Source organism: Kitasatospora sp. NPDC059160, assembly GCF_042755465.1.
Classification (GTDB): Bacteria; Actinomycetota; Actinomycetes; order Streptomycetales; family Streptomycetaceae; genus Kitasatospora.
The window spans coordinates 1-55,851 of the sequence record NZ_JBHZCN010000037.1; the positions used below are offsets into that span (position 1 = coordinate 1).

Sequence of the window (55,851 nt, forward strand, 5' to 3'; positions counted from 1 at the left end):
CACTGCGGTAGTCCGAAGACGGGCCCTACTCGAAGCGCGCGGCCAGCAGCATCAGGTCGTCGGTGGCCGGGGAGGCGTCCGGGGCGGGGCAGACGGCCAGCAGGTGGGCGCAGAGCCGCTCCGGGTCGATCCGCACGTCGCGCGGGGCGTCGGCGGCGGCCCGGCGCAGGTTGGCCTGGCCGGCGTGCAGGGTCGGGCCGCAGCGGCGGGCCAGGCCCTCGGTGTAGAGCAGCAGGGTGTCGCCGCGCCCGGCGGTGAGCTCGACCCCGGGGGCCTCCCAGCAGGCCAGCATGCCGAGCGGGGCGGAGAGCGAGGTCTCCACGAACTCGGCGCCGTGCCGGCCGACCAGGACGGGCGGGCAGTGCCCGGCCCCGGCCAGGGTGATCCGGCGGTCCTCGGGTTCGACCCAGGCGTAGACGGCGGTGGCGGTGCGGGTCGGCTCGGTGGTCTTGAGCAGCAGTTCCAGGTCGCCGAGGACGGAGACCGGGTCCTCGCCCTCCAGCACCGCGTACGCCCGCAGCGCGGCCCGGATCCGGCCCATCGCGGCGGCCGCGCCGGGGGCGGAGCCGGGGCCCGCGCCGGGGCCGTCGCCGGAGACCGAGCCGACGGTGAGGCCGACGGTGCCGTCCGGCAGCGGGATGGCGTCGTACCAGTCGCTGCCGCTGGAGCGGTCCAGGCCGGCCGGGACGAGCCGGGCGGCCAGTCGCAGTCCGGGGATCTGCGGGAGGTGGTCCGGCAGCAGGCCGCGGCGCAGCGCCTCGGTGGTGCGCAGGGTGCGTTCCGCCTCCAGCTGCTTGGCGAGCAGCGGGGCGGCGATCTCGCAGTAGTGGCGGGCGAGTTCGCGCTGGCAGTCGGTGGGCTGGGCGGGCCGGTCGTAGAACCAGACGGCGGCGGCGAGCGGGCCGTCCTCGACGGTGGCGAGCGGGAGGCCGTAGGCGCCGCCGAGGCCGAGGTGGACGGCGAGTTCGCGCAGCCGGGCGCCGACGGCCGGGTCGTCGGCGAGGTCGGCGGAGTGCAGCTGTTCGGGGCGGTCGTGCTCGCTCAGCAGCCGGGCGAGCAGGCTCTGTTCGGTCGGGACGGTCTCCAGGGCGCCGAGGCTGGCCCGGTCCAGGCCGAGGCCGACGGGCTGGCCGGTGCCGCCGCCCGGCAGCAGGGTGACCAGGACGCCGCGGTCGGCGCCGAGCAGGGCGGCGCCGGAGGCGAGCACGGCGTCCAGGGTGGCGGTGGTGCCGCGGGCGCGGGCGAGCCGCTCGGTGTGCTCGTACAGGCTGGTGATATCGGACAGGCGTCCGGCCAAACGGTCCTGCACCGTGCTGGACGGTGCCGCGGGGCCGTCGGCGCCGCCGTCCGGAGCGTCGGTGGGGCCGGGCAGGTCCGGCGGCGGGTCGAGGACGGTGAGCCCGCCCGCACAGCCGGTCTCACCCGGCTCTGCGGGCGGCGTCGACGGCTGGGCGGCCGACGCGTGGGACTTGGTCATGCCGCCACTCCTGACGCGGTGCTACGTGCCATGCGAAACCCCCAGGTACGGCCAATGTGGAGCGAGCACGGCCAAAGGACGCGTTTCGCCTCGATTCGCTACTACTCGTCATTGATCGACAGCAATGCCACCACTTCTACACAGGCCATTCGGGGCATGTCCAGATCCAGGACGATGCGGTGGCCGGTTCCACGTCCGCGCGACCCGGTCGGAGGGCGCGCACCGGGCGCGGCGCGCCGGTCGGAGCCGGAGGCATGGAGCGAGCCGGGAGCGGGCAGAACCGAGGGGACGGACCGGGCGGCCGTCCGGATCGTATGTCCGCGCCGCCCGCGATCCGGGCTGGCCGGAAGTCTCTCACTCGTACGGTGGAACCAAGCGCGCCCGGGCGACGTCCATCCGGTCGCATACGGGATTCTCGTTCCAGGGGCTGTTCCAGTGCGCGGCCCTTCTCATGTCGTGCTCCACACCGTGCTCCACGTCGTAGCCGCGCCGTCCGCCGTGCCGCCCGCCCCGTTCCGCGCCTTTCCGGGGCCGTGCCGCCGCGGGCCCCTGCGGCGGGTCCCGACGGATGTCGGTGGGGCGGAGCGAACCGAGCGGTCAGGGAAAGGAACGAGCGCCATGCGTGAGAACCCGAAGAGCCCGAGGAGCCGGTCGCAGGAGTCCCGGGAGCCGCAGGAGTCGTCCGCCCGGCTGGCCGCGGCCCTCACGGCCGCCGTCGAACACCGCTGGCCGGTGGTGCCCGGCACCGTGCTGTGCGGCGGCCGCTGTTCCTGCGGGGAGCCGGACTGCCCGGCGCCCGGCGCCCATCCGCACGACCCGTCCCTGCTGGCCGCCACCACGGACCCCCGGATGGTGCGCTGGTGGTGGGAGCGGCAGACCCCGGACGCGCCGGTGCTGGCCGCCACCGGCTCCGCGGTCTCGGCGGTCAGCCTGCCCGCGGCGGCCGGTGCCAGGGCGCTGGTCCACCTGGGCGCGCTGCGGCTGCCGCTCGGCCCGGTGCTCGCGATGCCGGGCCGCTACGCCCTGCTGGTGGCCCCGTACTCGCTCGACGCCCTGGGCGAGATGCTCGCCCAACTCCCTTCGGTGCCAGGATCGTTGCGCTACCACGGGCCGGGCGGCTTCCTGCCGCTGCCGCCCGGCGGCGGGGCCGGGAGGGTGCGCTGGGTGCTGGCGCCGCGGCCGGCCGCGGCCGGTGGGGTCCGGTTGCCGCAGGTCGGGCCGCTGCTGGGGGAGTTGGTGGAGGCGACGGTCCGGCTGGACAGCGGGCGCTCGACGTACTGACGGATCGCCGGGTCGGGCCGGACTCCGGGCCCGGTGGTGCGGGGCGTTCCGGAAAAGAAAAGATCCGGCCGCTGGCGACGGGGGATGCACCAGCGGCCGGACTCTTTAGACAGTAACAAGGATCCGCGCCCGCGCCAATTTCCAAGACGCCCTCCAGGCCCGGAAATTGCGGCTTCCCGGCGACAATGTGACGCGTATCACCCGGATCCTGCGCGCTTTAGTTCAGGGTGACCTGACGGTTCACCAGGTTCGCGCGGGCGCGCCGCTCCTCGGCGGTCAGCTCGGTCGGGTCGGCGAGGACGGCGGCGAGCCGCTCGCCGAACTCGGCGGCCGGCTTCTCGCAGTCGGCGGCGGTCATGGCGAGCGGGAGGTCCCACACCGGGACGGTCAGGCCGTGCGCGCGGAACGAGCCCACCAGGCGGGTGTCCGCGCCGAGCGAGGCCTCGCCGGCGGCGTTCAGCCGGGCCAGCGCGTCCAGCAGCCGCTCCTCGGGCACGGTCATCACCCAGCGCAGGTGGTTCTTGTCCGGGGTGCCGCACCAGTAGGCGGCGTCGACGCTCGCGAGCTTCTCGGTCGGGATGGCGGAGGCGTTGGCGCGCTCCAGCGAGGCGGCGACCTCGCCGGTGGCGGTCTCGGCGTCCTCCAGCCAGAACTCGAAGCCGGTGTGCACGGTGGGCGTGAACGCGGCGGAGGCGTCCAGCAGGTCCTGGAGGCGGCGGCCGCCCGGGACGGTCCGGCGGGCCGGGACGGGGCTGCCGGGCTCGGTGGCCAGGGCCAGCTCCAGGGCGTCCGCGAGGTCGCGGCTGAGGTCGCCCGAGGAGGACTGGGTCTGCAGGCCGAGCAGGATCGAGCCGTCGGGGCGGCGCAGGGCCGGCCAGGCCAGCGGCAGCACCGTCGCCAGGGTCACCGACGGGACGTCGCCCCCGGCGGTCGCGGTCACTCCGGCGGCCAGCGTCAGCGGCACCGTGGCGGCGGGCACCAGCTCGCGCAGCGCCACCCAGTCGGCCTCGCCCGGCAGGCCCTCGAACGGGCGGTGAACCAGCTCCTGCACGGCGTGCGAGGCCTCCCGGCCGTGGCACGCCTTGTAGCGGCGGCCCGAGCCGCAGGGGCAGTCCTCGCGGGCCCCGACCACGGGGATCTCACCCGTGACGGCGGTGGTGGACTGGCGCTGCGGCGCCTTCTTGGCGGCCTTCTTGCCCATGCTGCGGCTCTCCCGGGGACGGTGGTCCTGTTTCACGGGAAGCCTACTGAGGTTCCCCCGGCGCGCGGGAACGCGCCGGGGCGGGCGCCGGTCGGACGGGTGCCGTACGCCCTGGTGCCGTACGCCCTGGTACCGGTCGGACGGGTGCCGCTCGGACGGCTACGCGCTGCGGGCGGTGCCGCCCCCGGTGCGCCGGGCGTGCCGGGCGCGGGCGGGCAGCGCCGCCCAGACCGTGACCTCGCCGGGCGCGTCCCGGACGCCCCAGTCGCTGGCCAGCTGGTCGACGATGGCCAGGCCGCGGCCGCCGCGCGAGGTCAGCGAGGGGCTGGCGGGCAGCGGCCGGGTGGCCGCGCCGCCGTCGGTGACCTCCAGGGTGAGCACGCCGTCGGCGTGCATCTGCCAGCGGACCAGCACACCGCCGGCCGGCTCGGCCGTGTCGTCCTCGGGCTCCCGGCCGCCCGGTGCCGGGTGCGTCCCGGAGGGGACGCCGACCAGCACCTGGTCCACCACCTCCGCCCGGGCGCCGCGGCCCAGGGCGGGCAGCGGGCCGAGCGGACGGGCGTACCGACAGGCGTTGCTCAACAGTTCGGAAAGGATCAGAACAGCATCATCGATGACCGGTTCCGGTATCTGCCGGTCACCCAGATCTCGACGCAGTCGGCGCCGTGCGACCCCGACACTCGCTGGGCCGTGCGGCACTGCCATGGTCGATGAAGTCGGCACTTCACGCGCCACCATCAACGCCACCCCCGGACCTCCTTCAGCGTATGCCGAGGGATGGATGCCCCTTGGTAATGCGTCGGAAACGACTGTCGGAGGATCCTGCGGGCCCTTTTCCGGCGGCGCGACTCAGGGTCGACAAGAGGTCATTCCGTGCTCACCCTCCGTCGCCCGATCGCAAGAATTCCGGCAATACCGTGCGCGGAAGGTTTGACTGCCGACCAGGGTGATCAGGTTTCCCCGGGTACCCGGGGCGCCCGGCCCCGGCTCAGCGGCCGAGCTGGGCCAGCACCTCGGCGGGCCTGTTGGTGATGATCGCGGAGACCCCGAGCTCCAGGCAGAGCTCGACGTCGGCCGGCTCGTCCACCGTCCACACGTGCACCTCGTGGCCCAGCTCGCGCAGCCGGGGCACCAGCTGCGGCTTGGCCTTGATCAGCTCGATGCCGGGGCCGGCGATCCGGGCCCCGCCCGGCAGCGGCTGCCCGGGGCGCAGGCGGCCCAGCAGCGGCAGCATCCGTTCGATCAGGAACACCCGCCGGTAGTCGGGCGCGGCGGCGGCCACCCGGTTCAGCGCGATCGAGGAGAAGCTCATGATCCGGGCGGACGGGCGCTCGCCGTCCGGCGCGGTGCCGATCTTGTACCGCTCCAGGGTGCGCAGCAGCTCGGCCTCGACCCGGCCGCGGAACCGCACCGGGTGCTTGGTCTCGATCGCCAGGTCCACCGGGCGGCCGCAGTCCACCACCAGTTCGAGCAGCCGCTCCAGCCGCAGCACGCCGCGCAGCTCGGGGTCGGTGCTGGGCCGGCCGGTCTTCCAGGCGCCGAAGTCGTACGCCTCCAACTCGGCCAGCGTCATCGCGGAGACGGTGCCGCGGCCGTTCGAGACCCGGCCGATCCGGCGGTCGTGCACGCAGACCAGGTGGCCGTCGGCCGTCACCCGCACGTCGCACTCGACGGCGTCCGCGCCCTCGTCGAGCGCGCGCCGGTACGCCGCGAGGGTGTGCTCGGGCAGGGCGTGGGAGGAGCCGCGGTGGGCGATCACCTGGACGGAGGGCGTGGTGCGCGCCGCCGCCGAGGGCAGTTCTGGGCTGGTCACGGCCCCAACGATAGGGGGCGCGGGTGAACCCGGGGCGAAGCCGGTCCCAACCTGCGGGGCCGGCTCCGCCCCCGGTGCGTCAGGCCCGGGCGGTGCGGCGGGTCAGCGGGGTGAGGCCCCAGGTGACCAGCGCCGGCACCAGGAAGGCGAACAGCGAGGCCGAGGTCCACTCCTGCGGGGTGAAGTGCAGGGTCCGCTGGGCCGAGGTCCAGAAGTCCACCCATCCGTCGCCCACCGCGGTCGGCGCGATCAGCTGGTAGACGGCGAAGCCCAGCACCCACGGCAGCAGCATCAGCCAGCGGGACGGTGCCCGCTCGGAGAGGTCCCAGCCGTGCCGGCCGGCGCCGAAGAAGTAGTCCACCGCCAGCACCGCCAGCAGCGGTACGAAGACCGAGCCGATCAGGCCGAGGAAGTTGCTGTAGGTGTCGGTGAACCGGTCGATGCGCAGCGCCAGCACGGTGGTCAGCACGCCGATCCCGCCGCTCAGCACCCGGCGGTCCACCCGCGGCAGCAGGTTCTGCAGCGACATCGCGGTCGAGTAGACGTTGGCGAAGGACTGGTCGGTCTCGCGCAGCACCAGCACCAGGAGGAACAGCCAGCCGGCCCAGACACCGAGGAAGGAGTCGAAGATCCGGCTCGGGTCGCCGTCGGACTGGAGCAGCGCCATCAGGCCCAGCACGTAGCACCAGACCTGGGCGACGGTGTAGCCGGAGAAGCTGCCCCAGAAGGCCGACTTCGGGCTGCGCGAGTGCCGGGTGTAGTCGGCGGCCATCGGGACGAAGGAGATCGACACCGCGATCATCGCGTCGGTGGCGCCCAGGAAGCCGTGCCAGTTGCCCGCGCCCGGGTCCGGCACGCCCTGGCGGCCCAGCTGGACGGTGAAGTACACCATCGCGACCGCGACCGCCCCGGCCACGAAGCGGCGCAGCACCGCGATCGAGCCCAGCGGCCAGATCGTCAGCGCGGTGGTCAGCGCGCCCGCGAGCAGCACGAACAGCCAGCGGTAGTCGCTGGTGTGGGCGACGGTCTGGGCGCCCGCCGCGATGGTCAGCAGCTCGAACACGCCCCAGCCGACGCACTGGACGATGTTCAGCACGGTCGGCAGGTAGGACAGCCGGGTGCCGAACAGGCCGCGCAGGTTGGCCATCGCCGGGGCGCCGGTGCGGGCCCCGATCAGCGCGGCGACGCCGAGCATCGCGGTGCCGACCGCCGTACCGGTCACGATCGCCGTCACCGCGGCGGCCAGCGACAGCTCGCTGCCCTTCTCGCCGAGCACGGTCGCGGCGGTGGAGAAGCCGATCAGGCTGACGCCGAGGTTCATCCACAGCGCGAAGTGGTCCCGGAAGCGCAGGGTGCGCGGCGGCTCGGTGTCCAGGACCAGCGGTGCCTCGACGCGGTGGTCCAGCAGCGCGGCGCCGGCGCCGGCCGGGTCCGGCGGGAAATCCTTGGACGCGGGCGCGCCCGGAGAAGAGGATGGCGAAGCAGGCGGCATGGCCGATACTCCCTACGCCGGCATTACCCGGACAGGTTCCGGCGGTCAGCGCCCCCTCGACGGTCCGCCGGTCACTGGCCTGGCGTACGGTCGACATGCGCACTCTCAGCCTGGTCGGTCCAAGCTCCCGCGTGTCAGTTTGGAGCGACAGGCTAACCGGCACGGGTACGAACGCCAAAGGCCACGGGGTGCGCGGTCCGCATCGCGGGACGCCCGGCGGGGGTGGGGAGCCCCGGTTGTCGGTGGCGGCTAAGGATTCTTATGAGTTATTCAGAGGGGTCCTTACGGCAATCGAATCGCCGGTGCGAAAAACTATGGTCCTTGGTTCTGTCAGCTATGGAGGTCGTCCGTGAGCACCGAGCGCGAGGTTGGGCCCACCGGGCCGCAGGGGGAGCAGCCCGCGGGGGCCCCGGAGGCGGCGGGTGCCGTTCCCGACGGCACCGCTCAGGGCGGCCACAAGCCGACCATGGCCTTCAGCCGGGTTCCCGAGCCGAAGGACGAACCGGTGGACAACCCGGTGGCCGGGCCGGTGGACGGGTCGGCCGACGCCGCCCCGGCCGACAGCGGGCACCAGCCGACCATGGCGTTCGGCCGGGTCCCGGAGCTGGCCGCCGCGAGCGCGGCGGCCGAGGCCGCCCCGGCGGAGGGCGGGCACCAGCCGACCGTCGCCTTCACCAAGGTGCCCGCGCCGGAGGCCCCGGCCGCGCCGGCCGCGCCCGCCGTCGAGGAGCCCGCCGTCGACCCGGCCACCGGCTACATCGACGCCCCGCCGCCGGTCCTGCCGCCCGCGCCGCCCGCCCCGGCCCCGGTCGCCGCCGCTCCGGCCGCGCCCGCCCTGCCGCCGGGCACCCCGGGCACCAACCCGTACGCGACCCCGACCCACGGCGTGCCCGCCGCCGGCGCCCACGAGGGCTACGGCGTCCCGGCCGCCAACGCCCAGGAGCCGTACGGCGCCCCGGCCGCCGGTGCGCCCGTCGCGCCCGGCGCACCCGGGCACCACCCCTTCGGCGCCGGCCAGCCGCTCGGCGGCTGGGGCGGCGGCCACGACGCCGGCGCGGGCCACCCCGGCGGCCCCGGCGGTCCGTTCGGCTACCCCGCCGAGTACCCCGGCGGCCCGGGCGGCCACGGCCCGCGCAAGAAGCGCGGCGGCCTGGTGGCCCTGCTCGCGGCCGTCGCGCTGGTCGCCGGCATCGCGGGCGGCGCGGTCGGTGTGGTCGCCAGCGACCACGCCGGCAGCAGCAGCTCGGCGGACGACCACCGCAGCACCACCGTCCAGGCCAGCAACACCCAGAAGAACGAGCCCGTCCCCGGGTCGATCGCCGCCATCGCCCAGAAGGCGCTGCCCAGCGTCGTCACCATCAAGGCGCAGAACAGCACCGAGTCGGGCACCGGCACCGGCTTCGTCTTCGACACCGAGGGCCACATCCTCACCAACAACCACGTGGTCGCGCCGGCCCTCAACGGCGGCAAACTGACCGTCAAGTTCGCCGACGGCACCTCCTACACCGCCTCGGTGCTGGGCCACGCCGAGGGCTACGACGTCGCCGTGGTCAAGATCGACAACCCGCCGAAGAGCAAGCTGTCGCCGCTGCCGCTGGCCGACTCCGACAAGGTCAACGTCGGTGACGCCACCGTCGCGATCGGTGCGCCGTACGGCCTGGAGTCCACCGTCACCAGCGGCATCGTCAGCGCCAAGGACCGCCCGGTCGCCTCCGGCGACGAGACCGGCTCGCAGGCCTCGTACATGAACGCCCTGCAGACCGACGCCTCGATCAACCCCGGCAACTCCGGCGGCCCGCTGCTGGACTCCAGCGGCGCGGTGATCGGCATCAACTCGGCGATCCAGTCCAACGCCTCCGCCAACGGCCGGGCCGGCAGCATCGGCCTGGGCTTCGCCATCCCGATCAACCAGGCCAAGTGGGTCGCGGACACCCTGATCAAGACCGGCAAGCCGGTCTACGCCAAGCTCGACGTGCTGCGCAACGACGACTACAAGGGCGACGGCGCGCAGATCCAGACCAAGGACGTCCAGGGCCAGCCCGCCGTCACCCCCGGCGGCGCGGCCGACAAGGCCGGCCTCAAGCCGGGCGACGTGATCACCAAGCTCGGCGGCGCGCCGATCGAGAACGGTCCCGCCCTGGTCAGCCGGATCTGGACGCACAAGCCGGGCGAGACCGTCGACGTCGAGTACACCCGCAACGGCCAGACCATGACCACCAAGGTCACGCTCGGCCAGCGGGACGGCGATCAGTGACCCCCGGGCCCGCGGAATCGTGTGCGCCGAAGGCCGTCGGACCCGTTAGGCTGACCTCCGCCTGGAGAGCTGCCCGAGCGGCCTAAGGGAACAGTCTTGAAAACTGTCGTGGCGTGACCCGTCACCGTGGGTTCGAATCCCACGCTCTCCGCCGGTAGGAGAAACCACCTGCTCAGGGCGGGTGCCGAGATCGTTTCGGCACCCGCCCTCGGTGTTTTCCGGGGCGGGCCGGCGGCGGGCCGACGGTGCGCCGACGCGGGGTCGCGGCCGGGCCGGCGGCCGGGGGTTGACCCTGACACAGGGGGAGACGGTGGAGTGGGAGCACCATGTTGAACATCGGAGACTTCGCCGTCCACGGCCGGGTGTCGGTGCGGATGCTGCGCCACTACGACGCGATCGGCCTGCTCACACCCGCCAGGGTGGACCCGGCCACCGGGTACCGCTCCTACGAGGCGGTCCAACTCGCCCGGCTGAACCGGGTGATCGCGCTCAAGGAGCTCGGCTTCACGCTGCAGCAGGTGCGGGCCGTGCTGGACGAGCACCCGGACCCGGCCGAGCTGCGCGGGATGCTGCGGTTGCGGCGGGCCCAGCTCGCCGAGGCGATCGCGGCGGACGAGCAGCGGCTGGCCCGGGTGGAGGCGAGGCTCCGGACGATCGAGAGTGAGGGGAACATGTTCGAGCACGATGTCGTGGTGAAGCCCGTTCCGTCCGTGCGGGTGGCCCAACTGAGCGGTGTGGCGGCGAGTTACGCGCCGGAGGACATCACCCCGGTGATCGGCCCGCTCTTCGACGAGCTGTGCCGGCGGGTGGAGCAGGCCGGGATCGAGGTGGTCGGGCCGTCCGTCGCCCGGTACGAGGACGGGCCGGAGGGCGACGGTTCGGTGGTCGTCCGGGTGGCCCTCCAGGTCGCGCCGTCCGTGCGGGCCGGCCGGGACGACATCGAGGTGGTCGACCTGGCGCCGATCGAGGAGGCGGTGACCATCGTCCACCGCGGCTCGATGGACGACGCGATGGGCAGCTTCCAGGCCCTGGCCCGCTACATCGACCAGAACGGCTACCGCTCGACCGGCTACGCCCGGGAGCGCTACCTGGAGACCCCGGCCGACCGGTCCGGCTGGGTCGTCGAGTTCCAGGAACCGGTGGTCCGCAGGTAGCGGCCGCCGCTTGCCCTCGACCAGGTCGAGGGTCCTAGCGTCACCCGGCATGACCACCGCGACCTCCGCCGGGACGGCCCGGCGCACCGCCCTGCCCCGGCCGTACCTGCTCTGGCTGGCCGGGGCCCAGGCCGGGCTGCTGGGTGACGCCGCGCTGTCCTTCGCCCTCGGCTGGGCCGCCTCCGGGTACGGCGGCGGGGCGGCCGGGCTGGTGCTGACGGCGGTCACCGTGCCCCGTACGGTGCTGGTCCTGCTGGGCGGGGCGGTGGCGGACCGGTTCGGCGCCCGCCGGGTGATGCTCGTCGGGGACGCGGTGATGCTGGTGGTGACCGCCGCACTGGCGCTCGCGGTGGCCGGCGGCCGGGGCGCGCCGCTGTGGCTGCTGGTCGGGGCGGCCGTGGCGACCGGGGCGGTCGACGCGTTCCACCTCCCGGCGAGCGGCTCGATGCCGCGCCGGCTGGTGCCCGCGGACCGGCTGCCCCGGGCGCTCGCGCTGCGGCAGGCCGGCGGGCAGTGCGCGGTGCTGCTCGGGGCGCCGCTGGGCGGCCTGCTGGTCGCCGGGGGCGGGCTCGCGGGCGCGGCGGCGGCGGACGCGGTGAGCTTCGCGGTCGTCCTGCTGGTCCTGCTGCGGGTCCGGCCGGACCGGGAGGGGCCCGGTCCGGCTCCCGCCGCCGCCCCGGTGGGCCTGCTGCGGGAGGCGGGGGCGGGCGTCCGGCTGGCCCTGGGGGATCCGCTGCTGCGGGCCGCGCTGCTGCTGACCGGGGCCGCCGCGGGGGCGCTGCTGCCCGTGGTCTCGCTGCTCGGCCCGCTGCTCGCCCGGGCACACGGCTGGGCGGCGGGCACCGCCGGACTGGTGACCGCCGGTCAGGCGGCGGGGGTGCTCGCGGTGGCGGCGGCGGTCGCCTGGCGCGGCGGGCTGCCCCGGCCGGGGGTCGGGGCGGCCGCCGGGCTCTGCACGGCCTCGGCGGGCACCGTGCTGCTGGCACTGTCCGGCGGTCCGGGGGCGGCGGTGGTCGGCAGCACGGTGGTGGGCCTCGGCTCCGGACTGTTCGCCTGCCACCTCGGGCCGCTGGTGCTCGGCGGTGCCCCGAACTCCCATCTCTCCCGGGTGCAGGCCCTGTTGACGCTGGTGCAGAGCCTCGCCCTGGTGCTGTCCACCGGGCTGCTCGGGACGGCCGCGGACGCGACGGGAGCCGTCCCGCCCGCCCTGCTCTGCGCCCTCGCCACCGGGGCGGCCGGGCTGGCGGCCCTCGCCACCCCGGTGCTGCGCCGGGCCTGACCGACCGGCACCGCCGGTCGGCGGGACACCGGCCGGCGGCCGGTGGCCGGTGCCGAGGCCCACTTGCCCGGCTCCGGGCCTCGGGGCAGAGTGCGGAGGTGGCGGCGGCGCGGTGGTGACTGGAGGCGGCGATGAGTGATCTGACGGACCGACTGGCGCTGGGCCTCCCGGCGGAGGCGGTGGTGGTGGATCCGGACGTGACCGCCGCCTACAGCCACGACATGGCGGGCTTCTGCGCCGCCGGGACGCCCGCCGTGGTGGTCTTCCCGGAGACGGTCGAGCAGGTGCAGCACGTGCTGCGCACCGCGACCGAGCTGCGGGTGCCGGTGGTGCCGCAGGGGGCCCGGACCGGGTTGTCGGGGGCGGCGAACGCCGTCGACGGCTGCGTCGTGCTGTCGCTGGTGAAGCTGAACCGGATCCTGGAGATCGACCCGGTGAACCGGGTGGCGGTGGTCGAGCCGGGCGTGGTGAACGCGGAACTGTCGCGCGCGGTCGAGGAGTTGGGTCTCTGCTACCCGCCGGACCCGTCCAGCTGGGAGTCCTGCACGATCGGCGGCAACATCGGCACCGGCGCGGGCGGGCTCTGCTGCGTGAAGTACGGCGTCACCAGCGAGTACGTGCTCGGGCTGGACGTGGTGCTGGCGGACGGTCGGCTGCTGTCCACCGGGCGCCGCACGGCCAAGGGAGTGGCCGGGTACGACCTGACCCGGCTGTTCGTCGGCTCGGAGGGCACCCTCGGGGTGGTGGTCCGGGCGGTGCTGGCGCTGCGGCCCGCGCCGGAGCCGCAGCTGGCGCTGGCGGCGGAGTTCCCCAGCGCGGACGCGGCGGGGGCGGCGGTCTGCGCGGTGATGGAGCGCGGGCTGACCCCGTCGCTGATGGAGCTGATGGACGCGGTCTCCGTCCGGGCCGTCAACGAGCTGGGGCAGATGGGGCTGCCGGAGTCGACCCGGGCGCTGCTGCTGGTGGCCTTCGACGGGCCGGACCGGGAGGCCGGGCTGGCCCGGGTCGCGGAGCTGTGCCGGGAGGCCGGGGCGACCGAGGTGGTTCCGGCCGAGGACCAGGCGGAGTCGGACCTGCTGCTGGCGGCCCGGCGGCTGGCGCTGCCCGCGCTGGACCGGCTGGGCACCACGATGATCGACGACGTGGCGGTGCCGCGCTCCCGGCTGGCCGAGATGCTCAACGGCGTCGCGGCGATCGCCGAGCGGCACGCGCTGACGATCGGGGTGGTCAGCCACGCCGGGGACGGCAACACCCACCCGATCGTGATCTTCGACGCCGCGGACCCGGAGCAGACGGCGCGGGCCCAGCGCTCCTTCGACGAGATCATGGCGCTCGGGCTGGAGCTGGGCGGCACCATCACCGGGGAGCACGGGGTGGGGCTGTTGAAGCGGGACTGGCTGGCCCGTGAGCTGGGGCCGGTCGGGCTGGACCTGCAGCGGCAGGTGAAGGCGGTCTTCGACCCCTTGGGCATCCTCAATCCGGGCAAGATGGTCTGATTTTCGGCGCGGATATCTTCTCCTCATGCGCATCCTTCGGCCCGCATTCTCGGTACGACTTTCCGATGGTCTGTGAATGGCTGGAAAGTCGACTTGGAAGGGTGGGCGAACCTTTCGGGGGCGTGTTCAGGGGTGGCCCGCGCCGGGGGTGGTGCGCCCGGAGGTTCGTACGGCACTGACGCGCCGTCGTCCGACGTCCGCGGAAAGGCCGCCGAACGGGCGAAGTCGCAGGTCAGTAGCGGTGTGTCGGCGCACTGTCCGATCTTCCGCCCGTTATGCGCGGCCCGGGTGGATATCACGCTAACGGGCGAAAACTGCTCCGTCGGCTAGTGCTTTGTCGATTTGTTGCGGAAGTCTTTCTCCCGGCGTCGCAGCCCGCAGGTGTTCGTCTGGCCGGCGAACCCCCGCACCATGCTCGACCAATGCACGATTAACGGCTTCTTGGAGGCTCACATGGCTCGCTTCAACACCCGCCGGGTGTCCGGGTTCCTGCTCGCCGCCCCGCTGGCGGCCGGTCTGCTGCTGGCCGGTGCCGGGGCCGCCGCCGCCGACAACGGCGCGGGCGCCGCGGCCGGTTCCAACGCCGGCGTGGTGTCCAACACGGGCACCGGCAACATCTTCGGCGGCCTCGACGGCAACTACGTCTCCAACCAGCAGACGGCCACCGGCGCCGGCGCCTCGAACCAGAACAACACCGTCGCGGTGAAGGACAACGCGGGCAACGTCCTGGCCGGTCAGGGCAACAAGAACATCAACGTCATCTTCGCCCCGATCTTCCCCTGACGGCCCCGGGTGCCACTGCCGGCGGGGGCGCCGGAGGTGGACGGCCGCGGGTGAGCTGAGCATCCGCGGTGGGGTCCGGAACGGTCACCGGGCGGGCTTCCCGCCCCGGGCGGACCGGGGAGACCGGACGAACGCATGGACCGGCCAGCGGAAAGGGTCGCCGCGAAGCCGGCCTCGTGGGCGGTGCCGCCATCGGCACCGCCCACGAGTGCGTCCGGGCCCGGGGCCCCACCGGCCCGCCACCCGCGCCCGGCCCGCGCGCCCGGCCCCTACGCCCCGCCCGTACGCCCCGCCCGCACGCGCCCCGCCCCCCGCGAGCGGCCCGGATCCCTCCAGCGAGGGCCCGCGCCCGGCGCCGTCGGTCCACGGCGGTACGGTTGCGCTCCGACAGCGCTCCACGTGCCCGGGCCCGGAACGGACGGCCCGGTCGGGGCGGCGACCGCGGCAATCGGAAGGAAGGCGCGCGATGGCGGCGGAGGACGAGGGCCTGACCGGCCCGGACGGGGCCAGGCCCGCACCGGAGCCGCAGCCGCAGCCGTGCCCGGCACCACCGGACGAGCGCCGGCCCGGGCCGAGGTCCGTCCCGGAACTGCTGCTCGGCCGCCCGCCGATGGCCCGCCCGCTGCCCTCCTTCGACCCCGCGGCCGCCCCCGCCGAGCCCGGCCCGCTGTTCGTGGACTGGCTCGCCACCGCCCTGGACGCCGGGGTGCTGGACCCGCAGGCCTTCACCCTCGCCACGGTCGACGCCGACGGCATGCCGGACGCCCGGGTGCTGGTGCTGCGCGACGTGGACGCGGCCGGCACCGGCTGGAACTTCTCCGCGGCCGCCGACAGCCCCAAGGGCCGCCAGCTCGCCCACCACCCGGCCGCCGCGCTGAACGTCTACTGGCCGCAGCTGGGCCGCCAGGTCCGGGTGCGCGGCAGCGTCGAGCGGGCCGCCGACCTGGTCGCCGCCGCGGAGTTCGCCACCCGCTCGCCCGCCGCCCGGGTCGGTGCGCTGGTCGGCCGGCAGAGCGAGCCGCTGGCCGAGCTGACCGAGTACGACGAGGCGGTGGCGGTCGCCCGGCGCCGGCTGGAGGCGACCCCGGACGCCGTCGCGCCCGGCCACGCGGTCTACACCCTGTGGGCGCACGAGGTGGAGTTCTGGCAGGGCGACGCCCAGCGCCGGCACGTCCGGCTGCGCTACACCCGCACCGGCCCGGTCCGCACCCCGGAGTGGTCCCGCACCCTGCTCTGGCCGTAGCGCCGTTGCCGTGAGGGGCCGGCCGCGCCCGGTCGGCGTCCTCCGGTCGGCCCCCTCCCGCCAACCGCCTCTCGCCAGCCCCCTCCCGTCAGACCCGTCCGGTCAGCGCCGTCCGGTCAGCGTGGCCCCCACGCTGGCCGCGACCACGCAGCCGATCCCGGCCAGCTGCGCGGCGCCCAGCAGCTGGCCGAGCACCACCAGCCCGACCAGTGCGCTGACCGCCGGCTCCAGGCTGACCAGCACGCTGAACACCCGCTGGGGCATCCGCCGCAGCGCCGTCATCTCCAGCGCGTACGGGAGCACCGGCAGCAGCAGCGCCACCCCGGCCGCCGAGGCGAGCAGCACCAGCGGCGAGGCGCCGGGGGCGGTCAGCCCGTCCCAGGCCTCGCCGAGCCCGAACGGCGCGAGGAACAGGGCGCCGACCGTCATCGACACCGCCAGCCCCTGGAAGCCCTGGAAGGCGGCGCCGACCTTGTCGGTGAACAGGATGTACAGCGCGTAGCAGCCGGCCGCGCCGAAGGCGTAGAGCAGGCCGACCGGGTCGAGCGAGCTGCCGCCTTCCCCTTCGCCGAGCAGGGTCAGCAGGACGACCCCGGCCGCCGCGAGCAGGGCCCAGAGCAGGTGGCTGGCCCGCCGGGCGAAGACCAGGGCGACCGCGAGCGGGCCGAGGAACTCGATGGTCGCGGCGGTGCCCATCGGCAGCCGGTCGATCGCCCCGGCGAACAGGAAGGTCATCCCGGCGGAGGCCATGCCGAGCAGCGCGGCCGCGGCGAGGTCGCGCGGGCGCTTGTCGCGCAGCCGGGGCCGGGTGACGGCGAGCAGGATCACCGCGGCGAAGCCCAGCCGCAGGAAGGTGGTGCCGCTGACCCCGAGCGGGCCGAACAGCGGCTTGGACAGGGCGATGCCGGTCTGCACCAGGAACATCGCGACCAGACACAGAAGCGGCGCCGGGATCCTGTCCGGGCGCCGCAGGGCCTTGCCGATCCGGCCGGTGGACCGGCCGGGGCGGAGCCCCGGGGGCGCCGTGGAGCCGGGCTCCCCACCTCGTCGCCGGCTGCCCCGCTCGCCGGCGGGCTCGCCCGTGGGGGCGGGCGGCGTGGCAAGGGCCTCGGCGACGGCGGCGGCCGAGGTGGGGGCGACGGTTTCGCCGGTATGGGAGGTGGGCATGCTGACGAGTTTGCCGTAAGGAGTGACCAACCAGCAAGCTCGTTACAACCCGTTCACGGAAACCGGGACGGATGCGGACGGGTGCGCCCGAAAGGGTGGACTCGAACGGGCCGCGCGGCGTGGCGGACGCGTTCGTCCGACGGTCCGTCAGTATCAAGGCCGGGTGCGCTGTCTCCGCCCGGCGGCCTTCCTCGCCGCCTCCCTCGTGCTCCTGCTGGCGACCGGCGGGACGGGCGTGAGCGCCGAGGCCTCCGTCCCGGCCGCCGCCGCCCTCCCGCGCATCCGGGCCGTCCGGCTCCCCGACCGGATCGGCCCGCCCCGGTTCCGCGACAACTGGAGCGGCGCGGCCTTCGACGTCTGCACCGCCCCCTCGACCGACGCCCTGCGGGCCTGGCGCGCCGCCTCCCCGTACGGGGCGGTCGGCATCTACGTCAGCGGCTCCCAGCGCGGCTGCCCCCAGCCCCGGCTCACCGCGGACTGGATCCACCAGGCGCGCTCGATGGGCTGGCGGTTCCTGCCGGTGCACGTCGGCCTCCAGGCGCCGTGCGCCGATCCGAGCCGCAAGCCCCGGCGGATCGACCCGGCCGAGGCCGCCCAGCAGGGCCGGGACGAGGCCGGCGAGGCCGTGCGCGCGATGCGCTCGCTCGGCTTCGGCCGGGGCGCCCCGGTCTACCTGGACATCGAGGCCTACCCGATGCGCGACGCCGGCTGCGGCCGGGCCGTGGTCGAGTTCACCCTCGGCTGGACCCAGGCCCTGCACGCGGCGGGCTACCGCTCCGGCTTCTACTCCAGCCTCGACTCCGGCGTCGCCGACCTGGCCGCCGCGGCCCGGGCCGGCAGCGGCCCGCTCCCGGACGCCGTCTGGTACGCCCACTGGGACGACCACGCCGACACCGCTTCCGCCGGCCCGCTCGGCCCGCAGCTCTGGGCCTCCCACCAGCGCGTCCACCAGTACCACGGCAACGTCCAGGAGACCTACGCCGGCGAGACCCTCACCGTCGACCGCGACCGGGTGGACGGCCCGACCGCCGGCTGACCGGGTACGTCCGGCCGGTCCCGTGATCCGTGCAACGGGTTCCGGATGCTGACAGCGGGCGGACGGAACGGCACAATCGGGCACGTCCACGCGCATTACCGCCCAGTAGGAAATGCCGTGGCACCGCCAGTGCCGCCAGGTCGAGGAGGACCCGTGTTCAGCACGATGCAGGACGTACCGCTCACCGTCGCCCGGATCCTGGAGCACGGGTCCACCGTCCACGCCCGTTCCACCGTCACCACCTGGGACGCGACCGGTCCGGTCGTCCGGACCTACGCCGAGGTGGGCGCGCGCGCCGCGCAGCTGGCGCACGCGCTGCGCGACGAGCTCGGGGTGACGGGCGACGACCGGGTCGCGACGCTGATGTGGAACAACGACTTCCACCTGGAGGCGTACCTCGCCGTCCCGGCGATGGGCGCCGTGCTGCACACCCTGAACCTGCGGCTGCCCGCCCAGCAGCTGTCCTTCATCATCGACCACGCCGCCGACCGCGTGATCGTCGTCAACGGCAGCGTCCTGCCGCTGCTCGCCGCCGTGCTGCCGCAGCTCGCGCCCACGCTCAAGCACATCGTGGTGGCCGGCCCCGGCGACCGCTCGGTGCTGGCCGGCTTCGCCGGCGGCGTGCACGACTACGAGGAGCTGATCGCCGACCGGCCCACCGACTTCCCGTGGCAGCGGGACATCGACGAGCGCCGGGCCGCCGTGCTCTGCTACACCTCCGGCACCACCGGGGACCCGAAGGGCGTGCTCTACAGCCACCGGTCGATCTACCTGCACTGCATGCAGGTCAACACCGGCGACAACTTCGCCTTCACCCCGCGCGACACCGCCCTGCCGGTGGTCCCGATGTTCCACGTGAACGCCTGGGGCATCCCGCACGCCGCCTTCATGTCCGGCGCCAACCTGCTGATGCCGGACCGGTTCCTCCAGCCCAAGCCGATGGCCGAGATGATCGCCGCCGTCCGTCCCACCGTCAGCGCCGCCGTCCCGACCATCTGGAGCGGCCTGCTGGACGAGCTGGACGCGGGCGACTACGACACCTCCAGCCTGCGCATGGTCGTCATCGGCGGCAGCGCCTGCCCGCCGTCGCTGATGAAGGCCTACGACGACCGCCACGGCATCCGGGTGCTGCACGCCTGGGGCATGACCGAGACCTCCCCGCTCGGCTCCTTCGCCCAGCCGCCGGGCGGCCTCACCCCCGAGGAGGAGTGGCCGTACCGGATCACCCAGGGCCTCTTCCCGGCCTCGGTCGAGGCCCGGCTGATCGGCCCGGGCGGCGAGCGGATGCCGCACGACGGCGTCTCGGCCGGCGAACTGGAGGTCCGCGGCCCGTGGATCGCCGCCGCCTACTACGGCGGCGCCGGGCAGGACCCGGTCCGCCCGGAGGACAAGTTCTCCGAGGACGGCTGGCTGCGCACCGGCGACGTGGGCACCATCACCGCCGACGGCTACCTGACCCTCACCGACCGGGCCAAGGACGTCATCAAGTCGGGCGGCGAGTGGATCTCCTCCGTCGAGCTGGAGAACGCCCTGATGGGCCACCCCGAGGTGGCCGAGGCCGCCGTGGTCGCGGTGCCGGACGAGAAGTGGGGCGAGCGCCCGCTGGCCACCGTGGTGCTGCGCCCGGGTGCCGCCGTCGGGCTCAGGGACCTGCGGGCCTTCCTGGCCGAGCGGATCGCCTCCTGGCAGCTGCCGGAGCGCTGGGCGATCGTCGAGTCCGTCCCGAAGACCTCGGTCGGCAAGTTCGACAAGAAGGTGATCCGGGCCAGCTACGCGGCCGACGAGCTGGACGTCACCACGCTCGGCAAGGAGTAGCGGACACACCGGAGGGCCGGCCCCCGTACGAACGGGGGCCGGCCCTCCGGCACGTCCGGGCTCAGCCCGCGGCGGCGACGCCCGCCTCGCCCATCGCGCCGATCCGCCCGAGCAGGTCGACGATCCGGGACTGGACGTCCTCGCTGGTGGAGCGCTCGGCGAGGAACAGCACCGTCTCGCCGGTGCGCAGCCGGGGCAGTTCGCGCGGGTCGAGGTCCACCGAGGTGTAGACCACGAGCGGGGTGCGGTGCAGCCGGTCGTTGGCGCGCAGCCAGTCCAGCAGTCCGATCCGGCGGCGGCGGATCTGGAACAGGTCCATCACCACCAGGTTGGGCTGCACGCTGCTGGCCCGGGCGACGGCGTCGTTCTCGTCCACCGCGTGCTCGACGTGCATGCCGCGCCGCTCCAGGCTGCTGATCATGGCGGCGGCGATGTCCGGGTCGCCCTCGACCAGCAGCACCCGCGGGGCGTGGTGCTCGCCGTCGCGCGGGGCCAGGGCACGCAGCAGCACGGCCGGGTCGGCGCCGTACGCGGCGTCCCGGGTGGCCTGGCCGAGGCCCGCGGTCACCAGCACCGGGACCCGGCTGTTGAGCGCCGCGGTGCGCAGCGACTGCAGCGCGGTACGGGTGATCGGGCCGGTCAGCGGGTCGACGAAGAGCGCCGCCGGGAAGGCGTTCGCCTGGGCGTCCACCTCCTCGCGGGAGCGGACGATCACCGGCAGGTAGCCGCGGGCCTGGAGCGCCTGGCCGGTGGCCGGGTCGGGCTCGGGCCAGACCAGCAGCCGGCGGGTGTTGGCCAGTTCACCGGACGCGGCCTGCGGCTGCTCGGCGTCCGGGCGGTCGCTCCGGGCGGCGGGCAGTTCGGCCAGCGCGCGCGGCGCGGCCGGTACGGGCGGCTGCGGGGCGACCGGCACCGGGGCGGCGGACGGTCGCGGCGGCGCCAGTTCGGCCAGTCCGCTGCCGACCGGGCGGGGTCCGTCCGGCTCCTCGGCGGCGGGCAGCGCGGGCCGGGCCGGCTCCAGCGCGCCGCCGGTCTGCGCAGCGGGTGCTCCGGCCGGGGCGTCGGCGCCGGGCCCGGGCGGTACGGAGAGCCGGCGGCGGCGCCCGGTCGGTGCGACGGCGGGTTCGGCCGGGGCGGGTGCCGGACCGGCGGGCAGGGCGTGTTCCAGGCCGGGGTAGACCGGGGTGTCGCCCACGCCGGGGAGCGCGAAGCCGCCCGAGGAGTCCTCGGCGGAGGGCAGGGCGCGGCGTCTGCGCGGCTTGGCCTCGCCGCCGTCCTCGGCGGCGCCGTTCGGCGGCGGTTCGACGGGAGCGGACGTGGGCGCGGATGTAGGAGCGTCGGCGGGGGCGGCGGCGGCGGGCGCCGGGCCGAGCGCCAGCGGCTCACGGCCGGCCGGCCGGCCCTGCGCCGGGCGCGCGCCCTCCACGGGTACGGCGTAGGCGGGGCCGGAGCGGCCGTCGTCCTTGCCCCAGGGGTCGCTCTGCGCCGCCTCCGGGGCGGCCGGGCCGGGGCGGCCGTAGGCGGGGTCGTTGCCGGTGCCGTTCCACTGCTCGGGGACGGCCCGCTCGACCCGGGCGGGGGCGTTCGGCCACTGGTCGGCGGGAGCGGTCGGGTCGGAGCTCCCGGAGGGTCCGGCTTCGATGGCGGGCCGGCCGCGGCGGCCGCGGCGCTCGGCCGGGGCCTCCTCGGCGGGTGCCTGCTCAGGCTCGGCGGCCTCCCGGGTGACCGGTGCGTCGCCGGGGCGGCCGGGGCCGGTCGGGGTGCCGGTGGGGGTCGGGGTGCCGGAGGCGGGGGCGGGCCGGGCGGATCCGGCGGCGTCGCCGCTGGTGGGCAGCTGCGGGATGCCCGGCAGCTCGGGCAGGACGGCGCTGTCGCCCTCCTTGGGCCGGTCCGAGCGGCCCTCGGCGGAGGCGCGTTCGGCGGCGGCCTTCGCGGCGGCCGGGTCCAGCGGCAGCTCGACCACGTAGGTGGTGCCGGCCTTGCCGGGCAGCTCGTGCGGCTGGAGCACGCCGCCGTGGCGCTCGACCACCGCGCGGGCTATCGGCAGGTGGACGGGGCTGCCGCCGACGCCGGGGCCGCGGATCTCGACCCGGGCGACCTCGCCGCGCTGGGCGGCGGCCAGGACGACGGTCGGCGGTTCGGCGGGAGCCGGCGGGGTGGGCGGGCCGCCCAGCCCGGGCACGGACAGGCCGGGGACGGACAGGCCGGGGGAGGGGGCGGTGGGGGCGTCCAGCGCGAGGCCGGTGCCGCTGACGTCGGCGACCAGGTGGGCCAGCGCCTGGGCGAGGCGCCGCTCGTCGGCGATCACCTCGACCGCGGCGGCGTGCACCGAGAAGCGCACCCGGCCGGGGCCGACCAGCTCGCCGGCCTCCTCGACGGCCCGGCGGACCACCTTGTCCAGGCCGACCGGGACCTGCTTCGCGGTCCGGCGCCCGCCCTTGCCGTCCTTGCCGTCCTTGGTCTCCTTGGTGTCCTTGCCGTCCCGGCCCTCGGCCGGTGCGCCCTCGCCGGCCTCGGAGCGCTGGTGCTCCAGCACGCCGTCGATCAGCTTGCCGAACCGGCGGCACTCGTCGGCGAGCCGGCGCAGGGTCCAGTTGGCCTCGGGCCAGAGCTGCCCGGCGGGGTCGGCGGCGAGGCGGTCCAGCCGCTGGTTCAGCGCGCTCAGCGCGCCGCCGAGCTCGTTCTCCAGGACGGCGGTGAGGTGCTCGTTGCGGGCGACCAGGGCGAGTTCGCGGCTGCGGTCGGTGAAGGTCATCACCGCGCCGACCAGTTCGTCGCCGTCCCGGACCGGGGCGGTGGTGAGGTCGACGGTGACCGGGCGGCCGTCCTTGCGCCACAGCACGGTGCCGCGCACCCGGTGCTTGCGCCCGGAGGTCAGGGTGTCCAGCAGCGCGGACTCCTCCAGCGCCAGCGGGGTGCCGTCGGCCCGGGAGTGCTGGATCAGCGGGTGCAGCTCGCGCCCGCCCAGCTCGCTCGCCCGGTACTCCAGGATGTGCGCGGCGGCCGGGTTGACCAGGACGCAGCGGCCTTCGAGGTCCACGCCGAGCACGCCCTCGGCGGCGGCCCGCAGGATCATCTCGGTCTGCTTGTGCTGGCGGCGCAGTTCGGTCTCGACGCCGAGCCGCCCGGAGAGGTCGCGGACCAGCAGCAGGAGCAGGTCGGAGGACGAGGAGGCGCGGGGGCCGTCGCGGTAGGGCTCGTAGGGGGAGCGTCCGTAGCCGTCGCCGCCGTCGGTGGCGAAGTCGTTGCCGGAGACCTCGACCGGGAAGGTCGTTCCGTCGGTGCGGTGGGCGGTCATCCGGACCGGACGGTCCAGGGCGTCGGCGTCGCGGGTGGCCGGGCGCATCGAGCCCGGGATCCGGCTGGGATCGAACTCGGGCAGCAGGCCGAGCACGCCCATGCCGACCAGCGAGGTGCCGGGCGCCTGCAGCGCCTGGACCGCTGCGCTGTTGGCGTCCACCACGGTGCCGTTGCTGTTCACCAGCAACAACGCTTCGGGCAGGGCGTCGAGTATGGCGTCGAGGCGAGCAGCGCCTCGGATCGGCCTGCTGCTCACGTCGACAGGTCTCCTCGGCTCAAGGCAGCTCCTCCGGAGTCGGCAGTATCTCATTCTTCTTTGCGGCGGGAGTGACCCGCCTAGTAACGTTGGCGGTGGTTGGTGCCGAGCCCCACGGTTGTGGCATCATCACTGACACACGGAACGGGTCCGCTCGCGCGGGTACGGTCCATGTGGGGAGGCTTCGCCTAGTCCGGTCTATGGCGCCGCACTGCTAATGCGGTTTCGGGGTTATTCCTGATCGAGGGTTCAAATCCCTCAGCCTCCGCCAGCCGGGGAGCCCCGTCGACGATCACGTCGGCGGGGCTCTTCGCATGTCCGGGGCCCGTTCGCCGGCCGGCCGGGACGGGGCCCCGGGTGGCCGTCCCGGGGTCGGATCAATCGATTTCGTCCTACGTCGCAGGTCATGTAATGTTGTCCACGCAACGCCCCGGGGGCATGGTTCACCAGGGCGAGCGCTCATAGCTCAACGGATAGAGCACTTGACTACGGATCAAGAGGTTGCAGGTTCGAATCCTGCTGAGCGCACCAGCGAGAAGCCCCCGGCCACCGGCCGGGGGCTTCTCCGTTTCCGGGCACGGTTTCCGCCGCTGAGCGGGCGCTGGTCACTCCAGGTCGGTCCGGTTGATCCAGGGCACGTCCCGGCGGTCCAGGAACCAGTCCGAGCTGGTCAGCGGCCGGGCCCGGTTGAAGGTCACCGGCGCCGGGTCGTGCCGGACCAGCTCCGGGGCGGCCCCCAGGGCGAGCAGCAGTCCGGCGAGCTCGGCGACCAGCTCCGGCGGCCCGGAGAGGTGGACCTCCCAGCCGGTGAAGTCACCCTGCCCGAGCAGCGTCTCCCGCAGCAGCGCGGTGGTCGCGCCCGGACCGGCGGGCCGGTCGGGGGCGGCGGTCAGCACCCGCAGCCGGGCCTGGCGGGTGAGCATCCGCCGCACGGTGTCCAGGTCGTACTGCCCCGCCGTCGACCGGGCGGCCAGCAGCACGGTGGCCACCCGCTCCGGCTGCCCGGCGGCGAGCTCCTCCAGCAGCGCCTTGGTCTGCCCCCAGCCGCTGCCCGCGGCGACCAGCAGCAGCGGCCGGTCCGAGGCGGGGGCGAGCACGGCCTCGCCCAGCGGCGGTCCGAGCCGCAGCAGCTCGCCGGGCATCACGTCCTCCACCAGGACCGGGCTGAGCAGCCCGCCGGGCACCCGCCGCACGTGCAGTTCCAGGCTGCCGTCCGGGCGCGGGGCGTTGGCGAGCGAGTACGGCCGCCAGACCCGGGGCCTGCGGGGGCTGCTGAGGGTGACGTACTGGCCGGCCGTGAAGGGGTACGGGCGCATCGGGGCCAGGGTGAGCACGACCAGGTCGGGCGCGGCCCGGCGGCGGCGGGCCACCTCGGCCTCCCACCAGGCGGGGTGGTGCTCCGGGAGCTCCCCGGCGGCCCCGCACATGATCCGGGCGATCACGGTGTAGGCCTCGGACCAGGCCTTCTCGGTCTCCAGTGTCCAGGAGTGGCCGGAGCACTGCCGCAGCGCGGCGATCAGGCTGGCCCCGACGGCCGGGTAGTGCTCGGGCGCGGCCTGGAACTTCCGGTGGTCGCGCCCGAGCGCCCGCAGGTACGCGGTGAGCCGCTCGGAGTCGTCCAGTTGCCGCACGATCCGGGTGAGCGCGGCGAACAGCCGGTCCCGCTGCTCGTGCAACTGGGCCGGGAAGAGCGGACGCAGGCCGGGGTTGTGGCTGAACAGGTGGGCGTAGAAGTAGGTGGTCAGGTGGTCGGCCCGGCGTTCCACGACGGCGAAGCTGGCGCGGATGACCGCGGGGTCGAAGGCCACCACGCCGCTCCCGGCTAGACCGACCGGGCTTCGGTGAGGGCCGCGCCCATGGTGTCGCCGACCACTCCGTAGACGGCGGTCCAGGCGGCCTCGGCCTCCGGGGTCCACGCGTCGCCGGCGTAGTGGGCGAGGGTGGCGAGCAGGCTCGCGCCGACCGCCGGGAAGTGCTCCACCAGCGCGCCGTACCGGGCGTGCCGCGCGCCGAGGTCGCGGAGCAGGCCGACCACGGTGTCGGTGTCCTCCAGGTGGGTGACCAGCGCGCCGAGGGCGGCGAACAGCCGGTCCTGCTGTTCGCCCAGGTGCTCGGCGAAGAGGCCGCGGACACCGGGATTGTGCTCGAACAGGTGCTGGTAGAAGTATTCGGCGACGACCGGGCCGTGGGGCTCCACCGCGGCGAAACTGCGCTTGACGAGTACGGGGTCCATAGTCACGGTGCCCGACTCTACTGAGCGGGTGGGTAATTCGAACAGAGTTCCTCGATGAATGGTCAGGTACCGGACACTGGTGTCCGTCTGATCAGCCGGAATTACCCTCTCTCCGCCATTCGGGTGGGTCCGGGCGTTCCCGGCGGGATCCATTACCGCCTAATGGATGAAATGCAGTCGTTTCGGGTACATCCCGTCCTGCCGCCCGGATGGCCGCCAATCGGGTGGGACGCGGCCAAAAGCGCAGGTGTCGGAGTATGACCGGTCCAGGATCGTGATTCCGTTTTGTCGGATCTTGTGCCCGGACTGCCCGCCGCCCCGGCAGCCGACCGTGAAGGAGAGCCGGATGAGCCGACAGTTTCCCCGCACAGCTGCCGTCCTGGCCGTTCTCACGGCCGGGGCGCTGAACGGTTGGAACGCCCCGCTCTCGGCGGCCCGGCAGGCCCCTGATTCCTGGTCGGCCGAACACCGGGCGGTGCTGCCCTCCGGACTCTCCGTCCAGTTCGACCTCACGGCCGAAACCGGAACGGCGGTCACCGCCGAGGCGGGCCGATTGGCCGATCGTTCCGGAGGGGGGCGTTCCGTCGGGTACGCGGACGGAATGCACGCCGGAGACCCGGCCCAGACCTTCCTCCTCACCCCCGACCGTCCGCAGACGGACGGTTCCTGGCGGACCGTCGGAACCCTCCGGCTGGGTTTCTCCCGGCCGGTCCGCAATCCCCGGCTGCACCTCAGCGGACTCGCCGCCGTCGCCACCGGGAATTCCGGCACCACCAGCACCGCGGCCCGACTGACCCTCACCGGCGGATCCCCCGCCGCCCCCGGCCTGATCGGGCGCACCGACTGGCCCGGCTGGACGGTCGACGGCAACGCCCTGGCACCCGCGGGCACCGACGGCTCCACCGACGCCGCCGCGGGCTCCGCCGCCGAGGGCACCCTGGAACTCACCGGGCCGGTCCGCACCGCGGTGTTCCGGATCGAGCAGCGCTCCACCCCCCGGGCCGGCAGCACCACCGCGCCGCCCGTCCTGCGGCAGGCCTACACCGTCACCGTGGACGAGGACCTCGGCACCGCGCCGCAGGCCTACGGCAACGCCTCGCACGTGCTCTCCGACCTCTTCCTGGGCGCCGACGCCACCGGCCCCGGCCACCGCGACCGCCGCCGCCCCGCCGTCACGGCCGACCGGCCGCTGGTCGAGCTCGACCACGACGCGGTCCGGCGCGGCAACCCCTTCGCGAGCCTGCCCGCCGGCCCGTCCGGCAGCCCGCCGCCGCCCAAACTCCAGCCCGGCCGCGGCGAGTACCAGGGCGCCGACCCCTCGCTCGGCTTCCCCGACGAGGCCGCCATCGGCCGGTACTACCGGGTCACCGTCCCGGTCGCGGTGGGCGACCAGCCCGCCACCCTGGCCGGCTGGATCGACTTCGACCACAGCGGCCGGTTCGACCCCGCCGACCGGGTGCAGACCGAGATCCCGGCCGGCGCCGACACCGCGACGCTGGAGTGGACCGTGCCGGCGGGCGCCGCCTCCGGCGACACCTGGGCCCGGCTGCGGATCGGCCGCGACACCAGCCAACTCGTGCCCTCCGGCGGCTTCGCCGACTCCGGGGAGGTCTCCGACCAGCGGATCAGGCTGACCGTCGGCGCCGCCCGGCCCGAGGTCGCCGAGCCGGTCGACGGCACCGTGCTGGCCGACGCCCGCCCCAGGATCAGCGGTGAGGGCGCCGTCGCCGGCGCCTCGATGGAGATCCGGGACGGCGACACCGTGCTCTGCCGGGCCAAGGTCGAGCGCAAGGGCGACTGGTCCTGCCGCCCCGGCAGCGCGCTCGCCGCCGGGCCGCACTCCCTGACCCCGGTGGAGACCACCACCGGCGGCGTGGTGCTGCGCGGCGAGCCCGCCAAGGTCACCGTGAAGACCACCCCGCCGACCGCGCCGGTGCTCACCCTCCCCGCCTACACCAATGACCCGGGGCTGCAACTCACCGGCACCGGCGAGGCCGGCAGCACCGTCTCGGTCACCGACCGGTCCGCCCCCGCGTCCGCCCCCGCGTCCACCCCCGCCTCCGCCTCCGCCTCCGCCGAACTGTGCAGCAGCGCGGTCCGCCCGGACGGCGGGTGGTCCTGCCTGCCGGTCGAGAACCTGGCCGACGGCAGCCACCAGCTCGCCCCCGTCGCCGTCGACGCGGCCGGGAACCGGACGGCCGGACAGCCGGTCGCGCTGGTCGTGGACACCGTGCCGCCGGACAAGCCGGTGCTCACCGCGCCCGCTCCCGGGGAGGTCCTGCGGGTCAGCCGGCCCAAGCTCGCCGGACGGGCCGAAGCGGGGGCGAACGTGCAGGTCGCGGCCGCTCCGACGGCGGGCGGCGACCGTACGGTGCTCTGCGGGGCCACGGCGGCGCTGGACGGGAGCTGGAGCTGCACCGCCGGCCGGGACCTGACGGACGGGGAACAGTGGCTGACCGTCACGGTCACCGACCGCGCGGGGAACGGGACTTCGGCGGATCCGGTGCGGGTGCGGGTGGCGGCTGCGGGGGTGGCGAGCCCTTCGGCGGCGAGCTCTCCGGCGGTCAGTCCTCCGGCGGTCAGTCCTCCGGCGGTCAGTCCTCCGGCGGTCAGTGCGCCGGTCGTCAGTTCTCCGGCGGTCAGTCCGTCCGCGGCCGGTCCTTCGGTGGTCGGTCCGTCAGGGGCGGTTCCGTCGGGGGCGGGTGGGGCGACGTCCGTGGCGGCGAGTGCGAGCCCGTCGGCTTCGGCTACGCCGTCGGCGGTGGTGGCGCCGACGGCCGTCGGGTCGCCGAGTCCGACCGAGGTGCCGGTGTTCCCGCCGATCCCGGTGGGGCTGCTGCCGATCGTCGTGCCGCCGGTGGCGCCGTCGGTGCTGGTGGCGCCGGCGGTGCCCCCGGTGCCGGCGCCGTCGGTGACGTCCGTTCCCGCGGTCCCGGCGGGGGTCTCGGCCGCCCCGACGTCCCCCGGCGCCTCCACCGGGTCCGGCACCTCGGCCCGTCCGCCGGTTCCGTTCGTTCCCGCCGGTCCCGCCGTCCCGGCCCCGCCGTCCGGGAGTGCGGTGCCGTCCCCGGGCGTCGGCTCGTCGAGAGCCCTGGCCGCCTCGCCCGGCGGCCGCCCGGCCCCGGTGGCCGCGTCCCCGTCGGAGGTTGCCGCCGTGCCGCTGTCGGCCGCTGACCAGGAAGGATCCAGGGCGAGCGGCACCGCTGCCCGGCCGTTGCCGGCGCCCCCGGCCGAGGGAGCGGCGGCCGCCCGGCCCCGGGAGGCCGGCCGGCACGGCCTGCTCGCCGGGGTGCTGCTGGTGCTCGCCGGAATCGGGCTGATCACCCGTCGGGTGTTCGCCCGTGGATCCGGTGCCCGACGGCGCTGACCTGCGCCGAACCGTCCCGACCACCCGACCATGTGCCTGCGCGTCAGGTCAGCTTTGGACGATTCGTCAGCAATTGTCGACACACCTCGGCTCAAATGTCGCATTTGATGACGTATGAACTTAGCCTGACTCTGGCACTGCCCGTCAGATCCGGGCCGCCCGTTGCGCGACACACCAGACCCAGAGGATCCGTGCATGGACGTCACCCGCGATTCTTCGCAGCGACCCGACCACCTGCCCAAGGCGTTCCCCCCGGCCCTGCCGGAACGTTCCGCCTCCGGCGCCAGCCCGCTGCCCAAGGTCTCGACCGTCAAGGCATCCAAGCCGGTCGGCCCGGCCGGCCCGGTCGACGGCGGTCCGGCCACGGCCCCGCTGGCGGTCGTCCCCGCGCCGTCCCCGGCCGGTCCCGTCGACCGGCGGGACCCGCTGGAGGCCGTCGCCCCGGAGACCGTCGAGCTCCCCGAGCTCGGCCCGGCCGATGCCTCCGCCGTCACCACCTCGCGCCGCCCCCCGCGGGCGGACCGGGCGCTGCGGGAGCACACCGCCGCCGTCCTGCCCGGCTGGGTCGCGCTGCTGGTGGTGCTGCTCGGCCTGGCCGCGGTGGGCTACGTGCTGCTGCGCACCGGCGTCCTCCCGCACTGGGACGGGCTGCCCGAACTGCGCAGCCCCGCCGCGCTGGCGAGCGGCCGGGCCGGGATCGACGCCCAGGACATCGCCGCGGTCAGCGCCGCCGGGCTGCTGGTGGTGCTCGCCCTGGCCGGCCTGCTGGCCAACGCGGGCGGCGAGACCCGGGTGCTGAGCCGCTGGGGCCGCTACCGGGGCACGGTGCGCAGAACCGGCCTGGTCTGGGTCAACCCGCTGCTGCGCCGCCGCCGGGTCGACGTGCGGCTGCGGCACTGGCGCAGCGAGCCGGTCAAGGTCGTCGACCGCACCGGCACCCCGATCGTGGTCCGGCTGCTGATCGTCTGGCGGGTCAAGGACACCGCGCGGGCGCTGCTTGCGATCGAGGACCACGAGGGCTACCTGCGCGAGCAGGTCCAGGCGGTGCTCACCCGCACCGCCTCCACCCTGCCGTGCGACAGCAACGCGGCGCCCGGCCCGGCGCTGCGCGACGGGCAGTGGTTCGCCGACGAGCTGACCCGGGCGCTGGCCGCCGAGGCGGCCCCGGCGGGCCTGGAGGTCTACTCGGTGCAGCCGCTGGCGCTGGACTACGCGCCCGAGGTGGCCGAGTCGATGCGCCGCCGCCGGCTGGCGGACCTGGACGCGGGCCTGCGGACCGTCCTGGTCGACGACGCGGTGGAGGCGGCGGCGCTGGCCGTCCGGCGCCTGGAGCGCGCGACCGCGCACGAACTGGACGAGGCCGCCCGCAGCGCGCTGATGGAACAGCTGCTGGTCGCCTTCGTCGCCCCGGCCGGAGTGGCCGCCTCGGTACCGCCCCCGGCCGCCCGGGCCGGGCGGAAGGAAGGACGACCCGCATGAGGATAGCCACCGGCGCGTACGCCGAACCCGGCACCGGCTCCGACGCCGATCCCGGTCTGATCGGCTTCGAGGAGCGCCTGGGCAGCATCCCCGCGATCACGGGCTGCGGCTGCCCGAACTGCGCGGCCCGGCCGCGCACCGCCCGGGACGCCGCGGTCGGCGGTGGCAGCCGAATACACCGGGCCGTGCGAAGTACCTGCCTGGCCACCACCGTGCTGGCGGGCGCCGGCGTGGTCGGCCTGACGGCCGGTGCGGGCTCCGCGCAGGCGGCGGCCGGCAAGCAGGGCTGGGACGGGTCGAAGTACTGGTTCAAGAACGGCAGCGGTCAGTGGCGTTGGACCAGCCACTACGACGTCTACGCCAGTCGCACCGGCCAGTCCGGCCAGTCCGGTTCATCCGGCTCTTCCGGTTCGTCCGGCTCGAAGACCGTCTCGAACGGCTCGGCCTCCTCCTGGGGCCCGCGCCAGGGCTGGGACGGGTCGAAGTACTGGTTCAAGAACGGCAGCGGCGAGTGGCGTTGGACCAGCCACTACGACGTCTACGCCAGTCGCACCGGCCAGTCCGGCGGCGGATCGGACCAGGGCTCCGGCGGGTCGGGCAGCCGCCCGTCCCCGGACACCACCCCGACCGCCGGGACCACCGAGGCGGCCGTCGACTACGCGCTCGCCCAGCTGGGCAAGCCGTACGTCTGGGGCGGTGACGGCCCGTCCGGCTACGACTGCTCCGGGCTGGTCCAGCAGGCCTTCCGGCGCAGCGGGATAGGCCTGCCCCGGGTGGCCGACGACCAGTACGCGGCGACCACGCCGATCAGCGCGGGCCAACTGCGCCGCGGTGACCTGGTGTTCTGGTCGGACAGCGGCCGGGCCTCGGGGATCCACCACGTGGGGATCTACCTGGGCGGCGGAAAGTTCGTCGAGGCACCCCGGCCGGGCAAGACCGTCCGGATATCGACGCTCAACTCGGGCTACTACCCGACCCACTTCGGGCGGCCGTAGCCGGGGAGCACACCGGGCCCCCGACAGCACGCCGCTGTCGGGGGCCCGGCGCGTGCTCAGGCGGAGGCGTCGGTGAGCAGGGCGGTCTGGGCGGGGGTGAGGGTGAGGGCGGCGGCGGCGAGCAGCGGGGGGAGCTGGTCGACGGTGCGGGCGCTGGCGATGGGGGCGGCGACCGTGGGGCGGGCGGCGAGCCAGGCGAGGGCGACGGTGGCGGGCTCGACGCCGTGGTCGGCGGCGACCTCGTCGAGGGCCGCCAGGACCTTGGGGCCGCGCGGCTCGGCGAGGTAGCGGGTGGCGCCCTCGGCGCGGGCGCTGTCGACGCCCGGGCCGCCCGGGCGGTACTTGCCGGTGAGGAAGCCGGAGGCGAGCGCGTAGTAGGGCACGGTGGCGAGGCCGTGCTCGGCGACCACCTCGGCCAGCGGGCCCTCGAAGGTGCCCCGGGACACCAGGTTGTAGTGGGGCTGGACCGCGACGTACCCGGCCAGGCCCTCGCGCTCGGCGAAGGACAGCGCCTCGGCGAGCCGCTCGGCGGAGATGTTGGAGGCGGCGACCGCCCGGACCTTGCCCGCGCGGACCAGCTCGTCCAGCGCCGTCACGAACTCCTCGACCGGGGTGTCGTCGTCCCGGTGGGTGTAGTAGAGGTCGATGTGGTCGACGCCCAGGCGGCGCAGCGAGCCCTCGACGGAGGACTTGATGGTGGCCGCGGCCAGGCCGGTCGCCTCGGGGTGGCTGCCGACCTTGGTGGCGATCACGATGTCGTCGCGGTTGCCCCGGCTGCGGAGCCAGTCGCCGATCACCGTCTCGGACTCGCCGCCGGTGTTGCCGGGTGCCCAGGCCGAGTAGGCGTCGGCGGTGTCGACGAAGTTGCCGCCCGCGGCGGCGTAGGCGTCGAGCACGGCGAAGGACTGCTGCTGGTCGGCGGTCCAGCCGAAGACGTTGCCGCCGAGGGAGAGCGGGTGGACGGACAGGTCGGAGGTGCCGAGGCGGACCCGGCTCTGGTTTCCGGTCATGCCCGCAGTCAACCAGGCCTGTGCGGCGGGCCATTCCGTCGGTCACACGGATTTCACGATCCGGTCGTACCGCCGTCGCACGCGCGGGTGGCGGGTTCGCCCGGAGAGGGGTCCGGGGTGTGCCTGAGGTGGGCGGATTCGTTAGAGTCCCTGCCATGGCTGACAACGACTACGACCCCGCCGGTAACACCCAGATGTTCCGGGCGTTCGTCGACGAGAGCCCGGCGCGTCCGGCACCGGGCTCCGTCTCCACCTACGGCAGCAGCAAGACCGGCGGCAGTCGCACCGGCGTGATCGCGCTGATCGCCGTCGTCGCCCTGGTCGTCCTGGGCGCCGTCGTCTGGCTGGCGGTCAAGTGACCCTCGCGCGGGTGGCCCCGGTGAGGGTCACCCGCGCGACGGGAAGTTCCGGCCTCAGCAGGGCTTGCGCCAGGCGTTGAGGTCGAGCTTCTTCTGCATCGAACTGAACCCCAGGGCTTTGGTCTTGGCGCAGAACTGGTCCGTGTCGAGCTTGTACTCGACGTGGAAGACCGCCTTGCCCGCCTTGACGAAGGGCGCGACCCGGTCGCACTCGTCGAACTGCGAGCACTCCTCGTTGACCGCGAAGTCGAAGTCCGGCAGCAGCGCGGAGATCTGGTCCAGGTCGTTCTTGAGGCCGATGGCGAGGCCGCGTTCGTGGGCGAGCTGGGCCAGCATCCGGTTGTACTTGATCTGGTCGTCCGGGGTCAGCGGGAAGCCGCTGTTCTGGTTGTAGGCCTCGATGGTGTCCGGCTCGATGGCGTCGAAGCCCTTGCTCTTGCACATGTCGAAGCGGGCCGCCATCAGCGGCCGGAGCTGGTCGAGCTTGCGGATGTCGAACCACTTCTCGCCCTTCCAGCCGGTGTCCGAGCCCTGCAGGGCCTTGGCGAAGGCCGCGGAGTCGGGGCGGAAGTCCTCCCAGGAGCCGGCGTTGATGTAGCAGATCACCTTGCGGCCCTTGGCGTGCAGCGCGGCGACCACCGAGGCGTCGTTCTCGAAGCCGTCGATGTCGTAGACCGGCACGTCCACCGACTGGTCCACGGGGCCGCCGCCGAGCTGCCACTGCCAGGTCAGGCCCGGGGTGGGCTGCCAGCGGGCGCCGGCCGCCGGCGGGGTGGTGGTGCCGGGCGGGGTGGTGCCCGGCGGGGTGCCCGGGGCGGTGGTGCCGCCCGGGGTGCCCGGGGCCGAGGTGGTGCCGGGGTCACCGGGCGTGCCGGGGGTGCTGGGTGCGGCGGTGCCGGGGGTGCTCGGCGCGGTGGCCGTGGGCGAGGCGCTCTGGGTGCCGTCGGCCGAGTCGTTGTCGTCCTCCGAGCCCGAGCTGCTGCACGAACTGACCAGCAGCGCGGTGACGGTGGCGAAGGCTATGGCGGCGGGCAGCAGCCGGGTACGGCGGTTCACGGTAGTCGAACTCCGGATCGGGTCAGGTCAGTTCAGCGGCGGTCAGGCCGTGCGGCAGGGTACGCCAGGGGTTGTCCCCGGCGCCCGGTACGGCGCAGCCGACGCCGGCTCGCCGGGCGGTGATCAGTGCGGAGGCGTCGCGGGCGGACTCGGCGGGGACGTCGTAGACCAGGTGGCAGAAGCGGGAGGCCGCGTGGCGGCCGGTCCACAGCGGCAGGGTCATGGCGCGGTACGCGTCCCAGTCGCCCTCGAAGGTGACCAGCAGGTCGGCCAGGCCGACCTCGGCGTACGCCGGGTCCGGGTGCTCGCCGTGGCCGAACACCACGGTGCCGCAGCCGGCCGCCCGGGCCGCCGTGGCGAGGCGGCGGTAGTGCGCCAGCGCGCCCGGGTGGGTGGCGACCTGGTCGAGGTACACGCCGGTGATGCCGTGGCGCTGACGGTACGTCAGGATGTCGGCGACCACGGCGGCGTGCGGCCGGCGGCCGTAGTCGGTGTCGGCGTAGCCGACCAACGGCAGCCCGGCGGCGCGGAGTTCCTCGGCGGCATCGGCGAAGACGTGGTCCGGGACCTCGCCCGGACCGTCCGCGAGGTTGAGCACCACGGCGGCGATCCGGGCGGGGTCGGCGGCGGCGACCGCCCGCCAGGCCGCCGGGTCCACCGCGGGGTGGACGTACAGCGGCACCAGCAGGCGGCCGTCGGGGGTGGTCCCGGAGGTCATGCGACCACCGGGGTCGGCGTCGGCTCGGCGGTGCTGAGCCAGAGGTCGCGCAGGGTGTCGGCGAGCCCGGTCTCCGGGTGCCAGCCGAGTTCCCGGGCGGCGGCCGACACGTCGGCCTGCTGCCAGGAGACCGCGGCCGAGCGCTCGGAACCCGCCCCGCTCTCGTCGATCCGGCCGGTGAAGCCGGACGCCGCGACCAGGCCCTCGGCGATCGCCCGGACCCGCTGGGCCCGGCCGGAGGCGAGGTTGAGCACCCGGGGCAGCGGGCCCTCGGCGGTGACGGCGAGGCCGACCGCCCGGGCGATGTCCCGGGCGTCCACGAAGTCCCGGTAGGCGGAGAGGTCCCCGACCGTGACCACGGCGTCGGCGCCCTCGGGCGCCGCCCGGCGCAGTTCGGCCGCCAGCCGGCCGGGCAGCGAGCCCGCCGGGGCGCCCGGGCCGACCGGGTTGAACACCCGCAGCACCACCGCGTCCAGCGGCGAGCCGGCCACCGCGAGGGAGCCGGCCAGCTTGGTCGCGCCGTACACGCCCACCGGACGGGCGTCGGCCTGCTCGGAGAGCGACTCGCCCTCCGCGCAGACGCCGTACTCGCCGGCCGAACCGACGTGCACCAGGCGGGCCTTCGGGGCGCCCAGGGCGAGCGCCTCGCAGAGCACCGCCGGTCCGCGGGCGTTCACCTCGGCGAGCTTGACCGCGCTGCCGGCCACCGCGCCGGCGAAGTTGACCACCACGTCGGGGGCCAGCGCGGCCAGTTCCTCGCCGAGCGGGCCGGCCTGGGCGCTGCCCAGGTCCAGCCGGAGGTCGTGGGCGGGCCGCCGGCCCGCGGTCAGCACGGTGGCCCCGGGCAGTGACCGCAGGACGTCGGTGGCGTGACGGCCCAGGAAGCCGTCGCCGCCGAGCAGCAGGATTCTCACGCGGCCCGTCCGTCGCTCTCGGCGCCCGCGGCGGCGGGCTGCTCGGCCGTGTCGTCCGGGGCGGTGCGGGCGGCCGGGACCGGCAGTTCCGCGACGCCCGGCGCGGTGCCGGCCGACTCGAAGGGCATCAGGACCGGGCGGATCGAGGAGAACTCGGCGTTCGCCCGGTCGTAGTCGTCCGGGCGGCCGATGTCCAGCCAGTAGCCGCCGAAGTCGTACGCGGCCGGCGGGGTGTCGGCGGCCAGCAGGTCGAGCACCAGCTCGTCGAAGCCCAGCGGCAGGCCCGGGGTGTACTTGGCGAGCGCGGAGCGGGAGACGCCGTACACGCCCATCGAGACCCGGTAGTCGATGCTGGGCTTCTCCTGGAAGCCGGTGATGGTGCCGGACTCGGCGGTCAGCACACCGAAGTCGATCTTCACCTGACGGGCGTAGGTGGCGATGGTCAGCGGGGCGCCGGACGTCTCGTGGTGCTTGAGCACCCCGGCGAAGTCCAGGTCGGTGAGGATGTCGCCGTTCATCACCAGGAAGTGCTCGGGTAGGCGGTCCTGCATGGTGAGCAGCGGGCCCATGGTGCCGAGCGGGCTGTCCTCGACGGCGTAGCCGACCCGCAGGCCCCACTGGGACCCGTTGCCGACGTAGGCGCGGATGATGTGGCCGAGGTGGCCGATGGCCAGGGTGACGGTCTTGAAGCCCGAGGCGGCGAGCTGGCGCATCACGATCTCCAGGATCGCGTGCTGGTCGCCGATCGGGACGAGCGGCTTGGGAAGCGCGGTGGTGTAGGGGCGGAGTCGAACGCCCTTACCGCCGGCCAGGATCACTGCGTGCATGGTGTTTCCCCCACGGAAAGGATGTGCAGGCCACGAACCTTGGTAACCAGGACGAGCATGATCGTTACGACGGTCAGACGTTGTAGATGTCGGTCTTGTAGCGGGCCAGGTTGGCCGGGTCGCGGAAGAACTCGATGGTCTGCTCCAGGCCCTGCTCCAGCGTGAACTGCGGCGCCCAGCCGGTGGCCGTGCGCAGCCGGGTGGCGTCCGCGACCAGGCGCATGACCTCGGAGTTGGTCGGACGGATGCGCTGCTCGTCCTCCTTCACCACCAGGTCCACGCCCATCAGCTTGCCGACCAGGGTGACCAGGTCGCCGACCGAGATCTCGCCGCCGGTACCGGCGTTGAAGGTCCGGCCGACCACGGTCTCGGCGGCCGCGGTGCCCACCGTGCGGAAGGCGTTGGCGGTGTCCTTGACGAACATGAAGTCGCGGGTCGGGCGCAGGTCGCCGAGGGTGATCTCGGTCTGGCCGGCCGCGACCTGGGCGATCACGGTCGGGATGACGGCGCGCATCGACTGCCGCGGGCCGAAGGTGTTGAACGGGCGCAGGGTGACGACCGGGGTCTCGAAGCTGGCGTGGTAGCTGTCGGCCAGCCGGTCCCCGCCGGCCTTGGAGGCGGCGTACGGGGACTGGGTGTTGATCGGGTGGTCCTCGGTGATCGGCACGGTCTGCGCGGTGCCGTAGGTCTCGCTGGTGGAGGTGTGCACCAGGCGCGGGATCTCCAGGTGGCGCACGGCCTCCAGGACGTTCAGGGTGCCGGTGACGTTGGTGTCCACGTACGAGTGGGGGGCGCTGTAGGAGTACGGGATCGCGATCAGGGCGGCCAGGTGGTAGACCGCCTCGGTGCCCTTGACCAGGCCGTTGACCGAGCCCGGGTCCCGGACGTCGCCGAGGACGATCTCGACCGAGTCCAGCACCTCCGGCGCCAGGGTCTCCAGCCAGCCGAAGGAGGAGAAGGAGTTGTACTGGACCATCGCGCGGACGTGGTGCCCGTCGGCGACCAGGGTCTCGACGAGGTGGGAGCCGATGAAGCCCTCGGCTCCGGTAACCGCGACGCTGCTCATGCGTTTTCGCTTTCTCGTTTTCGGGAGCGGCCGGACGTCTGAGCACGACCGGCCGGTGGTGCCTCGGAAGAGGCGGATTATCAGCGGTGTTGGGTGGTGCGGCCGAGCGCGGGCCCGGCGGTTGCGGTGAGGACGAGGGCGGCCGCCCCGCAGCCGATCAGCTGCAGGACGATCGGGTCCGCACCGGTCAGCAGCCCGACGCTCTCGGCGATCGCGGCGGCCAGACAGATGAGGGCGGTGCTCCAGCTGAACCCGAAGGCGTTCAGCAGCAGCGCCAGCCAGAGCGAGCCGCCCAGGAGCAGCATCGCGCCGAGCTGCGGCACGCCGAGCGACGGGGCGCCCGGCCACAGCACGGTCGCGGCGGCGTCCAGCGCGGCCACGGTGGTGAGGTAGATGAACAGGCAGCCGAGCAGGATCCCGCCGGTGCGGCGGGTGAACTGCCCGGTGGTGTGGCTGGTGCGCAGCGCGGCCACGGCCATCGCCCGGTAGCGGAACAGCAGCCACTCGGCGAGGCCCAGGCTGAGCGTCAGGGCGATCATGGCCGGGCCGGTCGGGGTGGTCCGCACCTCGTGCACGGCGTGCGCGCCCTGGGCCGCGGCGTGCACCGCGGGGCCGGCGGTCCGGACGGCCTGGTGGATGGTCTCGCCGAGCCCGGCGATCAGCGTCAGCGCACCGCAGGCCAGGCCGAACAGCAGGTGCGGGACCTCCTGGCGGATCGGCAGCCTCAGCTCCACGCCGTCCCGTTCGCCGCCGCGGGCCGCGACCAGCAGCTCCCGGACGGCCAGGCCGACCGCGAGCACCACCGAGGCGAGCAGCACGACCGTCCGGACCAGCTCCGGGACGTCGACCGCCAGCACCACGCCCGCGCCGACCGAGGCCGGGGCGAGCGCGAGCAGCAGGAACTTCTCCCGCCCGAGCACCAGCAGCGCGGTGGCGGCCGCCAGGTAGCAGGACTGGCCCGCGGCGAACCACAGGGCACCGAGCGGACCGCCGACCACGTACGCGGACGCGGCGGCCAGCAGCGCGCCGACCGGCGCGCCGACGGCCAGGCAGACCGCGGCGTCCCGGCGGCGCAGCCGGCTCAGCCAGCGGTACGCGCGGTGCGCCAGGGCCTGGTTGAAGCCCCAGCTGACCAGCGTGGCGATGGACAGCGCGAGCATGCCCGAGGGCAGGCCGAAGCGCATCCGGGTGGTGGCGAACAGGTTGGCACCGAGCAGGTAGCCGAGCCCGGGCAGGGCGAACACCAGGCCGCGCACCACGCAGCGCCAGGGATCGGCCCGCCAGGGGTTGGCGAACTCGGAGCTCGGGCCGGGGTAGCGGCGCTCGACCTTCTCGAACAGCTCCTCGGCGACGGTGAACGCGTCGGGGCGGCCGTACAGCAGCGCGGCCTGCTCGTCGGAGAGGCCGTCGGACTCCAGGAAGGCCGCGATCTCGTACGGGTGGACGGCGTCGGCGCAGACGTCGCGCAGGCGCTCGGCCAGTTCGTCCAGCGGGTCGTCGGAGAGGCCGAGCTGCTCGGCGGGGTCGGGCTCGGCCGACGGTGCGGGGCGGCGGAGCTTCAACGGCAGGGTGCGCAGCTGCATCGTCCGCTCCGCGCCGCCCTCGTCGGGGACCAGGCGAATGGGACCGCTCATGCGCCCACCTCGCGGAACGCGCACCTGCTGACGGTTCGCTCGTTCACGCGCCCACCTCGCTGGGCTCGGGGCGGGCGGCGGCCAGCTGCTGGTCCCAGTCCGGGCTGGGGACGGCGTCGGTGACGGCGACCATGCCGCCGGGCATCCAGCGGGCGGTGCCCAGGAGTTCGGTGTAGATGCCCCGGAAGCCGTCGATGTTCTGGCGGAGCGTGAACTGCTCGATGACCCGCAGTCGGGCGCCCTCGCCGAGCCGGGCGCGCCGCGCGGGGTCGCGCAGCAGCTCGATCGCGGCGGCCGCCATCGGCTCGGGCTCGCGCGGCGGGACGACCAGTCCGGTGTCGCCGACCGCCTCGCGCACGCCGCCGACGTCGGTGGAGACGGTGGCGCGGCCGCAGGACATGGCCTCGATCAGGGTGAACGGGAAGCCCTCGCTGATGCTGGAGAGCATCACCACGTTGCCCGCCGCGTACGCGTCGGTGATGTCGGCGACGCGGCCCTCGAAGGCCACCGAGTCGGCGATGCCGAGCTCGGCGGCCAGGGCTATGCAGCCGTCCCGGTACGCCTCGCCGCCCTTGGGGGTGCCCCCGAAGAGCCGCAGCCGCGCCTCGGGGATCTCCTGGTGGACGATGGCGAAGGCCCGGATCAGCGTCTCCAGGTCCTTGATCGGGTCGACCCGGCCGGCCCAGCTGAGGGTCGGCGTCTCGGGTTCCGGTCCGGCGGGCGGGAAGGCGGCCGGGTCCACGCCGTTGTAGACGGTGCGGATGTGGTGGGACGGGGTGCCGCCGCGCTCCTCCCAGCGCCGGTTGTACCGGTTGCCGGGGGTGACCAGCGCGGCCTGCCGGTAGCTCTCCTCGGCGAGCATCCGGTAGAAGCCGAGCAGCAGGGCCTTGACCGGCCAGCGGTACGGGCCGGTGCGGTAGCCGAGGTAGCGCTCGCGCAGGTAGATGCCGTGCTCGGTGAGCAGGAACGGTACGCCGTACTGCTGGGCGGCGATCAGCCCGGGCAGGGTGGCGAGTCCGCCGCTGGCCGCGTGGGCGACGCCGTCGGTGGGCGGGTCGACCGAGAGCGGCCGCAGCGCGTGCTCCAGGAGGTCGGTGGCGTTCAACGCGTCGTGCAGGGTGGGCCGGGAGACCGCGGTGGGCAGGTAGTCGCGGGTCCACACGTGCTGGAGGGTGCGCAGGGCGCGCTCGCTGCGCAGCGCCGGGCTGAGCAGCCCGCGCCGGGCGAGGTCGGCGAAGCCGTACAGCTCGGTGCCGAAGTGGGTGGTGTAGACCGGGTCGAGGATGGAGTGCAGGAAGCGCTCGTACGCGTTGAGGAAGCGGCGCATCTCCTTGCCGCGCGGCGCCCGGGCCTCGGAGGCCGGGCCCCACAGCGGTGCGGTGGTGACCGACCGTACGTTGGCGGGCAGCTCCCAGGCCAGCGGTTCCTGGCCGGTTCCGGTGACGGCGATGACGTCGAAGTCGACGTCCGGCATGCCCTGGACGAGCTGGTCGCACCAGACGCTCACGCCGCCGTGCTGGTGCGGGTACGTCCCCTCGGTGAGCAGGGTGACGCGCATCTCCTGTCCCCCCTCCTGTTCTTGCGTCGGTTGTCCGGCCTGGGTGGCCGGAGCGGGAGCCGTGGCGGGGCCGGGCCGGGCGACCGGCCCGACCCCGCCACGGGGTGCTACGGATTACCGGTTGCCGGGGCGTCCGGTGGTGGTGGTGCCGTGCGAGGCCGTCCCCCCAGAGGCCTTGCCGGAGCCGTTCTGGCCGTTACCGGCCGGGGCACCGTTGCCCTGGGTCTTCGCGCCCTGGACGACGTCCTTGCCGGGCACCGGGGTGCCGCTGCCGGGGACGAGGGACTGGGCGGGCTTGCGGGTGACGTCGCCCGGGCCGGCCGGGACCGGGGTGGCGACGCCCTGCGGCACGACCTTCTTGTCCGTCGGCGCCGGTGCCGGGACGGACTTGGCGGCCACGTTCGGGGCGACGGCGGCCGGGGCGGCCGGCGCACTGCCGGACGGGAGCTGCAGGGTGATGCCGCTCTGCAGGGCGCCCGGGGACGCCCAACCGGAGAGCGTACCGGCGTAGGACGAACCGAAGGCGGCCGTTCCGATGGCCATCTTCTGAGCAGTTCCGGTCGGCATGGTGGCCTGGACCTGAACACCGGCGGGCGCGTTGACCGTGACGGTGTTGCCGATCTTGTAGGCGGTGACCTGGCCGGCGGCGACCGCCTTGTCCCAGGCCGCGCGCTTCTGGAACTCCTGGCCGATCTCGCGCTCGCCGAGGTTCACGATCGGGGCGTTGTCGGCGTACAGCGAGCGGTAGGTGCCGAGGATCTTCTCCAGCACCGGGTACAGGATGCGGTCCTCGGAGAGGTTCGACTGGTGCACGAAGTGCGGGCGCGGGTCGTTGCTCAGCACGTGGCCGAGGTCGATCCGGGCCTCCAGCGGCACGATGTACGACTGGTAGCCGGTGGTGGTGTCCAGCGGCGCGGGCAGGCAGGTGGAGTTGGCGTTGTTCTCGCAGACGCCGCTGCCGCCGTTGGCCTTGCTGGTGTAGATCCAGTTGTACTCGTCGGCCTCCTCCTTCGCCGAACCGGCGTTGTAGAAGACGTTCATCGGGTACCGCGGCACGGTCAGCGTGGACGAGCCGACGGCCCGCTGGGCGGGCTCGCGGGAGGCGTCGCTGCCGGTGAACTTGATGCCGTTGGCGACCAGCGCCGGCGCCAGGTTCGGGTTGTCGCTGGTCTCCTGCGGGGCGGTGAGCAGACCGGAGTGCTCACCGGTGACGAGCACCTGCGGGTCGACCTTGAGGCCGTTGGCGGCGGCCCAGTCGAAGTTCTGCTTGATCTGGGTGGAGATGGTGTTCTGGTCGGTCCAGACCGTGTTGCCGGACGCGTCCTTGGTGCACTTCCACGGGACCACCGAGACGTCCTGCACGCAGCCCAGGTAGGGGTGGGTGTAGGTGTGGTTGACCCAGCGGTAGCTGGTCTGGTCGGTGATCATCTGGGTGGCGGTCGGGTCCACCGTGGTCTGGTGGTCGGACTTCCAGTCCTCGCTGCCGCCACCGTTGAACACCATGTCCAGGGTGAAGTTGTTGGCGGTCTGCCACTGCTTGAGGTACTGCGCGTCGGCGGGGGTCATCCGGATCGGGTTGGCGGTGTCCGGGGTGCCGGGCGGGCAGGTGACGTCGCCGGGGGTGCACTTGAGCGCGGTGTCCCAGCGGTCGTCGGCCAGGAACACGTCGTCGACGTGGGTGGCGAAGTAGTTGCGGTCGTAACCGAGGTGGACGCCCTGGGTGATCCAGTCGACCATGCCGCGGGCCAGCAGCCGGTACTGCTGCTGGTACTGGTTGTAGACGAAGGTGACGACCAGTTCCTTGCGGCCGTCGTGGGTGTACTCACCGACCAGCGAACCGCGGCTGGTCGAGTCGGGTATCGCCGCGTCGACCAGCGGGACGAAGGAGGCGCCGGACGGCAGGTTGGCGAGCGGGGTCGCCAGGTAGCCGTAGCTCTCGCTGACCTTCGGGTCGTTGTCCTCGAACGGGACGCTGCCCTTGAGGTACCCGAACGGGCCCGAAGTTCCGGCCGTGGTGGTGGCGGCCTGGAATCCGTCGAGGGTCCCGACGAATCCCGGATTCTGGGCGTAGTTCAGGCCGACGGCCGGGCTGGCCCAGGTGTAGGCGTCGATCTGCCGGACGTTGAAAGCCGCTTCGTAGGTGGCGATCGCGGTCATCTCGGCGGCGCTGTTCGGGAAGGGGTTTTCGTTGGGCAGCACGATGCCCTGGTACTTGCCCCGGGGGAGCCCGTTCACCGTGTCGCTCAGGAAAGCGGCGTTGATGACGGGGCGGTTGGTGTCATTGAGGCTGACGACCTTGTAGGGCGTGCCCTGGCTCTTGAGCTCGGCGGTGATCGCGGCGACCGACGGGCCTCCGTCGTCGATGACCAGGATCGTGAGGTCGATCCTGGGCGGCGTGGTGTCGCCGTGGGCCAGGGTGGTCTGCAGGCCGCTGGCCAGCAGAACTGCCGCTGCGCAAGCGGCGACTCTTCGGGTCGCTCGACCCATGTCTGATCCTCCCCTTGGGTCAGGCGCCGCGCTGCTTCGGCGCTCGCCTGCCCGTGTAGCTGTTCGCGGGCAGCAGGCTGCCCGGCGCCCATCCTGGTCGAGGGTCGGCAGTCCGGGGGACCAATTGGGCGATAGTGCAGCGAACCTGTTACCAACGTTCATGGTGAAGCCATGGAGGCGCTGATTGTGACCGTAACCGGACCGCTCGCGCAAATAATGAATTGAAAATGAAAAACCGGAAGCCGACTGCTACAGCTGGTTACCGACTGTGCGCCTCGCACGGCCCCGTGCGGCACCTACACTGTCGTCGTTGCGCATGACACTCTTGCACATCCTGCCGCTCCAATGGGCAGGTTCATGCAATATCGGGCGCCGCTGTGCCATGTGACAGTCCGAATATGCAATGGAGGTCGCGGGTGGTCGATCGTCAGATCGCGTCCGAGCGAATCGGGGACGCACGGAATGCGCGCCCGGAGCCCGCCGGAACCATCCTGGTCGGCCGCAGTCTCGGGCTGCGCGGTGCGGTCAACGCCCGCGATCTGGGCGGGCACCAGACGGCCGGCGGAGGGGTGCTGCGGGCCGGCGTGGTCCTGCGCAGCGATGGCCTGAACCGTGTCACCGCCGAGGACCTCGACCCGCTGGGCGCGCTCGGCCTGCGCGCGGTGGTCGACCTGCGCAGCGCCGACGAGGTCCGCGAGGCCGGTCCGGACGTCCTGCCGGGCGGTGTGACGGCGCACCATCTCCCGCTGCTGGCAACGGACTTCGACATCCACGCGACACTGCGCGGCGCCCTGGCGGAGCGCAGCCCGGACAAGCAGCGCGCCCTGCTCGGCGACGGCCGGGCGGCCGCCATGATGACCGGCCTCTACCGCTGGTTCGTCACCGACCGGGAGGCCCGCGAGACCTTCGCCGCCCTGCTGCGGCTGCTGGCGGCCCCGGACGGCGTGCCGCTGCTGTTCCACTGCTCGGCGGGCAAGGACCGCACCGGCTGGGCCGCGGCGCTGCTGCTGACCGCGCTGGGTGTGGACCGCGAGACCGTGCTCGCCGACTACCTGCTCACCAACGAGCGGGTCGCGGCCGTGGTCGAGCTGGTGCTGGCGGACTTCGCCGGCCGCGGCCTGATGCGCGAGCCCGAGCTCCTGCTGCCGGTCTTCCGGGCCGAGCGCGACTACCTGGACGCGGCCTTCGCCGAGGTCGCGTCCGGCTGGGGCGACTTCGCCGCGTTCTGGCGCGAGGGGCTCGGGCTGGACGACCGGGTGCTGGCCGGGCTGCGTGCCAACCTGCTGGACGGCGAAGGGAGTTGATCCCGCCGCCGTCGGCGGTCAGCCCTCGTTTCAGCCTTCGTTGATGAGCCCCGCGCGGAGCTGGGTCAGCGTCCGGGTGAGCAGGCGGGAGACGTGCATCTGGGAGATCCCGATCTCCTCGCCGATCTGCGACTGGGTGAGGTTGCCGAAGAACCGCAGCATGATGATCCGGCGCTCGCGCGGCGGCAGCTTGGCCAGCAGCGGCTTGAGCGACTCCCGGTACTCCACGCCCTCCAGCGCGAGGTCCTCGTAGCCGAGCCGCTCGGCCAGCGGCCCCTCGCTGTCCTCCTCGCCGGGGCTGGAGTCCAAGGAGGAGGCGGTGTAGGCGTTGCCCACCGCGAGGCCCTCGACCACGTCCTCCTCGCTGACCCCGAGGCAGGCGGCCAGTTCGGCGACGGTGGGGGAGCGGTCCAGCCGCTGGGACAGTTCGTCGCCGGCCTTGGTGAGCGCCAGCCGCAGCTCCTGGAGCCGTCGCGGCACCCGGACCGACCAGCTGGTGTCCCGGAAGAAGCGCTTGATCTCGCCGACCACGGTGGGCATCGCGAAGGTGGGGAACTCCACCCCGCGTTCCGGGTCGAAGCGGTCGATCGCCTTGATCAGGCCGATGGTGCCGACCTGGACGATGTCCTCCATCGGCTCGTTGCGGCTGCGGAAGCGCGCCGAGGCGTACCGGACCAGCGGCAGGTTGAGCTCGATCAGGGTGTCGCGGACGTAGGTGTGCTCCGCGCTGCCGGGCTCCAGTGCGGCCAGCCGCAGGAAGAGCGAACGGGAGAGCGTCCGGGTGTCCAGCCCGGAGCCGGGCGGTGCCGCGCCGGCGGCCCCGGCGCCGGGCGCTCCCGGGCCGGGCCTCGCGGGGGACGTGGCCCGCTGGAGCGGGATCCGGTCCCCGGCGACCGCCGTACCCTCGGCCTGACCAGCGTGGATCTCCGCAGTGCCCAGCTCTCCGGACATGCACCCACCCCCTCGTGACTGACAGTTGAACGGGGGCCGTCGCACGGAGGTTCCCGGCGGGGGCCCAACCCCCTGCATACCGGAACACGGTGCACGGCAAACCCGAACGTCGCAAGATGTCACGCCGGGGTAACGCGCTGCAATCTCACTCTTCCCAGGAGTTGCCGGTCCGAAGCCTGGTCAGGATCCGTGAGAGCAGCCGGGAGACGTGCATCTGGGACATCCCCAGTTCGGTGCTGATCTGCGACTGGGTGAGGTTGGCGAAGAACCGCAGCATCACGATCCGCCGCTCCCGCTCGGGGAGTTGGACCAGCAGGTGGCGCACCATGTCGCGGTGCTCGACCTCGGCCAGCGCGGCGTCCTCGTAGCCGAGCCGGTCCAGCAGGGCGAGTCCGCCCTCGTGCTCCTGGGCGGCCTCCAGCGAGGCGGCGTTGTAGGCGCGCCCGGCGTCCAGGCAGGCCCGGACGTCCTCCTCGGGGATCCGGAGGCTGGCGGCGATCTCCGGCACCTTGGGGGCCCGCCCGTGCAGCACCGTCAGCTCCTCCATGGCGCCGCTGACCTGGACCCAGAGCTCCTGGAGCCGGCGTGGGACGTGCATGGTGCGGACGTTGTCCCGGAAGTAGCGCTTGATCTCGCCCAGGATGGTCGGCAGCGCGTAGGTGGGGAACTGGACGCCCCGGGTCGGGTCGAAGCGGTCGATCGCGTTGATCAGGCCGATGGTGCCGACCTGGACGACGTCCTCCATCGGCTCGCTGCGGCTGCGGAAGCGGGTGGCGGCGTAGCGGACCAGGGGGATGTTCACCTCGATCAGGGCGGCCCGGACCCGTTCCCGTTCGGGGGCGTCGGGGGGCAGCTCGGTGAGCCGCTCGAACAGCACCCGGGTGAGCGTCCGGACGTCCACGGCGGGGCGACCGCCGGGGCCGCGGAGCCCGTCCGGGCGGAGCTCGCCGGCCGGACTGATGATCGCGGCCAACACCTCGTCCACGGACACGTCCCCCCTCCCAAATCGACAACGGTGGGCCCTGCGGATCGTGTGTCGCGGCTGGTTCGGTACCTCGCCATGTCCGGCAAAACCGGTCATAGCATCACAAGGTGGGCGCAGGTCGGGCAAGCACCCGGTGGAGGTGTGTTGGTGGGCTGCGCGGCCGGTGGCCACCCGGTCGGCGAGGCGCCGCAAGGGTTGTTCCGGGGCAGACGGAGACGCCCCGCCCGGGAGCCGGGCGGGGCGGGCGCGGGCCGTCCGGGGGACGGCGGCGGGGGTCAGACCTCGATGTCGGCGATCACCCAGGTCGCGAACTCGCGCCACAGGCCGGCCGCGGCCTGGTGCGCGGGGTGGGTCAGGTAGGCCTGGAGGGCCGTGCGGTCCTCGACCAGGCTGTTGATCGCGTAGTCGTACGCGATGTCGCGCTCGGTGGTGTTCCAGCCGCACTCCCACTCGCGCAGCTCGGGGACCAGTGCGCCGAGCTCCTCGAACGCCTTGGCGGCGGCGAGCACGCGCTGCTCGTCCTTGGCGACGCCTTCGTCGAGCTTGAACAGGACCAGGTGGCGGATCACGATTGCCGCTCCTTACTTGATCAGACCGGTCATGAAGGTGCCGACCGCCTTGGCCGCGTTCGAGATGCCCTCGAAGCCCAGCTGGACGAGTTCGGCTGACCGGGCCGGTGAGGTGATGATCGAGTAGAGCACGAAGATGAGCAGGAGGGCCATGCCGATCTTCTTCGCCTGCGCCATCGTGACCTTCCTCCCTGCGGTGGGCCGCCGTCATCCGGTCCCCGAGCAGCCCTGCACGGCAGCTTATCCACCGGACGGGCTATCAAGTGTGCGACGCGTTCGCCCGGCGGGACGAAGGTCCCCGCGAGTGGGGCCTTTCTCCGGATGCCCGGGCCGGGGCCGGGCGGCAGGATGGATGACGTGCCGAGGATCTGGCAGGAATCCCCGGCACGTGGATCCGGAGCCCCCGCTGTGGGACCGGTGGTCGCGGCTTCCCCCCTCGCGGCCCCGGTTGTGGGACTCCGCCGGGGGAGCGGTCAGTCCCCCCGAGCCGCTCCCCCTCCAAGGCTCCGTACGAGCCGGGCAATGGTGGTCATCGGCCCGGAGTGCGGAGCCTTCTCCGCGTCCGGGAGCCTTTCCCGCGTCAGGTGGCGCCCCGCCGCCGTCCGGAGCGCGCGAGCGGGCCGCGAACGGGCCGGGGCGCGCAAACGCCGAGGGCCCGTCCGTGATCGGACGGGCCCTCGGGCTTTCGAGCGGTAGCGGTGGGATTCGAACCCACGGTGGAGTTGCCCCCACACACGCTTTCGAGGCGTGCTCCTTTGGCCGCTCGGACACGCTACCGAGGGGAACTCTACCGGACGGGTGGCGCGGTCACGAAATCCTTACCGGGCGGGCCGTCGCCGGGCGGCTCAGCGGTGGGTGTCGAAGAAGGCGCGCAGCTGCTCGCCGCACTCCTCGGCGAGCACGCCCCAGATCACCTCGGGCCGGTGGTTGAGCCGGCGGTCGCGCATCACGTCGAAGAGCGAGCCGGCCGCGCCGGCCTTCTCGTCGAGGGCGCCGTAGACCACCCGGTCGATCCGGGACAGCACGATGGCGCCGGCGCACATCGTGCACGGCTCCAGGGTGACCACCAGGGTGCAGCCGCTGAGCCGCCACTCCCCGACCCGTTCGGCGGCCTGCCGGATCGCGACCACCTCGGCGTGCGCGGTCGGGTCGCCGACCGCCTCGCGCTCGTTGTGGCCGCGCCCGATCACCTCGCCGTCCGGGCCCAGGACGAGCGCCCCGACCGGGACGTCCCCGGTGGCCGGCGCCAGGGCGGCCTCGGCGATGGCGAGGCGCATCGGCGCCGCCCAGCGGTCGCGGACCGGGTCGGGGCGGACGGGAGCGGGCAGCGGGGGGACGTACGGGACGGTCAGCGGGGTGGATGCGGGCTGCATGGCATCCAGTGTCGGGCATCCGGTGGCGGACACCGGTGCGACCGGTGCCGCTACCGGACCGCTTCCAGGACCTCGCCGCAGCCCAGGGCCTCGGCGATCTCCTCCAGGGCGTCGCCCGGCACCGCGCCCTCGCCGCTGAGGGAGAGCAGGGCGTCGGCGGCCAGGCCGAACTCGGTCAGCAGGTGGGCGTCGCCGAGCGGGCCGACCGGGACGCCGCCGTGGGCGTCCGCGTCCTCGTCGTCCTGCTCCTCGGTCTCCGCGTCCTCGTCCAGCAGGTGGTCCAGGTCGCCGAACTCGCTCTCGCCGGCCTGGTCGACCAGTTCGTCGGTGAGGACGGAGCCGTAGGAGCTGCGGGCGGCGGCGGCGCCGTCCGACACGAAGATCCGCGGGTCGTCCTCACCGTCCACCCGGACGATGGCGAACCACGAGTCCTCCTGTTCGATGAAGATCAGGACGCTGTCGTCGTCCTGCGCGCAGGCGCGGGCCAGATCGGCCAGATCGGCCAGGGTTTCGACGTCGTCGAGCTCCGTCTCGCTCACGTCCCACCCGTCCTCGGAGCGAGCAAGCACTGCAGCGAAGTACGCCACCAGGGACACTCCCAAGATCATCGGTCTCGGCTGTCGGCGCGCTCGGGCGGCGCGGAATTCTGGCCGCCCCCGCGCCAGAGGCGGTCCGCTTGTTCGGACCGTCCCATCGGAATCGTGACAGAAAGCCCGCCCTCGCGGGGGGTGTTCGGCAGCGCGTCTTTGCAGGTCGTGTCGGAAGGGCCGGGCGGTGCGGGGAGGAGCCGGGCCGGGGCCGTCCGAAGCCGGTCGAATTTCGGCCGGACCGCCCGGTGGGGCCGCGGTGGGGCGGCGGTGGGGGTGGTCAGATCCGGAAGGTGCGCATCCGCATCGCTTCGCGCATCCGCCGTTCCTTGGTCCGCCGGGGCTGGACGCGCTCCCTCAACTCGCGGGCCTCGGCGAGTTCGCGCAGGAAGACGGCCCGCCGCTTGCGGCGCTCCGTCTCGGTCTCCGGGGGCTCCTGCGGCGGGCCGGCGCGAAGGGCCGGCCCGTCGACGGGCTCGTCGGCCGAGCCGTCCCCGGCCCTCGGGTTGCTCGTCATAAGACGTGACATTCCCAGAACGGCCGGGTTGATACCACAGGAGCCGGTTCCGTCCGGACATTCCTGGCACGTCACGGCGTGTCACCGGAAGGTGACCGCCGCCGGTCGACGGCCTGGCACGGCGTGTCGTACAGGCGTCCAGGACCGGGCTAACCTCGGTACATGCGTCTCCACGTCGTCGACCACCCCCTGGTCGCCCACAAGCTCTCCACCCTGCGCGACGAGCGCACCGACTCGCCGACCTTCCGTCGCCTGACCGACGAGCTGGTGACCCTCCTCGCCTACGAGGCCACCCGGGACGTCCGCACCGACGAGGTGGAGATCACCACGCCCGTGGCGGTCACCCTCGGCACCCGGCTCAGCTACCCGCGCCCGCTGGTCGTCCCGATCCTGCGGGCCGGCCTCGGCATGCTGGACGGGATGACCCGCCTGCTGCCGACCGCCGAGGTCGGCTTCCTCGGCATGGTGCGCAACGAGGAGACCCTGGAGGCCTCCACGTACGCCACCCGGATGCCCGACGACCTCTCCGGCCGCCAGGTCTACGTGCTCGACCCGATGCTGGCCACCGGCGGCACCCTGGTCGCCGCGATCAGGATGCTGATCGAGCGCGGTGCCACCGACGTCACCGCCGTGGTGCTGCTGGCCGCGCCGGAGGGCGTCGAGGTGATGGAGCGCGAGCTGGCCGGCCTGCCGGTCACCGTGGTCACCGCCGCCGTGGACGAGCGGCTGAACGAGAACGGCTACATCGTCCCCGGCCTGGGCGACGCGGGCGACCGGCTGTACGGCACGGCCGGCTGAGCGACCCCCCTCCGAACGTCCGAGAGCCCCCCGGCACTGCGTCTGCCGGGGGGCTCTCCTGGTTCCTGTGCCGCGCCTCAGCAGCTGCCGGTGGCGCTCGGGGTGGGGGAGGGCTTGACGGCCAGGGCGAGGGCCGCGGCCGCCTGGGTCTCGTCCAGCAGGGCGTTGTAGCTGTCGCCGATCACGAAGTCCACGCTGGTGTCGGTACGGGCGTCGGCGGTCACGCTGGCCCCGGCGATCTGGGAGCCCACCAGGGTGCCGGCCGCGACGCCGGTCGGGCCGGCGATCACCTGGGCGGTGCCGGGCACCTTCTTGTCCAGCTCGGCGGGGGCGTTGCCGACCTTGCCGATGGTGAAGCCGCGCTTCTTGAGCTCGTCGGCGGTCCGTCCGGCCAGGCCGGCCTTGGTGGTGGCGTTGTAGACGTTCACCGTGACGGCCGAGGGCTGCGGGACGGCGTGCGGGTCGACCGGCGCGCCGGAGGCCGCGGGGGCGCCCGGGGTGGCGCCCGCCGTCGGGGCGGCCAGCGGCTTCCCGGACGGGGTGGCGCAGGCCTGGGCGGAGGCGTTCCTGTCCTTGTCGCGGAAGATGTCGTACAGCTGGACGCCGCCGAGGCCGATCAGGGCCAGGGCGAGCAGGGCCGCGAGTGCGGCGATCACCTTGCGACTCTTCTTCGGGGGCCGGCCCAGCCGCGGGTAGGCGTTGCCGGTGACGCGGTACTGCTTCCCCTTGAGGCCTTGGGGAGTCAACATGCTCACGGGTCTGTCTCCCCCTCGTGCCGGGGCGGGGTCGGGATGACGGGTGGGCCAGGGCGGGGGGTCCTCCGGGAGCGGGCGGATCCCCTGGTCGCGGCCGTAGTCAGCAGCGTAGTGCCGGACAGCTGTGAAGGTACTAAACGATCATCATCTGGAGTACCCCGGTACCCGAAAGGGGGTACCCGGGTACGCGCGGACCGCCCTCCGCCGGGTGGCGAGGGGGCGGTCCGGAGTCGGCGGAGTGCGGCCGTCAGTCCATTTCCAGGACACGGGCGTGCAGCACCTGGCGCTGCTGCAGCGCGGCCCGTACGGCCCGGTGCAGCCCGTCCTCCAGGTAGAGGTCGCCGCGCCACTTGACCACGTGGGCGAAGAGGTCGCCGTAGAAGGTCGAGTCCTCGGCCAGCAGGGTTTCCAGGTCGAGCTGGCCCTTGGTGGTCACCAGCTGGTCGAGCCGCACCGGGCGTGGGGCGACGTCAGCCCACTGTCGGGTGCTCGTCCGGCCGTGATCCGGGTACGGCCGCCCATTGCCGATGCGCTTGAAGATCACACGGAAAGCCTACCGTTCGGACGGCGCACGGCGCAGCAGCCGTGCCTCCGCCACGCGCACCGGTGCGAGCTGCGCGGGGGCGATTGCGGCTGTTTGATGGGAAATGTCGCGAACATCGCCCGGTCCCGGCCGGGTTCAGGCCCGGCTTCCGACCGCCGATCCCGTCCAGGAGCGTGCACCGATGGACTCCGCCCCCACCCCGACGACCGTCCGGGAGATCGCCGACGGGTACGCCTTCACCGGGCCCGCCCTCGACCTCGGCGCGGTGCTGCTGGACGGCACCGCCTACCCCGACGCGCAGGTGCGCGTCCCGCTCGCGGTCCTCAACCGGCACGGACTGGTCGCCGGGGCCACCGGCACCGGGAAGACCAAGACCCTCCAGCTGATCGCCGAACAGCTCTCCGCCCAGGGCGTGCCGGTGTTCCTCGCCGACATCAAGGGGGACGTCTCCGGCATCGCCGCACCCGGCACGCCCGGCGAGCGCACCGCCGCCCGCGCCGCCGAGGTCGGACAGGACTGGACGCCGCTGGGCTGCCCGGTCGACTTCCACTCGCTCGGCGGGCAGGGCGCCGGCATCCCGATCCGGGCCACCGTCACCAGCTTCGGCCCGCTGCTGCTGTCCAAGGTGCTGGACCTGAACGAGACCCAGGAGTCCTCGCTCAGCCTGGTGTTCCACTACGCCGACCGCAACGGCCTGGAGCTCTACGACCTCAAGGACCTCACCGCCGTCATCGGCCACCTCACCTCGCCCGAGGGCAAGGAGGAGCTGCGCACCATCGGCGGCCTCTCCGCCGCCACCGCCGGGGTGATCCTGCGGGCGCTGACCGTGCTGGAGAACGAGGGCGCCGGGGCGTTCTTCGGCGAGCCCGAGTTCGACACCGCCGAGCTGCTGCGCACCACCGCGGACGGCAGGGGCGTCGTCTCGGTGCTGGAACTGCCCGCCGTGCAGGACCGGCCGCGGCTGTTCTCCACCTTCCTGATGTGGCTGCTCGCCGACCTCTACCAGGAGCTGCCCGAGGTCGGCGACCTCGACCGGCCCAAGCTGGTGTTCTTCTTCGACGAGGCGCACCTGCTGTTCAAGGGCGCCTCCAAGGCCTTCCTGGAGGCGATCACCCAGACCGTGCGGCTGATCCGCTCCAAGGGCGTGGGCATCTTCTTCGTGACCCAGACGCCGCGGGACGTCCCCGCCGAGGTGCTCGCCCAGCTGGGCAACCGGGTGCAGCACGCGCTGCGCGCCTTCACCCCGGACGACGCCAAGGCGCTCAAGGCCACCGTCTCCACCTTCCCCCGGTCCACCTACGACCTCGCGACGGTGCTCACCTCGCTGGGCACCGGCGAGGCCGTGGTGACCGTGCTCTCCGAGAAGGGCGCGCCGACGCCGGTCGCGGCGACCAGGCTGCGGGCGCCCCGCTCGCTGATGGGGCCGATCGAGCCGGGGGCGCTCCAGGCGGCCGTGGACGCCTCGCCGTTGACGGCGCGCTACCGGGACGCGATCGACCGGGAGTCCGCGTACGAGAAGCTGGCGGCCCGGGCGCCCCGGCCGGACGCGGCACCGGTCGGGCCGGCGGAGCCCGAACCCGCGCCCGCGCCCGCTCCGCGGCGGGAGGAACCCCAGGGGGCGGGCGGGCTGCTGGGCTCGCTGCTCAACAACCCGACGGTGAAGTCCTTCGCGCGCTCGGCCGGGAAGCAGCTCGGGCAGGAGATCTCGCGCAGCCTGTTCGGGACGTCCAAGCGGCGGCGCTGAGTTCGGGCGCCGGGCGCCGTGCGCCGCTACCCGGCGAGGGCCGCGCCGATCCGGTCCAGCGAGGACAGCCGCATCAGGCCGTAGTGGTAGAACTCGACCTCGGGGACGCCGAGTCGGCGCAGTTCGGCGAGCTTGGCGGCGAGGTTCTCCGGGCCGTCGCAGTCCGAGGCCATCGGGCGCAGGATCACCGCCATCCGCTCCGGGCGGACGCCGTGCAGGGCGAACGCGGCGACCTTCTCCCGGACTTCGCGCGCGGTCGCGGCGTAGCCGAGGGTCTCGATCTGGTCGGTGGCCCGGGCGAGGGCGGGCAGGTCGATGCCGGACAGCCAGCCCTTGCCGGGGCCGCCGCCGTCCATGAAGCTCAGCCGCATGCCGAGGCGGCGGGCCTGCTCGGTGAGGTCGGCGGCGAGCGCGGTGACGGTGGCGGCGGAGGCGTCCACGTACGCGGCGAAGGCGCCGTCGGCCAGGGTGCTGAGGTCGGCGGGCGCGGCGGCGGCGTGCCGGTCGGCCAGCCGGCGCCGCAGTTCGGCCCGGACGGCCTCGGCGACCCGGTCGGCCGGGACGCCCGCGCGGGTGGCGGCGGCGCGGCAGTGCGGGCAGAAGCAGACGCCGAGCAGGGCCTCGGCGGTCGGGCCCAGCTCCTCGAAGTAGCGCTCGTGGTGGTAGCCGTGGCGCAGGCCGTGGAAGTGCAGGGACTCGGCGCGGATCGCGTCCACGCCGTAGCGGGCGAGCTCCGCCACCAGGGTCAGCGCGTACTCGCGGACCTCGGGGTGGGCCGGGCAGAGCTCGGTGAGGTGGCGGTCGCCGAAGGCGTTGGCCGGGGCGCAGTCGGGGTGGGCGAAGCCGAGCCGGTCGTTGTGGCAGAAGACCGTCCAGGCGTGCAGTTTCAGGCCGCGGCGGCCCGCCTCGGCGGCGGCCTCGGCGAAGGGGTCGCGGTCGCCGATCGCGGTGGACGGCACGGGTGCCAGCCGGCGGCCCTGCCAGCGGGCCGGGTCGGGGCGGAAGTAGGCGGCGCCCGGCTCCAGGTAGCGGATCACCCGGCGGGGGTTGTGCGGGAAGACGTCACGGGCCTCGTGGTAGACGGAGGCCAGGGTGACGCCGCCGACGCCGGCCCGGTCGGTGAGGTTGCCGAAGAAGGTGTCGGCGCCCTCGTCGAGCAGGTCGGTGGCGAAGGCGAGGACGGACGACTCCACGGTGCGGCTCCGGAGCTGGGGGCAGGTGCGCCGTTCACGCTAGCCGCAGGGGTGGCAATGGTCTATACCTGGCGGGGCCGATCGGCCGAGGGCGCCCGCTCGGCCGGACGGGCCGGACGGGCTGGACGGGCTGGACGGGCTGGACGGGCCGGACACTAGAGGCCCAGGTCGTCGAGCTCCTTGAGCAGGGCGGCGTTGGGGCTGTCCGGGGCGGGGGTGGCGGCCGGGGCGGGGGCCGCGGGCACCGGCTTCGACCGGGCCCGGTCGCGGAGCAGGACGGCGGCGGCCAGTCCGCCGATCAGCCCGCCGAGGTGGCCCAGCCAGCTGACGCCGGGGAAGACCGGCAGCACGCCGATCAGGATCGTCCAGTAGACCGCGGCGACGCCGAGGCCGACGACCGCGTCGAGCACGTTGCGGTCCAGGACGCCGCGCAGCACCACGTAGCCGAGGTAGCCGTAGACCATGCCGCTCGCCCCGGCCGTCACGTGGTTCGGGCTCTCCAGCAGCCAGACCAGCAGCCCGCCGGAGACCGTGATCACCAGGCTCGCCAGCAGGAACTTCCGCATGCCCCGGTAGGCGGCCAGGAAGCCGAGCACGAACAGCGGCCAGGAGTTGGAGACGATGTGGTCCCAGCTGAAGTGCAGGAAGGGCATGGTGAACATCTCGGGCAGGTCGTCCACCCGCTCCGAGCGCAGCCCGTACTCCCTGGACAGGTCGTAGTCGTCCAGCCAGTTCACCACCTGGACCGCCCAGATGACGGCCTGGATCCCGAGCATGGTCAACAGCGCGCGGCGGGAATCCGAGAGCAACTGGGCGAGTTTCGAGGCCATGAGGTCGACTGTAGGGGCCGCCGGATCGGTCGTGCACCCCATTACAGTGACCGATGTCATCCCGACCGTGAGAGGTGCACCCAATGAGTGTTCGCCCGCCGCTGCCGTACGAGTTCCTGCCGCAGGTGCCGTCCTTCCCGCTGAGCAGCGAGGACTTCACCGAAGGCGCCACGCTGGACCGGGAGTTCATCCACGCGGGCGGCAACCTCTCGCCGCAGCTGGCCTGGTCGGACCTGCCGGAGGGCACCCGGAGCATCGCCGTCACCTGCTACGACCCGGACGCCCCGACCGGCTCCGGCTGGTGGCACTGGCTCGCCCTGAACCTGCCCGCCGACACCGTCGAACTGCCGCGCGGCGCCGGTTCCTCGGACGACGCCCTGCCCGGCGCGGACTCCTTCCACGGCCGCAACGACTTCCCCTCCCACCAGTACGACGGCGCCGCCCCGCCGCCCGGAGCCCCGCACCGGTACGTGTTCGCGGTGCACGCGCTGGACGTCGAGAAGCTCGACGTCGGCGCCGACACCCCGCCGGCCCAGGTGGGCTTCCACCTCACCTTCCACACCCTGGGCCGGGCGCTGCTGACCGGCGAGTACGGGGTCTGAGCGGCGTGGTGCCCGGACGTCCGGTCGAGGTCTGGCGGCTGCCCGAGGAGGAGCGGCGGGCCGGCCGCCGGGCCGTGACCTGGACGGTCGGGCCGGACGGGGACCTGGCCGTCCTGCTGGTGCCGGAGGAGTACGCGGCGCCGGCCGGGTCGTGGCCGGCCGTCCGGCTGCCCTACGACGGCGAGGTGCTGGTGGCACCCGGGACGGCCGGTGAGCGGCGGGTGCCGCTCACCGGCGTCGCGGTGCCGCCGGACCACCTGGCGCTGCTGCCGGGCGGGCGGGTGCTGCTGGCGGCCGTCCGGGCGGACCGGGACGGCGAGGAGTGGCTGCCGAACGGCTCCGTGTACGG

General features: G+C 74.1%; 46 protein-coding genes, 4 tRNA genes, 1 pseudogene and 1 riboswitch (1 of these 52 only partly in view). Of the genes and pseudogenes, 21 read left to right on the top strand and 30 right to left on the bottom strand.

The window, feature by feature from the left end:
• Positions 1 to 25: 25 nt before the first annotated feature.
• The gene (locus tag ACFXOZ_RS17785) at positions 26 to 1,477 is read right to left on the bottom strand and encodes a PP2C family protein-serine/threonine phosphatase (RefSeq protein WP_380591313.1); all 1,452 of its coding nucleotides are present in this window, start codon (positions 1,475 to 1,477) and stop codon (positions 26 to 28) included.
• A 618-nt stretch (positions 1,478 to 2,095) separates the two neighbouring features.
• Here ACFXOZ_RS17785 and ACFXOZ_RS17790 point away from each other — a divergent pair.
• Entirely contained in the window at positions 2,096 to 2,758 is a 663-nt protein-coding gene (locus ACFXOZ_RS17790; protein WP_375882657.1) for a bifunctional DNA primase/polymerase, read from the top strand.
• A gap of 217 nt (positions 2,759 to 2,975) precedes the next feature.
• On the opposite strand, the gene ACFXOZ_RS17795 is transcribed toward ACFXOZ_RS17790, so the two are convergent.
• From ACFXOZ_RS17795 to ACFXOZ_RS17810, 4 genes are all read right to left on the bottom strand, one after another.
• Complete coding sequence (locus ACFXOZ_RS17795) at positions 2,976 to 3,959, bottom strand: DUF5926 family protein (RefSeq protein ID WP_380396425.1); 984 nt, start codon at positions 3,957 to 3,959, stop codon at positions 2,976 to 2,978.
• Positions 3,960 to 4,118: 159 nt separating this feature from the next.
• Positions 4,119 to 4,706 carry an ATP-binding protein gene (locus ACFXOZ_RS17800; RefSeq protein ID WP_375882653.1) on the bottom strand — a complete coding sequence of 196 codons (588 nt, stop codon included), beginning with the start codon at positions 4,704 to 4,706 and terminating at the stop codon, positions 4,119 to 4,121.
• A gap of 241 nt (positions 4,707 to 4,947) precedes the next feature.
• A complete protein-coding gene (locus ACFXOZ_RS17805; RefSeq protein WP_375882651.1) occupies positions 4,948 to 5,772 on the bottom strand; it encodes a glycerophosphodiester phosphodiesterase in 825 nt (274 codons plus the stop codon).
• A gap of 79 nt (positions 5,773 to 5,851) precedes the next feature.
• On the bottom strand, positions 5,852 to 7,264 hold the full coding sequence (locus tag ACFXOZ_RS17810) for a purine-cytosine permease family protein (RefSeq protein WP_380523399.1): 1,413 nt from the start codon (positions 7,262 to 7,264) through the stop codon (positions 5,852 to 5,854).
• A riboswitch (TPP riboswitch) is annotated at positions 7,257 to 7,405 on the bottom strand. It overlaps the preceding gene by 8 nt.
• A 208-nt stretch (positions 7,406 to 7,613) precedes the next feature.
• On the opposite strand from ACFXOZ_RS17810, the gene ACFXOZ_RS17815 reads away from it, so the two are divergent.
• The 7 genes from ACFXOZ_RS17815 to ACFXOZ_RS17845 all read left to right on the top strand — a co-directional run bounded on the left by ACFXOZ_RS17815 (position 7,614) and on the right by ACFXOZ_RS17845 (position 15,473).
• Positions 7,614 to 9,518 carry a S1C family serine protease gene (locus ACFXOZ_RS17815; protein ID WP_380591317.1) on the top strand — a complete coding sequence of 635 codons (1,905 nt, stop codon included), beginning with the start codon at positions 7,614 to 7,616 and terminating at the stop codon, positions 9,516 to 9,518.
• A 63-nt stretch (positions 9,519 to 9,581) separates the two neighbouring features.
• Positions 9,582 to 9,669 (top strand) — tRNA-Ser (locus ACFXOZ_RS17820).
• Positions 9,670 to 9,844: 175 nt separating this feature from the next.
• Positions 9,845 to 10,672: a MerR family transcriptional regulator gene (locus tag ACFXOZ_RS17825; protein ID WP_380591320.1), complete on the top strand. Its 828-nt coding sequence runs from the start codon at positions 9,845 to 9,847 to the stop codon at positions 10,670 to 10,672.
• Positions 10,673 to 10,721: 49 nt separating this feature from the next.
• A complete protein-coding gene (locus tag ACFXOZ_RS17830; protein WP_380591323.1) occupies positions 10,722 to 11,951 on the top strand; it encodes an MFS transporter in 1,230 nt (409 codons plus the stop codon).
• 131 nt (positions 11,952 to 12,082) lie between these two features.
• Entirely contained in the window at positions 12,083 to 13,447 is a 1,365-nt protein-coding gene (locus tag ACFXOZ_RS17835; RefSeq protein WP_380523402.1) for an FAD-binding oxidoreductase, read from the top strand.
• A 453-nt stretch (positions 13,448 to 13,900) separates the two neighbouring features.
• A complete protein-coding gene (locus tag ACFXOZ_RS17840) occupies positions 13,901 to 14,230 on the top strand; it encodes a hypothetical protein (protein ID WP_375882638.1) in 330 nt (109 codons plus the stop codon).
• Between the two features lie 466 nt (positions 14,231 to 14,696).
• Positions 14,697 to 15,473 carry a pyridoxal 5'-phosphate synthase gene (locus tag ACFXOZ_RS17845; RefSeq protein WP_375882635.1) on the top strand — a complete coding sequence of 259 codons (777 nt, stop codon included), beginning with the start codon at positions 14,697 to 14,699 and terminating at the stop codon, positions 15,471 to 15,473.
• A gap of 102 nt (positions 15,474 to 15,575) precedes the next feature.
• On the opposite strand, the gene ACFXOZ_RS17850 is transcribed toward ACFXOZ_RS17845, so the two are convergent.
• On the bottom strand, positions 15,576 to 16,640 hold the full coding sequence (locus ACFXOZ_RS17850; RefSeq protein WP_380523403.1) for a DMT family transporter: 1,065 nt from the start codon (positions 16,638 to 16,640) through the stop codon (positions 15,576 to 15,578).
• A gap of 163 nt (positions 16,641 to 16,803) precedes the next feature.
• Between ACFXOZ_RS17850 and ACFXOZ_RS17855 the strand changes: the two genes are divergently transcribed.
• A complete protein-coding gene (locus tag ACFXOZ_RS17855; RefSeq protein ID WP_380523404.1) occupies positions 16,804 to 17,676 on the top strand; it encodes a DUF1906 domain-containing protein in 873 nt (290 codons plus the stop codon).
• A gap of 153 nt (positions 17,677 to 17,829) precedes the next feature.
• Positions 17,830 to 19,491, top strand: a complete 1,662-nt coding sequence (locus tag ACFXOZ_RS17860; protein ID WP_380523405.1) for a long-chain fatty acid--CoA ligase — start codon at positions 17,830 to 17,832, stop codon at positions 19,489 to 19,491.
• A 61-nt stretch (positions 19,492 to 19,552) separates the two neighbouring features.
• On the opposite strand, the gene ACFXOZ_RS17865 is transcribed toward ACFXOZ_RS17860, so the two are convergent.
• Positions 19,553 to 23,047, bottom strand: coding sequence for a PAS domain-containing protein (locus ACFXOZ_RS17865; RefSeq protein WP_380591326.1), 3,495 nt, complete (start codon positions 23,045 to 23,047; stop codon positions 19,553 to 19,555).
• Between the two features lie 177 nt (positions 23,048 to 23,224).
• Here ACFXOZ_RS17865 and ACFXOZ_RS17870 point away from each other — a divergent pair.
• Both ACFXOZ_RS17870 and ACFXOZ_RS17875 read left to right on the top strand, forming a co-directional pair.
• A tRNA-Ser gene (locus ACFXOZ_RS17870) sits at positions 23,225 to 23,318 on the top strand.
• Positions 23,319 to 23,502: 184 nt separating this feature from the next.
• A tRNA-Arg gene (locus ACFXOZ_RS17875) sits at positions 23,503 to 23,578 on the top strand.
• A gap of 74 nt (positions 23,579 to 23,652) precedes the next feature.
• On the opposite strand, the gene ACFXOZ_RS17880 is transcribed toward ACFXOZ_RS17875, so the two are convergent.
• A complete protein-coding gene (locus tag ACFXOZ_RS17880) occupies positions 23,653 to 24,855 on the bottom strand; it encodes a globin domain-containing protein (RefSeq protein ID WP_380591329.1) in 1,203 nt (400 codons plus the stop codon).
• Between the two features lie 14 nt (positions 24,856 to 24,869).
• A complete protein-coding gene (locus ACFXOZ_RS17885; protein ID WP_380591403.1) occupies positions 24,870 to 25,280 on the bottom strand; it encodes a globin domain-containing protein in 411 nt (136 codons plus the stop codon).
• Positions 25,281 to 25,626: 346 nt separating this feature from the next.
• On the opposite strand from ACFXOZ_RS17885, the gene ACFXOZ_RS17890 reads away from it, so the two are divergent.
• The 3 genes from ACFXOZ_RS17890 (at position 25,627) to ACFXOZ_RS17900 (ending at position 31,121) form a co-directional block, all read left to right on the top strand.
• Positions 25,627 to 28,647 (top strand): Ig-like domain-containing protein, encoded by a 3,021-nt coding sequence (locus ACFXOZ_RS17890; protein ID WP_380591332.1) that lies wholly within the window; start codon positions 25,627 to 25,629, stop codon positions 28,645 to 28,647.
• A 195-nt stretch (positions 28,648 to 28,842) separates the two neighbouring features.
• Entirely contained in the window at positions 28,843 to 30,126 is a 1,284-nt protein-coding gene (locus ACFXOZ_RS17895; protein ID WP_380591335.1) for an SPFH domain-containing protein, read from the top strand.
• A complete protein-coding gene (locus tag ACFXOZ_RS17900) occupies positions 30,123 to 31,121 on the top strand; it encodes a C40 family peptidase (RefSeq protein WP_380591338.1) in 999 nt (332 codons plus the stop codon). The genes ACFXOZ_RS17895 and ACFXOZ_RS17900 overlap by 4 nt, the downstream gene beginning before the upstream one ends.
• Before the next feature lie 56 nt (positions 31,122 to 31,177).
• Here the strand turns inward: ACFXOZ_RS17900 and ACFXOZ_RS17905 are convergent, their stop codons facing one another.
• Complete coding sequence (locus ACFXOZ_RS17905; RefSeq protein WP_380523412.1) at positions 31,178 to 32,131, bottom strand: aldo/keto reductase; 954 nt, start codon at positions 32,129 to 32,131, stop codon at positions 31,178 to 31,180.
• A gap of 155 nt (positions 32,132 to 32,286) precedes the next feature.
• Here ACFXOZ_RS17905 and ACFXOZ_RS17910 point away from each other — a divergent pair, with 155 nt between their 5' ends.
• Positions 32,287 to 32,490: a hypothetical protein gene (locus ACFXOZ_RS17910; protein WP_375882615.1), complete on the top strand. Its 204-nt coding sequence runs from the start codon at positions 32,287 to 32,289 to the stop codon at positions 32,488 to 32,490.
• Between the two features lie 54 nt (positions 32,491 to 32,544).
• On the opposite strand, the gene ACFXOZ_RS17915 is transcribed toward ACFXOZ_RS17910, so the two are convergent.
• From ACFXOZ_RS17915 to ACFXOZ_RS17950, 8 genes and pseudogenes are all read right to left on the bottom strand, one after another.
• Complete coding sequence (locus ACFXOZ_RS17915) at positions 32,545 to 33,546, bottom strand: endo alpha-1,4 polygalactosaminidase (RefSeq protein WP_380523413.1); 1,002 nt, start codon at positions 33,544 to 33,546, stop codon at positions 32,545 to 32,547.
• A 22-nt stretch (positions 33,547 to 33,568) separates the two neighbouring features.
• Positions 33,569 to 34,264: a spherulation-specific family 4 protein gene (locus ACFXOZ_RS17920; RefSeq protein ID WP_375882610.1), complete on the bottom strand. Its 696-nt coding sequence runs from the start codon at positions 34,262 to 34,264 to the stop codon at positions 33,569 to 33,571.
• Positions 34,261 to 35,178: an NAD-dependent epimerase/dehydratase family protein gene (locus ACFXOZ_RS17925; RefSeq protein WP_380523414.1), complete on the bottom strand. Its 918-nt coding sequence runs from the start codon at positions 35,176 to 35,178 to the stop codon at positions 34,261 to 34,263. The genes ACFXOZ_RS17920 and ACFXOZ_RS17925 overlap by 4 nt, the downstream gene beginning before the upstream one ends.
• Before the next feature lie 125 nt (positions 35,179 to 35,303).
• Positions 35,304 to 36,005, bottom strand: a pseudogene (locus ACFXOZ_RS17930) (NDP-sugar synthase); the annotation flags it as partial.
• Between the two features lie 73 nt (positions 36,006 to 36,078).
• Positions 36,079 to 37,071 (bottom strand): SDR family NAD(P)-dependent oxidoreductase, encoded by a 993-nt coding sequence (locus ACFXOZ_RS17935; RefSeq protein ID WP_375882606.1) that lies wholly within the window; start codon positions 37,069 to 37,071, stop codon positions 36,079 to 36,081.
• An 80-nt stretch (positions 37,072 to 37,151) separates the two neighbouring features.
• Complete coding sequence (locus ACFXOZ_RS17940) at positions 37,152 to 38,705, bottom strand: hypothetical protein (protein ID WP_375882604.1); 1,554 nt, start codon at positions 38,703 to 38,705, stop codon at positions 37,152 to 37,154.
• A 43-nt stretch (positions 38,706 to 38,748) separates the two neighbouring features.
• Positions 38,749 to 40,263, bottom strand: a complete 1,515-nt coding sequence (pelF, locus tag ACFXOZ_RS17945) for a GT4 family glycosyltransferase PelF (RefSeq protein WP_375882602.1) — start codon at positions 40,261 to 40,263, stop codon at positions 38,749 to 38,751.
• A gap of 114 nt (positions 40,264 to 40,377) precedes the next feature.
• On the bottom strand, positions 40,378 to 42,750 hold the full coding sequence (locus ACFXOZ_RS17950) for a hypothetical protein (RefSeq protein ID WP_380591341.1): 2,373 nt from the start codon (positions 42,748 to 42,750) through the stop codon (positions 40,378 to 40,380).
• 416 nt (positions 42,751 to 43,166) lie between these two features.
• Here ACFXOZ_RS17950 and ACFXOZ_RS17955 point away from each other — a divergent pair, with 416 nt between their 5' ends.
• Positions 43,167 to 44,054, top strand: a complete 888-nt coding sequence (locus ACFXOZ_RS17955) for a tyrosine-protein phosphatase (protein WP_380591344.1) — start codon at positions 43,167 to 43,169, stop codon at positions 44,052 to 44,054.
• Between the two features lie 30 nt (positions 44,055 to 44,084).
• Here the strand turns inward: ACFXOZ_RS17955 and ACFXOZ_RS17960 are convergent, their stop codons facing one another.
• The 8 genes from ACFXOZ_RS17960 to ACFXOZ_RS17995 all read right to left on the bottom strand — a co-directional run bounded on the left by ACFXOZ_RS17960 (position 44,085) and on the right by ACFXOZ_RS17995 (position 49,036).
• Positions 44,085 to 45,005, bottom strand: coding sequence for an RNA polymerase sigma factor SigF (locus tag ACFXOZ_RS17960; protein WP_380396449.1), 921 nt, complete (start codon positions 45,003 to 45,005; stop codon positions 44,085 to 44,087).
• Between the two features lie 145 nt (positions 45,006 to 45,150).
• Positions 45,151 to 45,990 carry an RNA polymerase sigma factor SigF gene (locus tag ACFXOZ_RS17965; protein WP_375882921.1) on the bottom strand — a complete coding sequence of 280 codons (840 nt, stop codon included), beginning with the start codon at positions 45,988 to 45,990 and terminating at the stop codon, positions 45,151 to 45,153.
• A 275-nt stretch (positions 45,991 to 46,265) separates the two neighbouring features.
• Entirely contained in the window at positions 46,266 to 46,559 is a 294-nt protein-coding gene (locus ACFXOZ_RS17970; protein WP_375882594.1) for a Dabb family protein, read from the bottom strand.
• 12 nt (positions 46,560 to 46,571) lie between these two features.
• Positions 46,572 to 46,736, bottom strand: a complete 165-nt coding sequence (locus ACFXOZ_RS17975; protein ID WP_188304848.1) for a hypothetical protein — start codon at positions 46,734 to 46,736, stop codon at positions 46,572 to 46,574.
• Between the two features lie 513 nt (positions 46,737 to 47,249).
• Positions 47,250 to 47,336, bottom strand: a tRNA-Ser gene (locus ACFXOZ_RS17980).
• Positions 47,337 to 47,404: 68 nt separating this feature from the next.
• Positions 47,405 to 47,932, bottom strand: a complete 528-nt coding sequence (gene tadA, locus ACFXOZ_RS17985) for a tRNA adenosine(34) deaminase TadA (protein ID WP_375882590.1) — start codon at positions 47,930 to 47,932, stop codon at positions 47,405 to 47,407.
• 50 nt (positions 47,933 to 47,982) lie between these two features.
• Positions 47,983 to 48,540, bottom strand: coding sequence for a tRNA adenosine deaminase-associated protein (locus tag ACFXOZ_RS17990; RefSeq protein ID WP_375882588.1), 558 nt, complete (start codon positions 48,538 to 48,540; stop codon positions 47,983 to 47,985).
• A 259-nt stretch (positions 48,541 to 48,799) separates the two neighbouring features.
• Entirely contained in the window at positions 48,800 to 49,036 is a 237-nt protein-coding gene (locus tag ACFXOZ_RS17995) for a hypothetical protein (protein WP_375882586.1), read from the bottom strand.
• Positions 49,037 to 49,198: 162 nt separating this feature from the next.
• Between ACFXOZ_RS17995 and upp the strand changes: the two genes are divergently transcribed.
• Complete coding sequence (gene upp / locus ACFXOZ_RS18000; RefSeq protein WP_049650159.1) at positions 49,199 to 49,834, top strand: uracil phosphoribosyltransferase; 636 nt, start codon at positions 49,199 to 49,201, stop codon at positions 49,832 to 49,834.
• Between the two features lie 77 nt (positions 49,835 to 49,911).
• Here upp and ACFXOZ_RS18005 read toward each other — a convergent pair whose 3' ends face one another.
• Together ACFXOZ_RS18005 and ACFXOZ_RS18010 are read right to left on the bottom strand one after the other, a co-directional pair.
• Positions 49,912 to 50,583 carry a LytR C-terminal domain-containing protein gene (locus ACFXOZ_RS18005; RefSeq protein WP_380591406.1) on the bottom strand — a complete coding sequence of 224 codons (672 nt, stop codon included), beginning with the start codon at positions 50,581 to 50,583 and terminating at the stop codon, positions 49,912 to 49,914.
• Positions 50,584 to 50,836: 253 nt separating this feature from the next.
• Entirely contained in the window at positions 50,837 to 51,133 is a 297-nt protein-coding gene (locus tag ACFXOZ_RS18010; RefSeq protein WP_014136828.1) for a type II toxin-antitoxin system VapB family antitoxin, read from the bottom strand.
• Between the two features lie 181 nt (positions 51,134 to 51,314).
• Between ACFXOZ_RS18010 and ACFXOZ_RS18015 the strand changes: the two genes are divergently transcribed.
• Entirely contained in the window at positions 51,315 to 52,877 is a 1,563-nt protein-coding gene (locus ACFXOZ_RS18015) for a helicase HerA-like domain-containing protein (RefSeq protein WP_380523420.1), read from the top strand.
• Positions 52,878 to 52,903: 26 nt separating this feature from the next.
• Here ACFXOZ_RS18015 and ACFXOZ_RS18020 read toward each other — a convergent pair whose 3' ends face one another.
• Positions 52,904 to 54,070, bottom strand: a complete 1,167-nt coding sequence (locus ACFXOZ_RS18020; protein ID WP_380591347.1) for a hypothetical protein — start codon at positions 54,068 to 54,070, stop codon at positions 52,904 to 52,906.
• Positions 54,071 to 54,225: 155 nt separating this feature from the next.
• Entirely contained in the window at positions 54,226 to 54,900 is a 675-nt protein-coding gene (locus ACFXOZ_RS18025; RefSeq protein ID WP_380591350.1) for a rhomboid family intramembrane serine protease, read from the bottom strand.
• An 83-nt stretch (positions 54,901 to 54,983) separates the two neighbouring features.
• Here ACFXOZ_RS18025 and ACFXOZ_RS18030 point away from each other — a divergent pair, with 83 nt between their 5' ends.
• Both ACFXOZ_RS18030 and ACFXOZ_RS18035 read left to right on the top strand, forming a co-directional pair.
• Positions 54,984 to 55,502 (top strand): YbhB/YbcL family Raf kinase inhibitor-like protein, encoded by a 519-nt coding sequence (locus ACFXOZ_RS18030; protein ID WP_375882577.1) that lies wholly within the window; start codon positions 54,984 to 54,986, stop codon positions 55,500 to 55,502.
• Between the two features lie 5 nt (positions 55,503 to 55,507).
• On the top strand, positions 55,508 to 55,851 hold the 5' portion of the coding sequence (locus ACFXOZ_RS18035) for a hypothetical protein (protein ID WP_380591353.1). Its footprint extends 544 nt past the window's final position; only the first 344 of its 888 coding nucleotides appear in the window; it begins with the start codon at positions 55,508 to 55,510; the stop codon falls past the right edge of the window.

Coding starts and splice junctions, on each gene's coding strand:
- ACFXOZ_RS17810 (WP_380523399.1), bottom strand. CDS start 7,264: ATGCCGCCTGCTTCGCCATCCTCTTCTCCGGGCGCGCCCGCGTCCAAG.
- ACFXOZ_RS17835 (WP_380523402.1), top strand. CDS start 12,083: ATGAGTGATCTGACGGACCGACTGGCGCTGGGCCTCCCGGCGGAGGCG.
- ACFXOZ_RS17920 (WP_375882610.1), bottom strand. CDS start 34,264: ATGACCTCCGGGACCACCCCCGACGGCCGCCTGCTGGTGCCGCTGTAC.
- ACFXOZ_RS17975 (WP_188304848.1), bottom strand. CDS start 46,736: ATGGCGCAGGCGAAGAAGATCGGCATGGCCCTCCTGCTCATCTTCGTG.
- ACFXOZ_RS18015 (WP_380523420.1), top strand. CDS start 51,315: ATGGACTCCGCCCCCACCCCGACGACCGTCCGGGAGATCGCCGACGGG.
- tadA (WP_375882590.1), bottom strand. CDS start 47,932: ATGCAGCCCGCATCCACCCCGCTGACCGTCCCGTACGTCCCCCCGCTG.
- ACFXOZ_RS17890 (WP_380591332.1), top strand. CDS start 25,627: ATGAGCCGACAGTTTCCCCGCACAGCTGCCGTCCTGGCCGTTCTCACG.
- ACFXOZ_RS17960 (WP_380396449.1), bottom strand. CDS start 45,005: ATGTCCGGAGAGCTGGGCACTGCGGAGATCCACGCTGGTCAGGCCGAG.
- upp (WP_049650159.1), top strand. CDS start 49,199: ATGCGTCTCCACGTCGTCGACCACCCCCTGGTCGCCCACAAGCTCTCC.
- ACFXOZ_RS18005 (WP_380591406.1), bottom strand. CDS start 50,583: ATGTTGACTCCCCAAGGCCTCAAGGGGAAGCAGTACCGCGTCACCGGC.
- ACFXOZ_RS18025 (WP_380591350.1), bottom strand. CDS start 54,900: ATGGCCTCGAAACTCGCCCAGTTGCTCTCGGATTCCCGCCGCGCGCTG.
- ACFXOZ_RS17895 (WP_380591335.1), top strand. CDS start 28,843: ATGGACGTCACCCGCGATTCTTCGCAGCGACCCGACCACCTGCCCAAG.
- ACFXOZ_RS17905 (WP_380523412.1), bottom strand. CDS start 32,131: ATGACCGGAAACCAGAGCCGGGTCCGCCTCGGCACCTCCGACCTGTCC.
- ACFXOZ_RS17845 (WP_375882635.1), top strand. CDS start 14,697: ATGGCGGCGGAGGACGAGGGCCTGACCGGCCCGGACGGGGCCAGGCCC.
- ACFXOZ_RS17825 (WP_380591320.1), top strand. CDS start 9,845: ATGTTGAACATCGGAGACTTCGCCGTCCACGGCCGGGTGTCGGTGCGG.
- ACFXOZ_RS17950 (WP_380591341.1), bottom strand. CDS start 42,750: ATGGGTCGAGCGACCCGAAGAGTCGCCGCTTGCGCAGCGGCAGTTCTG.
- ACFXOZ_RS17790 (WP_375882657.1), top strand. CDS start 2,096: ATGCGTGAGAACCCGAAGAGCCCGAGGAGCCGGTCGCAGGAGTCCCGG.
- ACFXOZ_RS17935 (WP_375882606.1), bottom strand. CDS start 37,071: ATGAGCAGCGTCGCGGTTACCGGAGCCGAGGGCTTCATCGGCTCCCAC.
- ACFXOZ_RS17785 (WP_380591313.1), bottom strand. CDS start 1,477: ATGACCAAGTCCCACGCGTCGGCCGCCCAGCCGTCGACGCCGCCCGCA.
- ACFXOZ_RS17840 (WP_375882638.1), top strand. CDS start 13,901: ATGGCTCGCTTCAACACCCGCCGGGTGTCCGGGTTCCTGCTCGCCGCC.
- ACFXOZ_RS17850 (WP_380523403.1), bottom strand. CDS start 16,640: ATGCCCACCTCCCATACCGGCGAAACCGTCGCCCCCACCTCGGCCGCC.
- ACFXOZ_RS17830 (WP_380591323.1), top strand. CDS start 10,722: ATGACCACCGCGACCTCCGCCGGGACGGCCCGGCGCACCGCCCTGCCC.
- ACFXOZ_RS17910 (WP_375882615.1), top strand. CDS start 32,287: ATGGCTGACAACGACTACGACCCCGCCGGTAACACCCAGATGTTCCGG.
- ACFXOZ_RS17885 (WP_380591403.1), bottom strand. CDS start 25,280: ATGGACCCCGTACTCGTCAAGCGCAGTTTCGCCGCGGTGGAGCCCCAC.
- ACFXOZ_RS17995 (WP_375882586.1), bottom strand. CDS start 49,036: ATGACGAGCAACCCGAGGGCCGGGGACGGCTCGGCCGACGAGCCCGTC.
- pelF (WP_375882602.1), bottom strand. CDS start 40,263: ATGCGCGTCACCCTGCTCACCGAGGGGACGTACCCGCACCAGCACGGC.
- ACFXOZ_RS17990 (WP_375882588.1), bottom strand. CDS start 48,540: ATGATCTTGGGAGTGTCCCTGGTGGCGTACTTCGCTGCAGTGCTTGCT.
- ACFXOZ_RS17795 (WP_380396425.1), bottom strand. CDS start 3,959: ATGGGCAAGAAGGCCGCCAAGAAGGCGCCGCAGCGCCAGTCCACCACC.
- ACFXOZ_RS18030 (WP_375882577.1), top strand. CDS start 54,984: ATGAGTGTTCGCCCGCCGCTGCCGTACGAGTTCCTGCCGCAGGTGCCG.
- ACFXOZ_RS17940 (WP_375882604.1), bottom strand. CDS start 38,705: ATGAGCGGTCCCATTCGCCTGGTCCCCGACGAGGGCGGCGCGGAGCGG.
- ACFXOZ_RS17900 (WP_380591338.1), top strand. CDS start 30,123: ATGAGGATAGCCACCGGCGCGTACGCCGAACCCGGCACCGGCTCCGAC.